This is a genomic window from Qipengyuania sp. JB2-7 (assembly GCF_055693485.1).
The window spans coordinates 1,235,193-1,291,813 of sequence record NZ_CM146335.1; the positions used below are offsets into that span (position 1 = coordinate 1,235,193).

General features: G+C 56.9%; 50 protein-coding genes and 10 pseudogenes (1 of these 60 only partly in view). 29 read left to right on the top strand and 31 right to left on the bottom strand.

What is annotated here, in order from left to right:
- Positions 1-75: 75 nt before the first annotated feature.
- Genes ACZ1GM_RS06105 through ACZ1GM_RS06115 form a run of 3 tightly spaced genes read right to left on the bottom strand, consistent with a single transcriptional unit; the run spans position 76 to position 3,562 of the window.
- Positions 76-1,341: an N-succinylarginine dihydrolase gene (locus tag ACZ1GM_RS06105; protein WP_472678240.1), complete on the bottom strand. Its 1,266-nt coding sequence runs from the start codon at positions 1,339-1,341 to the stop codon at positions 76-78.
- On the bottom strand, positions 1,338-2,354 hold the full coding sequence (locus ACZ1GM_RS06110) for an arginine N-succinyltransferase (RefSeq protein WP_472678241.1): 1,017 nt from the start codon (positions 2,352-2,354) through the stop codon (positions 1,338-1,340). Before ACZ1GM_RS06110 ends, ACZ1GM_RS06105 begins: the two co-directional genes overlap by 4 nt.
- Positions 2,351-3,562 carry a hydrolase gene (locus tag ACZ1GM_RS06115; RefSeq protein WP_472678242.1) on the bottom strand — a complete coding sequence of 404 codons (1,212 nt, stop codon included), beginning with the start codon at positions 3,560-3,562 and terminating at the stop codon, positions 2,351-2,353. The genes ACZ1GM_RS06110 and ACZ1GM_RS06115 overlap by 4 nt, the downstream gene beginning before the upstream one ends.
- 168 nt (positions 3,563-3,730) lie before the next feature.
- On the opposite strand from ACZ1GM_RS06115, the pseudogene ACZ1GM_RS06120 reads away from it, so the two are divergent.
- A pseudogene (locus tag ACZ1GM_RS06120) lies at positions 3,731-5,828 on the top strand (malate synthase G).
- Positions 5,829-5,837: 9 nt separating this feature from the next.
- On the opposite strand, the gene ACZ1GM_RS06125 reads toward ACZ1GM_RS06120, so the two are convergent.
- The 5 genes and pseudogenes from ACZ1GM_RS06125 to ACZ1GM_RS06145 all read right to left on the bottom strand — a co-directional run bounded on the left by ACZ1GM_RS06125 (position 5,838) and on the right by ACZ1GM_RS06145 (position 12,108).
- The gene (locus ACZ1GM_RS06125; protein ID WP_472678243.1) at positions 5,838-6,416 is read right to left on the bottom strand and encodes a hypothetical protein; all 579 of its coding nucleotides are present in this window, start codon (positions 6,414-6,416) and stop codon (positions 5,838-5,840) included.
- Between the two features lie 51 nt (positions 6,417-6,467).
- A pseudogene (gene rsmA, locus ACZ1GM_RS06130) lies at positions 6,468-7,297 on the bottom strand (16S rRNA (adenine(1518)-N(6)/adenine(1519)-N(6))-dimethyltransferase RsmA).
- Positions 7,290-8,315, bottom strand: a complete 1,026-nt coding sequence (pdxA, locus tag ACZ1GM_RS06135; RefSeq protein ID WP_472678244.1) for a 4-hydroxythreonine-4-phosphate dehydrogenase PdxA — start codon at positions 8,313-8,315, stop codon at positions 7,290-7,292. The pseudogene rsmA and the gene pdxA overlap by 8 nt, the downstream one beginning before the upstream one ends.
- Positions 8,316-8,329: 14 nt before the next feature.
- Positions 8,330-9,619, bottom strand: a complete 1,290-nt coding sequence (locus ACZ1GM_RS06140) for a peptidylprolyl isomerase (RefSeq protein WP_472678511.1) — start codon at positions 9,617-9,619, stop codon at positions 8,330-8,332.
- 209 nt (positions 9,620-9,828) lie between these two features.
- Positions 9,829-12,108: an LPS-assembly protein LptD gene (locus ACZ1GM_RS06145; RefSeq protein WP_472678245.1), complete on the bottom strand. Its 2,280-nt coding sequence runs from the start codon at positions 12,106-12,108 to the stop codon at positions 9,829-9,831.
- A 149-nt stretch (positions 12,109-12,257) separates the two neighbouring features.
- Here ACZ1GM_RS06145 and ACZ1GM_RS06150 point away from each other — a divergent pair, with 149 nt between their 5' ends.
- The 5 genes from ACZ1GM_RS06150 (at position 12,258) to ndk (ending at position 15,439) form a co-directional block, all read left to right on the top strand.
- Positions 12,258-13,712: a leucyl aminopeptidase gene (locus ACZ1GM_RS06150; RefSeq protein ID WP_472678246.1), complete on the top strand. Its 1,455-nt coding sequence runs from the start codon at positions 12,258-12,260 to the stop codon at positions 13,710-13,712.
- A gap of 56 nt (positions 13,713-13,768) precedes the next feature.
- The gene (locus ACZ1GM_RS06155) at positions 13,769-13,927 is read left to right on the top strand and encodes a DUF2256 domain-containing protein (protein ID WP_472678247.1); all 159 of its coding nucleotides are present in this window, start codon (positions 13,769-13,771) and stop codon (positions 13,925-13,927) included.
- 15 nt (positions 13,928-13,942) lie between these two features.
- Positions 13,943-14,383 carry a DNA polymerase III subunit chi gene (locus tag ACZ1GM_RS06160; protein WP_472678248.1) on the top strand — a complete coding sequence of 147 codons (441 nt, stop codon included), beginning with the start codon at positions 13,943-13,945 and terminating at the stop codon, positions 14,381-14,383.
- A gap of 37 nt (positions 14,384-14,420) precedes the next feature.
- The gene (locus ACZ1GM_RS06165; protein ID WP_472678249.1) at positions 14,421-14,921 is read left to right on the top strand and encodes a hypothetical protein; all 501 of its coding nucleotides are present in this window, start codon (positions 14,421-14,423) and stop codon (positions 14,919-14,921) included.
- A 95-nt stretch (positions 14,922-15,016) separates the two neighbouring features.
- The gene (gene ndk / locus ACZ1GM_RS06170) at positions 15,017-15,439 is read left to right on the top strand and encodes a nucleoside-diphosphate kinase (protein WP_472678250.1); all 423 of its coding nucleotides are present in this window, start codon (positions 15,017-15,019) and stop codon (positions 15,437-15,439) included.
- An 83-nt stretch (positions 15,440-15,522) separates the two neighbouring features.
- On the opposite strand, the gene ACZ1GM_RS06175 is transcribed toward ndk, so the two are convergent.
- From ACZ1GM_RS06175 to purM, 3 genes are read right to left on the bottom strand one after another with little or no spacing between them, the layout of a single operon-like run.
- The gene (locus tag ACZ1GM_RS06175) at positions 15,523-16,713 is read right to left on the bottom strand and encodes a sulfotransferase family protein (RefSeq protein WP_472678251.1); all 1,191 of its coding nucleotides are present in this window, start codon (positions 16,711-16,713) and stop codon (positions 15,523-15,525) included.
- Positions 16,714-16,726: 13 nt separating this feature from the next.
- A complete protein-coding gene (gene purN / locus ACZ1GM_RS06180) occupies positions 16,727-17,728 on the bottom strand; it encodes a phosphoribosylglycinamide formyltransferase (protein ID WP_472678252.1) in 1,002 nt (333 codons plus the stop codon).
- Positions 17,709-18,818 (bottom strand): phosphoribosylformylglycinamidine cyclo-ligase, encoded by a 1,110-nt coding sequence (purM, locus tag ACZ1GM_RS06185; protein ID WP_472678253.1) that lies wholly within the window; start codon positions 18,816-18,818, stop codon positions 17,709-17,711. Before purM ends, purN begins: the two co-directional genes overlap by 20 nt.
- Before the next feature lie 71 nt (positions 18,819-18,889).
- Here purM and ACZ1GM_RS06190 point away from each other — a divergent pair, with 71 nt between their 5' ends.
- The 4 genes and pseudogenes from ACZ1GM_RS06190 (at position 18,890) to ACZ1GM_RS06205 (ending at position 21,861) form a co-directional block, all read left to right on the top strand.
- The gene (locus ACZ1GM_RS06190; RefSeq protein ID WP_472678254.1) at positions 18,890-20,149 is read left to right on the top strand and encodes a heavy-metal-associated domain-containing protein; all 1,260 of its coding nucleotides are present in this window, start codon (positions 18,890-18,892) and stop codon (positions 20,147-20,149) included.
- Between the two features lie 11 nt (positions 20,150-20,160).
- The gene (locus tag ACZ1GM_RS06195; RefSeq protein WP_472678255.1) at positions 20,161-20,772 is read left to right on the top strand and encodes a P-loop NTPase family protein; all 612 of its coding nucleotides are present in this window, start codon (positions 20,161-20,163) and stop codon (positions 20,770-20,772) included.
- 30 nt (positions 20,773-20,802) lie between these two features.
- A pseudogene (epsC, locus tag ACZ1GM_RS06200) lies at positions 20,803-21,508 on the top strand (serine O-acetyltransferase EpsC).
- Positions 21,508-21,861, top strand: coding sequence for a DUF2794 domain-containing protein (locus ACZ1GM_RS06205; RefSeq protein WP_472678256.1), 354 nt, complete (start codon positions 21,508-21,510; stop codon positions 21,859-21,861). The pseudogene epsC and the gene ACZ1GM_RS06205 overlap by 1 nt, the downstream one beginning before the upstream one ends.
- On the opposite strand, the gene ACZ1GM_RS06210 is transcribed toward ACZ1GM_RS06205, so the two are convergent.
- The 3 genes from ACZ1GM_RS06210 to ACZ1GM_RS06220 form a co-directional block, all read right to left on the bottom strand.
- Positions 21,858-23,033 carry a hypothetical protein gene (locus ACZ1GM_RS06210; RefSeq protein ID WP_472678257.1) on the bottom strand — a complete coding sequence of 392 codons (1,176 nt, stop codon included), beginning with the start codon at positions 23,031-23,033 and terminating at the stop codon, positions 21,858-21,860. The genes ACZ1GM_RS06205 and ACZ1GM_RS06210 overlap by 4 nt on opposite strands.
- A gap of 208 nt (positions 23,034-23,241) precedes the next feature.
- Entirely contained in the window at positions 23,242-24,099 is an 858-nt protein-coding gene (locus tag ACZ1GM_RS06215) for an SDR family NAD(P)-dependent oxidoreductase (protein WP_472678258.1), read from the bottom strand.
- A 127-nt stretch (positions 24,100-24,226) separates the two neighbouring features.
- Complete coding sequence (locus tag ACZ1GM_RS06220) at positions 24,227-24,895, bottom strand: HAD-IA family hydrolase (protein ID WP_472678259.1); 669 nt, start codon at positions 24,893-24,895, stop codon at positions 24,227-24,229.
- 62 nt (positions 24,896-24,957) lie between these two features.
- Here ACZ1GM_RS06220 and glmU point away from each other — a divergent pair.
- The 4 genes and pseudogenes from glmU to ACZ1GM_RS06240 form a co-directional block, all read left to right on the top strand.
- Positions 24,958-26,313, top strand: a pseudogene (gene glmU, locus ACZ1GM_RS06225) (bifunctional UDP-N-acetylglucosamine diphosphorylase/glucosamine-1-phosphate N-acetyltransferase GlmU); the annotation flags it as partial.
- Positions 26,314-26,382: 69 nt separating this feature from the next.
- Positions 26,383-27,231, top strand: a complete 849-nt coding sequence (locus tag ACZ1GM_RS06230; protein WP_472678512.1) for a methyl-accepting chemotaxis protein — start codon at positions 26,383-26,385, stop codon at positions 27,229-27,231.
- On the top strand, positions 27,200-27,514 hold the full coding sequence (locus ACZ1GM_RS06235) for an HNH endonuclease (RefSeq protein WP_472678260.1): 315 nt from the start codon (positions 27,200-27,202) through the stop codon (positions 27,512-27,514). The genes ACZ1GM_RS06230 and ACZ1GM_RS06235 overlap by 32 nt, the downstream gene beginning before the upstream one ends.
- 81 nt (positions 27,515-27,595) lie before the next feature.
- The gene (locus tag ACZ1GM_RS06240; protein ID WP_472678261.1) at positions 27,596-28,180 is read left to right on the top strand and encodes an SOUL family heme-binding protein; all 585 of its coding nucleotides are present in this window, start codon (positions 27,596-27,598) and stop codon (positions 28,178-28,180) included.
- Positions 28,181-28,218: 38 nt separating this feature from the next.
- Here ACZ1GM_RS06240 and ACZ1GM_RS06245 read toward each other — a convergent pair whose 3' ends face one another.
- From ACZ1GM_RS06245 to ACZ1GM_RS06295, 11 genes and pseudogenes are all read right to left on the bottom strand, one after another.
- On the bottom strand, positions 28,219-29,253 hold the full coding sequence (locus ACZ1GM_RS06245; RefSeq protein ID WP_472678262.1) for a phosphatase PAP2 family protein: 1,035 nt from the start codon (positions 29,251-29,253) through the stop codon (positions 28,219-28,221).
- Between the two features lie 14 nt (positions 29,254-29,267).
- Positions 29,268-29,753, bottom strand: coding sequence for an O-antigen ligase family protein (locus ACZ1GM_RS06250; RefSeq protein ID WP_472678263.1), 486 nt, complete (start codon positions 29,751-29,753; stop codon positions 29,268-29,270).
- Entirely contained in the window at positions 29,723-30,088 is a 366-nt protein-coding gene (locus ACZ1GM_RS06255) for a hypothetical protein (protein ID WP_472678264.1), read from the bottom strand. The genes ACZ1GM_RS06250 and ACZ1GM_RS06255 overlap by 31 nt, the downstream gene beginning before the upstream one ends.
- A complete protein-coding gene (locus ACZ1GM_RS06260) occupies positions 30,069-30,395 on the bottom strand; it encodes a hypothetical protein (RefSeq protein ID WP_472678265.1) in 327 nt (108 codons plus the stop codon). Before ACZ1GM_RS06260 ends, ACZ1GM_RS06255 begins: the two co-directional genes overlap by 20 nt.
- A gap of 361 nt (positions 30,396-30,756) precedes the next feature.
- On the bottom strand, positions 30,757-31,017 hold the full coding sequence (locus tag ACZ1GM_RS06265; RefSeq protein ID WP_472678266.1) for an ATP synthase F1 subunit epsilon: 261 nt from the start codon (positions 31,015-31,017) through the stop codon (positions 30,757-30,759).
- 13 nt (positions 31,018-31,030) lie between these two features.
- Positions 31,031-31,195: a glutathione S-transferase gene (locus tag ACZ1GM_RS06270; RefSeq protein ID WP_472678267.1), complete on the bottom strand. Its 165-nt coding sequence runs from the start codon at positions 31,193-31,195 to the stop codon at positions 31,031-31,033.
- A gap of 46 nt (positions 31,196-31,241) precedes the next feature.
- A pseudogene (gene atpD, locus ACZ1GM_RS06275) lies at positions 31,242-32,700 on the bottom strand (F0F1 ATP synthase subunit beta).
- 24 nt (positions 32,701-32,724) lie between these two features.
- Positions 32,725-33,594 (bottom strand): F0F1 ATP synthase subunit gamma, encoded by an 870-nt coding sequence (locus tag ACZ1GM_RS06280; protein WP_472678268.1) that lies wholly within the window; start codon positions 33,592-33,594, stop codon positions 32,725-32,727.
- Between the two features lie 4 nt (positions 33,595-33,598).
- Positions 33,599-33,892: a putative quinol monooxygenase gene (locus tag ACZ1GM_RS06285; RefSeq protein ID WP_472678269.1), complete on the bottom strand. Its 294-nt coding sequence runs from the start codon at positions 33,890-33,892 to the stop codon at positions 33,599-33,601.
- A 6-nt stretch (positions 33,893-33,898) separates the two neighbouring features.
- The gene (atpA, locus tag ACZ1GM_RS06290) at positions 33,899-35,428 is read right to left on the bottom strand and encodes a F0F1 ATP synthase subunit alpha (RefSeq protein ID WP_472678270.1); all 1,530 of its coding nucleotides are present in this window, start codon (positions 35,426-35,428) and stop codon (positions 33,899-33,901) included.
- Between the two features lie 41 nt (positions 35,429-35,469).
- A complete protein-coding gene (locus ACZ1GM_RS06295; protein ID WP_472678271.1) occupies positions 35,470-36,024 on the bottom strand; it encodes a F0F1 ATP synthase subunit delta in 555 nt (184 codons plus the stop codon).
- A gap of 203 nt (positions 36,025-36,227) precedes the next feature.
- On the opposite strand from ACZ1GM_RS06295, the gene ACZ1GM_RS06300 reads away from it, so the two are divergent.
- Together ACZ1GM_RS06300 and ACZ1GM_RS06305 are read left to right on the top strand one after the other, a co-directional pair.
- Positions 36,228-36,635, top strand: coding sequence for a TauD/TfdA dioxygenase family protein (locus ACZ1GM_RS06300; protein ID WP_472678272.1), 408 nt, complete (start codon positions 36,228-36,230; stop codon positions 36,633-36,635).
- Positions 36,526-37,056 carry a TauD/TfdA dioxygenase family protein gene (locus tag ACZ1GM_RS06305; protein WP_472678273.1) on the top strand — a complete coding sequence of 177 codons (531 nt, stop codon included), beginning with the start codon at positions 36,526-36,528 and terminating at the stop codon, positions 37,054-37,056. The genes ACZ1GM_RS06300 and ACZ1GM_RS06305 overlap by 110 nt, the downstream gene beginning before the upstream one ends.
- Positions 37,057-37,261: 205 nt before the next feature.
- Here ACZ1GM_RS06305 and ACZ1GM_RS06310 read toward each other — a convergent pair whose 3' ends face one another.
- Complete coding sequence (locus ACZ1GM_RS06310) at positions 37,262-38,824, bottom strand: S1 family peptidase (RefSeq protein WP_472678274.1); 1,563 nt, start codon at positions 38,822-38,824, stop codon at positions 37,262-37,264.
- 81 nt (positions 38,825-38,905) lie between these two features.
- Between ACZ1GM_RS06310 and ACZ1GM_RS06315 the strand changes: the two are divergent.
- Together ACZ1GM_RS06315 and ACZ1GM_RS06320 are read left to right on the top strand one after the other, a co-directional pair.
- A pseudogene (locus ACZ1GM_RS06315) lies at positions 38,906-39,972 on the top strand (bifunctional transcriptional activator/DNA repair enzyme AdaA).
- Position 39,973: 1 nt separating this feature from the next.
- Positions 39,974-40,369 carry a nuclear transport factor 2 family protein gene (locus ACZ1GM_RS06320; RefSeq protein ID WP_472678275.1) on the top strand — a complete coding sequence of 132 codons (396 nt, stop codon included), beginning with the start codon at positions 39,974-39,976 and terminating at the stop codon, positions 40,367-40,369.
- Here the strand turns inward: ACZ1GM_RS06320 and ACZ1GM_RS06325 are convergent.
- Positions 40,366-41,934, bottom strand: coding sequence for a cryptochrome/photolyase family protein (locus tag ACZ1GM_RS06325; RefSeq protein WP_472678276.1), 1,569 nt, complete (start codon positions 41,932-41,934; stop codon positions 40,366-40,368). The genes ACZ1GM_RS06320 and ACZ1GM_RS06325 overlap by 4 nt on opposite strands.
- A 33-nt stretch (positions 41,935-41,967) precedes the next feature.
- Positions 41,968-44,134, bottom strand: a pseudogene (locus ACZ1GM_RS06330) (primosomal protein N').
- Positions 44,135-44,427: 293 nt separating this feature from the next.
- Here ACZ1GM_RS06330 and ACZ1GM_RS06335 point away from each other — a divergent pair.
- From ACZ1GM_RS06335 to ACZ1GM_RS06370, 8 genes and pseudogenes are all read left to right on the top strand, one after another.
- On the top strand, positions 44,428-45,141 hold the full coding sequence (locus ACZ1GM_RS06335; RefSeq protein ID WP_472678277.1) for a PEPxxWA-CTERM sorting domain-containing protein: 714 nt from the start codon (positions 44,428-44,430) through the stop codon (positions 45,139-45,141).
- 191 nt (positions 45,142-45,332) lie between these two features.
- Positions 45,333-45,989: a fructose-6-phosphate aldolase gene (gene fsa / locus ACZ1GM_RS06340; RefSeq protein WP_472678278.1), complete on the top strand. Its 657-nt coding sequence runs from the start codon at positions 45,333-45,335 to the stop codon at positions 45,987-45,989.
- A 15-nt stretch (positions 45,990-46,004) separates the two neighbouring features.
- Positions 46,005-47,838 (top strand): annotated as a pseudogene (cobT, locus tag ACZ1GM_RS06345) (cobaltochelatase subunit CobT).
- A complete protein-coding gene (locus tag ACZ1GM_RS06350) occupies positions 47,835-48,497 on the top strand; it encodes a nitroreductase (RefSeq protein ID WP_472678279.1) in 663 nt (220 codons plus the stop codon). The pseudogene cobT and the gene ACZ1GM_RS06350 overlap by 4 nt, the downstream one beginning before the upstream one ends.
- A gap of 32 nt (positions 48,498-48,529) precedes the next feature.
- A pseudogene (cysS, locus tag ACZ1GM_RS06355) lies at positions 48,530-49,958 on the top strand (cysteine--tRNA ligase).
- Positions 49,955-50,893 carry a D-2-hydroxyacid dehydrogenase gene (locus ACZ1GM_RS06360; RefSeq protein ID WP_472678280.1) on the top strand — a complete coding sequence of 313 codons (939 nt, stop codon included), beginning with the start codon at positions 49,955-49,957 and terminating at the stop codon, positions 50,891-50,893. Before cysS ends, ACZ1GM_RS06360 begins: the two are co-directional and overlap by 4 nt.
- Positions 50,894-50,990: 97 nt before the next feature.
- Positions 50,991-52,651 (top strand): annotated as a pseudogene (locus ACZ1GM_RS06365) (acetolactate synthase large subunit).
- Between the two features lie 111 nt (positions 52,652-52,762).
- Positions 52,763-54,199, top strand: coding sequence for an aldehyde dehydrogenase family protein (locus ACZ1GM_RS06370; RefSeq protein ID WP_472678281.1), 1,437 nt, complete (start codon positions 52,763-52,765; stop codon positions 54,197-54,199).
- Between the two features lie 25 nt (positions 54,200-54,224).
- Here the strand turns inward: ACZ1GM_RS06370 and ACZ1GM_RS06375 are convergent, their stop codons facing one another.
- The 3 genes from ACZ1GM_RS06375 to ACZ1GM_RS06385 all read right to left on the bottom strand — a co-directional run bounded on the left by ACZ1GM_RS06375 (position 54,225) and on the right by ACZ1GM_RS06385 (position 55,440).
- Positions 54,225-54,809, bottom strand: a complete 585-nt coding sequence (locus ACZ1GM_RS06375) for a DUF7282 domain-containing protein (protein WP_472678282.1) — start codon at positions 54,807-54,809, stop codon at positions 54,225-54,227.
- A 78-nt stretch (positions 54,810-54,887) separates the two neighbouring features.
- Positions 54,888-55,253, bottom strand: a complete 366-nt coding sequence (locus ACZ1GM_RS06380) for a hypothetical protein (RefSeq protein WP_472678283.1) — start codon at positions 55,251-55,253, stop codon at positions 54,888-54,890.
- Positions 55,243-55,440 (bottom strand): hypothetical protein, encoded by a 198-nt coding sequence (locus tag ACZ1GM_RS06385; RefSeq protein ID WP_472678284.1) that lies wholly within the window; start codon positions 55,438-55,440, stop codon positions 55,243-55,245. The genes ACZ1GM_RS06380 and ACZ1GM_RS06385 overlap by 11 nt, the downstream gene beginning before the upstream one ends.
- A 121-nt stretch (positions 55,441-55,561) precedes the next feature.
- Here ACZ1GM_RS06385 and ACZ1GM_RS06390 point away from each other — a divergent pair, with 121 nt between their 5' ends.
- The 3 genes from ACZ1GM_RS06390 to ACZ1GM_RS06400 all read left to right on the top strand — a co-directional run.
- Complete coding sequence (locus ACZ1GM_RS06390) at positions 55,562-56,149, top strand: S24 family peptidase (protein WP_472678285.1); 588 nt, start codon at positions 55,562-55,564, stop codon at positions 56,147-56,149.
- Positions 56,127-56,228: a S24 family peptidase gene (locus ACZ1GM_RS06395; RefSeq protein ID WP_472678286.1), complete on the top strand. Its 102-nt coding sequence runs from the start codon at positions 56,127-56,129 to the stop codon at positions 56,226-56,228. Before ACZ1GM_RS06390 ends, ACZ1GM_RS06395 begins: the two co-directional genes overlap by 23 nt.
- 73 nt (positions 56,229-56,301) lie before the next feature.
- Positions 56,302-56,621 carry the 5' portion of an MBL fold metallo-hydrolase gene (locus tag ACZ1GM_RS06400; protein ID WP_472678513.1) on the top strand. It continues 322 nt past the right edge of the window, so only the first 320 of its 642 coding nucleotides appear in the window; its start codon is at positions 56,302-56,304; its stop codon lies beyond the right edge, outside the window.

Here is a 56,621-nt window from a genome sequence, read left to right on the forward strand (position 1 = left end):
AGCACGCCCGACATGCCGGTCCAGCGCGTTAACCTTATGATGTGGAGCGATTTGCGGGCGAGTCCCTGATCGGGATTAGGTCAGTTCATCCAGCGCCAGCACGCCCAGCAATGCCTCACGCGCCTCGACGACCTGTTTGGCGAGAGCCTCGCTTCCGATATCTGCCGGGTCAATCTGCTCTGGCCACGTGTCGGCGATTACTGCCTCGATCCGGTCGGCCTTGGCCTCGTCCAATAGGAAGCGCGGATCGACCGTCGCCGGGTCCGCCACCACGCGCAGACGCAAACATGCGGGGCCGCCGCCATTGGCCATGCTCTGGCGCACATCGACCGGGATCACCTGGCGAATTGGACCATTGGAGGCCATCATCTGCTCGCAATACGCCCATACACTGGCGTTCTCGCGGCATTCAGTTGGCACGATCAGAGCCATCTCTCCAGAGGGCAGAGTCAGAAGCTGCGCGTTGAACAGATATGTGCGTATCGCTTCTTCAAGGCTGACTGCGTTGTCCGGCACTTCGACCACTTCCAGCGCGGGGAAGGCAGTGCGGATCGCGTCATAGGCCCCCTGCTGATCGGCGAAGGCGCGCTCATGCGTGAACAGCACGCGCTCATTGGCGACCGAAACAACGTCATTATGGAACGCGCCCGCTGCGATCGCTTCGGGGTTCTGCTCGATGAACACGCAGCGAGCCGGATCAAGGCCATGCTGGCGTGCAACCGCACGACTGGCCTGCTCGTGCTGGCGAGCGGGAAATTTGCCACCCTGCTTGCCGTAGACGAAAACTTCGACGCCCACACCGCCGTGCCCCTCACAAAAGCGCATGTGGTTGGCTGCGCCCTCATCGCCAAAGCTCGGCGGTACCGCGTCATGCACAACGAAATGGTCCGTGTTGCCAAATGCGATGTCGAGCTGGCGTTTGGTGTGCGGCCATTCCTGACCGCGATGGATCATGGTCACCAGATTGGCAGGCGATAGGTGGCATTTGCCATCAGCGGTATCGGGCGCCGGGCTTACCGTGGCCGCATTGGCGGTCCACATACTGGAGGCAGACCACGCCGCAGCCAGCAGAGCGCGGTTCGTATTCGCGTCGACGGCTAGATCGTGGAGCAGGTCACCATTGGGGCGGGGTAGGGGCAGCAGAAACCCTTGCACGCCCAGCCTCTCAAGATTGCCGCGCATTTTCGCTATGCCCTGTAACGCGGCGGCGCGCGGATAGGATGAGTCGCCCTTGTGGCTGGCGCTGGCAATATTGCCGAGGCTCAGGCCGGCATAATTGTGGCTTGGTCCGACGATCCCGTCGAAATTGATCTCGACCAGTTTTGTAAAATTGGTGCTCATTTCGCTACCACACTCACTGTATCACCTTCGCTTACCGCCAGTGTTTCTGTCGCCGCCGCGTCGATGCTGATTGCGCCATCATCGCCATGCTCAACACGTGCATAGCAGCAGCGGAAATCGGTGAGCCGACCGGTCGCGACCAGAGACGCTTCGCCGCCGTTGACATCGCTTGCGGCTAGCTGTCCGGTCTTCGCGTTTTCGACACTGCGAACGCGGTCAGTTCGTGCAATCATGGTCGGACCGCCGTCGAAAATGTCGACATAGCCATCATAGGCGAAGCCTTCTTTCTCCAGCATGCGCATCGCGGCGCGACCGGTGGGGTGGGGTAGACCGATGACCTTCTTCGCCTCTGGATCCAACATGGAAACATAGACCGGATATTTCGGCATCAGGTCGGCGATGAATTGATTGCCATTGATCGCGTTAAAATAATCTGCGTCCTGAAATGTCATCCCGAAGAAACGGCCAGCCACTCCGTCCCAAAACGGGGAACCGCCGCGCTCGTCAATGATCCCGCGCAGTTCGGCAATCACGCGCTCGGCAAAGCGGGCGCGGTGCATCGCGATGAACAGATAGCGGCTGCGTGCCAGCAATAGCCCGAGGCCGCCCGCACGCTCATTGGGATGAAGAAACAGCCCGCCGACTTCGCTGCACCCTTCCAAATCGGTCACTAGATTGAGCATCTCAGCCCGTACTGTGCGATCAAGCTCTTGTGAGTGCTGCGTCTGGGTATTGAGACGGTAGGAATAGAACGGCCATTGCTGGCCCACCTGCGCCATCAATTGGCAGGTGCCGCGCACAGCGCCATTCTCTGTGTTCTCGAGCACCAGAACGAAGGTTTCGTCGGACAGCTCATCCCCTTCATTCGCGAATGCGGTGGCCGAGGTGGCAAGTTTAGAGGCGAGCGCTTCGCGATCCGCGGGCAGGTTGGTAAAGCCGCCGCCTGTAAGCTTTGCCATTTCATACAAAGCCTCAAGATCGTCTGGGCGCGACGCCCGAATGCGGAAACTCACAAATGATCTCCAGAAGCCAATCGGTCGAGGACAAGAGCGGACAAGGCTGCCCGTTCCACGAGGGAGGGGACAATCATAAATTCATCGGGCGAGTGGATTGATCCGCCGCGTACGCCCATCGTGTCGACTACGGGAACACCGCAAGCCGCGATATTGTTGCCATCGCACACGCCTCCGGTGGATTTCCAGCCAATCTTTTGGCCCAACTCGCTGCCGCATTCCTTTACCAGATCGAACAGCTTTTGCGCGCGATCATCAACCGGTTTTGGCGGGCGCGTCACGCCGCCATGGCGGTGGATGTGGACGTCATGGTCTGCTTTCACTGCGTCGAGAACAGCGCTGAGCTGTCCATCAAATCGCTCCATCGCATCGGTTGATTTAGGGCGGATGTTAAAGCGCAAGATCGCCAGATCGGGAACAACATTGTTCGCCGCGCCGCCTTCAATCTTCGCCGGGTTGATGGTGATGTCAGATGCCTCCAACGTTTTGATCCTGAGCACCAGATCGCTCGCCGCGACTATCGCATTGCGACCGTCCTGTGGGTTGCGCCCGGCATGGGCGGACAATCCGCGAATAGTGATCGAGTAGTTTCCCGTTCCGCCGCGCGCATGGGCGAGCGTGCCATCGGGCAGAGCAGAGGGCTCATATGTCAGCGCCGCATATTTATTGCGTGCCAGCTCTTCAATCAGGCTGCGCGAGGCGAGGCTGCCCGTCTCCTCATCGGAATTGATCATCACATCGTACCCGATCCGGTGCGAATGCTCGTTCTGCTCGAACGCCTTCAGGGCATGCAAAATTACGCACAATCCGCCCTTCATATCGGCGGTACCGGGGCCGTTAATCACCTCATCATCGAGCCATTTCAGCGATTGGAAGGGATGGTCAACCGGGAATACCGTGTCCATGTGACCAGTAAGGACCAGCCGTCGCTGAGCCTCTGGCCGCACCCGTAAAATCATGTGCTGGCCGTGCGGCTTTTCAAACTCCTCGCCATCCTCGCTGATAGCCGTGACAATCGCGGGATCGCGCAATTCAACCTCGCCCGGGAGTGCGGAAAAGGCGTCTGCGAGCTTCCCCGCGACGAACGCGAGGCCCTCTAGATTTCCTGTTCCGCTGTTAATTGCGGCCCATTCCTGAACTTCGGACAGCATGGTCTCGCCATCCACCCGATCCAGCAATCCCAAGTGATCAGCGTTGGTTTCAATCATTCGCAATCTCTTAGCTGCCCCTTATTGCAAGTCCACCCCTGCGCGTGGGCAAAGTAAGGTTGCCAAGGCCATCGCAGAGAGCCATATCGCAACCAATTCCTCCCCGGATTCGTTTTGAACAGAGCACGCCGAGTCATAATCTCGGTGGGCATTACGCATGAGGACAGCATGAGCAACTTGGTAAAGCGTGGTGGTATTGAGATCGATGAGGGTCTCGCGACGTTCCTGGAAAGCGAAGTGCTGGGGCCGCTGGGACGCGATGTGGTCGCTTTCTGGGATGGCTTTACGAAACTGCTGTCAGACTTTGCGCCGCGCAATGCCGCGCTGCTCGCGAAACGCGAAGACCTACAGACAAAGATCGATGCATGGCATCAGGAACGCTCCGGACAGCCGCATGATAGGGCGGCGTACAAGGCGTTTCTGCAAGAGATTGGCTATCTGGTGCCAGAGCCCGGCGACTTTCAGATCGGCACGCAGAATGTCGATGCCGAGATCGCCACCATGGCGGGCCCTCAGCTAGTCGTTCCGGTTCTCAATGCGCGCTTCCTGCTCAATGCGGTCAATGCGCGCTGGGGCAGTCTCTATGATGCCTTTTACGGCACCGATGCGCTCGATGCCCCACCAGCCAAGCCAGGTGGGTATGACAAGGAACGCGGCGATGCGGTGATCGCAAAGGGACGACGTTTTCTTGATGTTGCGCTGCCGCTGGTCGATCAGAGCTGGGCTGATCTGGCTGACGAGAATGACGGCAAGCTGCAAGATGAAAGCCAGTATGTTGGCAGAACTGAGAAAGGCTTACTGTTCAAAAACAACGGTCTGCATATCGAAGTTGTGTTCGATGGCCAGCACCCTGTGGGTAAGACCGACAAGGCCGGTATCGCTGACATTATCTGCGAAAGCGCGCTGACCACTATTGCCGATTGTGAGGATCTCGGTTGCGGCGGTTGATGCGGAGGACAAGCTGCTCGCATATACGAACTGGCTGGGTGTCATTCGCGGCGACTTGGAGGAAAGCTTTGAGAAGGGCGGCAGCACGCTGACCCGCAAGCTCGCCGGAAACAAGGATTATACTGACCGTCATGGCGAGGCGCACAGCCTTTCCGGTCGAAGCCTGCTATTTGTCCGCAATGTCGGGCATCTGATGACCAATCCGGCAATCCGCCTCGCTGATGGTTCAGAAGTGCCAGAAGGCATTATGGACGCGGTGTTCACCAGCGCGATCAGCACGATCGATGTTGAAGAGCACGCTCGATACGGTAACTCGCGCCACGGCAGCATCTATATCGTGAAGCCCAAGATGCATGGGCCGGAAGAATGCGCCTTCACCAACGACCTGTTCAACGCGGTTGAAGATCTGCTCGGCCTGCCGCGACACACGATCAAGGTTGGCGTGATGGATGAGGAGCGCCGGACCAGTGCGAACCTTGGTGCCTGCATTGAGGCGGTGAAGGATCGTATCGTCTTCATCAACACCGGCTTCCTTGATCGCACTGGCGATGAAATCCACACATCGATGCAGGCAGGCCCGATGATCCGCAAGGCTGAGATGAAGACCAGCACGTGGCTGTCCGCGTACGAGGCACGTAATGTAGGCATCGGCCTTAAGCACGGCCTGTCTGGCAAGGCGCAAATCGGCAAGGGAATGTGGGCCGCGCCGGACCTGATGGGGCAGATGTTGGTTGAGAAGATCGGCCATCTGAAGGCCGGCGCGAATACCGCGTGGGTGCCATCGCCGACCGCCGCGACGCTGCACGCGCTGCATTATCATCAGGCGGATGTGTTTGAGATTCAAAAGGGGCTGGGCGGCATTCCATCGGTCGATGACTTGCTGCAGATCCCGTTGGCGCAGGGCACCAATTGGTCAGAGGACGAGCTGCGCGAAGAGCTTGATAATAATTGTCAGGGTCTGCTCGGCTATGTCGTGCGATGGATTGACGCAGGGGTGGGGTGTTCCAAAGTGCCAGACATCAATGACGTTGGCCTGATGGAAGACCGTGCGACACTGCGTATCTCATCGCAGCATATGGCGAACTGGCTGCATCACGGCGTGGTGAGCGAGGATATGATCATGGATTCGCTGCGCCGGATGGCGGAGAAAGTCGATGCGCAGAATGCGGGCGATCCCTCTTACGAACCACTCAGCGGTAATGAAGGCGGGATCGCGTTCAAGGCGGCGAAAGATTTGATCTTCAAGGGCGTCGAGCAACCGAGCGGCTATACCGAACCACTGTTGCACGCGTGGCGATTGAAGAAGAAGGCGGGTTAACCCACCTGCCTATTGCTCCGGTTCGATTTCGCCCCAATCAAGGTCGATTTCATCGAGATCAAATGCAAAATCGAGCTCCATACCCTCGTCGAATTCAGCAACAGCCTCGACGCCTTCCTCTGCATGAAGCTTCAGCTTCATGAGATCGTTATTCACGGCTATGCTCATGACTGCGATTTCGCTGGCGACCTCTTCATCTGATAGTTTTGGATCGAATGTCGCTGACGTCACGAGCTTTACTCGACAAGACTGATCGCCGGTTGCGTCGATCTGGTAATCCTCGACAGCAATCAGCAAGTCATTGATTCGCGGCTCGATCACAGTTTCTAGCTTACATTGAGCGCTTGCGACGCGTTCGAGAACACGGAACTGGAATACTATATCCTCCATTTCTTCCATGGTGAGGTCATAGCGACCGTCCTCTCCGTCAACCGCGACAACTTTTGCGCCGCGTTCGATATGCGCGAATCCGGGATCGGTGACATCGATGAGAGGGAACACTTCGGCAGCTGGTTTTTCGATGTCCACTTCGGCCTCAAACTCGACCGGACCCTGGATCATCGGCTTGTCCTTATTGAACCCAAACATGTCACACTCCCTGCGATTGCGCGGTAAAGTGTAGGCACTAAGCACTCGTTCCTAAGAAAGAGTTTTGATTGTCCGCGCCAGATCGACGAACTCATCAACACTCAGAGTTTCTGCACGGCGGGTTGGGTCAATGCCGACGTGCTCAAGTGCTGCCAGTGCACCCGGCAAACCTTTCAGGCTCTGGCGTAACATCTTGCGGCGTTGACCAAATGCAGCCTCAGTCAGGCGTTCGAGCATCCGTGCCGAGACATCGGCAGGCGCGTCGCGCGGGGTCACATGGACAATTGCGCTCATGACCTTGGGGGTGGGGTGAAGGCGCTGCGATGCACTTTCATCGCCAATGTCGCCGCACCGCGCCATTGTGCGAGCACCGCGAGCCGCCCGTAAGCCGATGTGCCCGATTTCGCGACAATACGCTGAGCCACCTCTTGCTGAAACATCAGCGTCAGGGAGGTCCATTGCGGTGGCCAGTTTTCCCCGCCAAGCCATCTCACAAACAGAGCCGTGCCAACATTGTAGGGCAGGTTGGCGACCACCGCATACGGCTCGCCGTTCATGATTGAGCCGTGATCGAGCTTCATGGCGTCGCCCTCAATCACGGCCAATTTTCCGGGAAATGACTCAGACAATTCAGCGAGAGCGGGAAGGCAACGCGTATCCATCTCGATCGCCGTGACTTTTGCGCCAGCGCGCAGCAAGGCACGAGTCAATCCGCCCGGTCCAGGTCCAATTTCCAGCACATTTTTGCCGGTGAGGTCACCGGGTATAGCGGCGATACGGTCCAGCAATTGCTCATCGAACAAAAAATTCTGCCCCAAAGCTTTGGATGCTGAGAGGCCATGTTTGGCGATGACTTCTCGAAGCGGCGGGAGGTCAGGCATGCGTCTGCTGGTGTAGAGCTCGCCTGATCGCACATTCGCCCGCCATACGAATGGCAGCAATCATGGCGCTGGGGTCGGCGGTGCCTTTGCCCGCAATATCGAAGGCGGTCCCATGGTCCGGCGACGTGCGGATGATGGGGAGGCCCAGCGTGACGTTGACGCCCTGATCGAATTCGAGTGCTTTCAATGGGATCAGCGCCTGATCATGATACATTGCCAGCGCCGCATCATAGGTTTCGCGCGCACGCGGCGTGAACAGGGCATCGCCGGGGTGAGGGCCGCTGACCGAAAATCCCTCTTCCTCCAGCGTTTCTATCGCGGGCTGAATGATGTCGATCTCTTCGCGTCCAAACTTACCGCCTTCGCCCGCATGCGGGTTGAGACCCGCTATGGCGAGATGCGGGGTGTTAAGTCCAAAGTCGCGCTTTAACGCTGCGGCGACAATACGCGCTTTGCTGACGATCAATTCGGTGGTCAGCAGCGAAGATACCTCGGACAATGCGCAGTGCACGGTCAGCGGGACTGCACGTAATGAAGGGCCTGCGAGCATCATTACCGCGTCGTCTTCATGGAGGCCGCATGCCACCGCCAGAAATTCGGTCTGGCCAGGGAATTCAAACCCCACCTTGACCAGCTGTGCCTTGCTTACCGGGGCCGTAATTACGCTCGCAGCTTCCCCGGTCAGAGCAAAACGTGTCGACTCAGCGAGAGATTGCAGGGCCAGAACCGCGCCTGCATCATCTGGAGAACCCGGCTGATACTGACCGTCGACGATTGGCAAAACCGGCAAACCGTGTGCGAAGGCCTCCGCCGCCTCGGCCGGGCTAGCGATGGAGACAATCGGACAACTGATGCCCCGCTGTGCCGCCGCATCTCGCAACACATCCTCGCCGCCAACGACGAAGAAAGGCGCCAGCCCCTCAGCTTTCGCTCGTAACCATGCGAGCGCAATTAACTCAGGGCCAATTCCCGCAGGGTCTCCTAATGAAACAGCAAGCGGGGCGGCTGATGCGTTCAAGGACGTCGAGCTGCTTAGTTATATTCGATATAGGCGTCATTGCGCAGATCGCGCAGATAACGCTGGGCGCGCTTGCTCACGCGTTCATCTTCGATCTGAGCCATCATCTGATCGAAATTCGGGCCCTCGCTCGCGGCAGGATCATCACGACCACACAACATCAGCACACGAATGCCGTCTTCCGGCGTGCCGAATGCCGGCGTGCTCTGACCGATTTGCAGCTGCAGGATGGATGCCTGTAGCTGGTCAGGTAGCGAGCGCGCGCGAATTTGGTCATTCGTCACAACGGTAGCCCCCAGTGCTGACGCAGCACTTTCTGCATCGCTACAGCGCTGAATGGCCTGCACGCCATCCTGGAAGGCCGTCGCCCGTGCGGCGAAGTCTTCTTGCGAGACACCTGGTTCAAAGCCGATCGAAATCTGCTTTAGCGACAGCAGAGCGTCACGCGGATCAGCAGTTAGAACCTGCCGCTTGTCAATCAGATAGACGATCCAATATCCGCCGGGGATTGTGACAGGCCCCACCAGTTGTCCGGGCTGCATTTCGCGAACTATGTTCTCAAGCTGTGGGGAGCGGAGTTGTGGCAGGCGAATCCAGCCAAGATCACCACCGACTGCTGCCGTCGTCGCCTCGGAGAACTGACGGGCGTAAGCGACGAAGCTTGCCCCCTGACGCAGTTGCTCCACGATTTGCGTACCGTTGCGTTCGACGGCTGCCGCGCTTTCAGGGGTAGAAGAGAGGAAAATCTCCCCGACCCGGTATTCTTCGGTGCCGCGGGATTCCTCAAGGCGTTTGATCACCTCGTTCACTTCTTCCTCGGACACGTTCACGAACGGCTGAACATTGCGCCGCAACAGTCGCTGCCAGGCGAGTTCACCCTCGATCTGACGTTTCAGTGACACCGGGGATGACCCAATCGAAATCAGATAGGCATCCATTGCCTCAAGGTTCTGGCCAAAATTCTGCCCGGCCACTCTAGCATAGGTTTCGTTGACCTCAGCGCGAGGAATTTCGATTTCCTGAGCGCGCGCTTCCTGAATCTGTAACGTTTCGTCGATCAGATTGCGCAAAACCTGCATGCGTACCCGCTGAAGCTCTGCCTCTGGCAACTCGCCGTCACTGGCATTGGTGAGCAGAGCGACACGATGCGCGACGTCAGTGCCGGTAATCACATGACCGTTCACGATTGCGGTTGCAGTGCGGACATTGGGATCTGTTTGTCCGAGCAGTGTGACCGTGTCCGGCAGTCCGAGTGGGTTGTCGGCGGTTTGTGTCGCAGCCTGGCTAAATGCAGGCGATGTCATGCCTACGACGCTCAGCGCAGCCAGTGAGAAACCAAACAAGGAATTGGAAAACGTCTTACGGATCACGAAAATCTCATCAATTACGGTGTGCCCCGACACCTGGATATAGCCACGCGTCTATTCCTACGCGCCTTAACCAAAGCTGATTAAGCTGTGCAGATAGCGTGTATGTCCCGCTATGCCAACGGGCGGCGAATGCCTCTCAACGATTATCGAAAGCCAAGATTTTTGAGAGTGAAAAACAGCTGGAACGTATTGCCGCGCTCCGCGTCGCCAGATGTCACATAGTCGCGCCGCCAAGTGAGCCCTAATTCCAGACAATCATCCGAATATGCAACGCCCAGACGGGTGCGGATAGGTTCGAAACCATCTGAACTAAAGGACGGATCTTCATCAAAATCAGTGAGATTAAAGACGCCGCTGGCAAATACTGACCAATAGTGGGCAAAAGCCACACGGGCTGCGGCGCGCAATTCCTCGCGGTCCTGCAAATCCTCAACCAGAGTGATATCACGATTAAGCCGCAGATAGCCGATCTCTGCATAGGTGCGGCTGGTACCAAGTGTCGCGTCAATCTCGTTACGGCGAAACGCTAAATTGTCTTTATCCAAACGGTACCGGTGAGTGAATTTCACCAGGTCTTTGAACCGAATTTCCGTTCGGCCCACCACGTCCGATATACGCTCAGACAGGCCCGTTCCATCGGGCAGGATCAGCGGATCTTTTTCCAGACGATAGGATTGCCCGACATTTGCCTTCACCTCCCAATTGGGGCGGCGGAATTGCCAGTCGAAACCGTAAGTCAGGCGAATGCCGTCCTCTACCCGGTCGTAGCCGGGGAAACGGTTGAGCGCGAAGAGGTTGGAATCCTCCAGATCAATCGCCCGTGCATCCTCGTTGGGAACCGCGAGATTGCGGAAGCGGGGCGCAGCAACAAGCTGTACGCGCGGCGTGAGCGTTTGCTGACCATCAAGGAATGTGCCGACAAACGGCCATTTCACATCCAGTGCCGCCAGGCCAATGCCGCGAAACTGCCACCCAGGATTGCCGCGATAAACGGCGGTAGAGGTCAAATTGTTTTCATCAGAATGATAGACATCACCCCGTGCCAACGCGGTGACCTGCACCAATTGGCCGAGCGAGGTGACGCGCCGCAAATCCCAACGGGCACGGGCAAAAGCGCGCTGCGTATCCTGGCCGACATCGCGAATGATCGCGAGACTGTTGGCCTGCAGCTCAACTTGCCCGCCGAGGACAGGGTCATTCAGCCGCTTGCGGTAATCGATAGCAGGAAGGGCAACGGGTATTTGCCCTTGCTCATCGGTCAGTCTCAGCGTTTGCGTCGCCCAACCGGCAATCGAAAGGTAAGAACTCTCGTCGATCCGCTCCAGATCGATCATTGACCGCAGCCGGTCATCGCGGCTGATATCGTAGCGGCGCAGGAATGTGCGGTCGCTGGCGAGCCGGACGGAGCTCGTCAGGCTCCAATTCTCGTCGAACTGGAATTTGCCATTGGCGAACAGATAGCCGCGCGGGTCGCTCTCGCTGGTCGGAACGCCGGTAAAATCGGAAATGCGCCTGCTTTGCGTGGCATAGCCAGTAATCTGATATGCGCCTTTGCTCGTCAATTCGCGATATTGCGCGCTGAGCATGGGCGGCGCCTCGGTGAACAGATATGCCGTGGCGGTAAGGTCGCGATTGTCAGAGAACCGCCAGTAATAGCTCCCTGAAACCTCGACGCCATTGCTTTCCGAAATCCGCAGGTCTGGAACCAACACCCCGTTGACCGCTCCGCCATCTGTCCGAATGGCCAGGCCAGGCAGGGGCAGTATGCGCGCGCCAAACAGCTCCAACACCGCCCCCTGGAACCGCACACGGTTATCGTCCGGGGCATAAGTCACGCGGTCGGCGGTGACGCGCCAGCTCGGATTTCTGTCGCAACCCTCGGGGTCGACGACTGCGCAGGCAGAATAGGCCGCCTTGGATAAAGCGATGGTGCCGTCATCCATGCGAGCGCCGGACTCCGCCGCTAGCCTACCACCCTGTCGTAATGCGAGAAGCAGATCCTCCATCGCGCCCGCTTCGAATTCATCCGTCAGAGTAATCGAATCGGAATAAAGCTGATTGCCGTTCTCATCGACGAAACGAACGCGACCCGTTGCTGTGATCGTCCCGCTCGGGCGGTTCCAGCTTACCCGATTGGCACGCAAAGACCGATCGCCACTGCGCAGCAGAACATTGCCAGAGGCCGTGACAGTATCGGACGGCGAATCGTAGCTAAGAATGTCCGCCTCAAAATCTATTGAGCGATCAATGGGTGGCGATTCGTTTTCAGATTGCTCATCGGAAGCTGCCGGGGAGGAACTGGTGGTCGCCTGCGCATAGAGGGGCATGGGGGTCAATGATGCCAACAACATCGTCAATGATGCCGTAAACATCGACAACGGTGATACACTTGGCGATGGTGGCGCAGGACGCACGCGAAGCATCCTCAAATCCCTTTCCCGCCGGTCGACCATGGCTTGCCTATCGCACCACCCACGACTAATCGCAATCATCATTGCAACCGAGTGCCACCCTGGTGCGTTTAAGCGACATCTAGCCCCGAATTGCTGGGGCCACATATTCTGGAGTATTCATGGACATCGAATTCAGCAGCACGCCCCCAGCAAATGCAGATTGTGTCGCACACATCATCGATAAGGGGGCGATTCCGGATGATCTTGAGGCGAGCCTGCGCGATGGCGCAGATGCCGCACGTTTCAAAGGGAATGCCGGGCAGGTGTTTGATGGGTTTGTAGAGCGTGAGGGCAAGGTTGCACGGGTTGCTCTTGCCGGATCTGGTGACGCGAAGAGCGACACCCGGACGAAGAATCTTGAAAAGGCAGGTGCTGCGTTGGCCGCCAAGTATCAGGCATCGGGTGTTGAACACATTGCATTGAATTCGGCCAATCTGAGCGCTGATGAATGCGTCGCGGTGTTGACCGGGCTGCGCCTGCGCAATTGGCGCTGGGACACGTATCGCACGACGATGAAGGATGAGCAGAAGATCACGCTGAAGCAGGTAACCGTGCTTGGCGCGGTTGACGGGGCAGAGGGTGCATGGTCAGAAATGGCGGCGGTTGCAGATGGTGTGGAGTTTACTCGCGAGCTTGTGACAGAGCCTGCAAATGTTATTTACCCTCAGAGCTTTATCGATCGTTGTAAAGAGAAGTTCGAAGGCACTGACGCTGAGATTACCATTCTCGATGAAGGTCAGATGGAGGCGCTCGGTATGGGGGCGCTGCTCGGCGTCGGGCAGGGCTCTCGCCGCGACTCTCGTATCCTCGCGATCCAGTGGAATGGCGGCAACGCAGGCGATGCGCCGCTCGCTTTCGTTGGCAAAGGTGTGACTTTTGACACGGGTGGTATCTCGCTGAAACCGGGGCCGGGCATGGGCGATATGAAGTTTGATATGGGCGGCGCCGGTGCGGTTGCCGGTGCGATGCTCACATTGTCTAAGCGCAAGGCAAAAGCGAATGTCGTTGGCGTCATGGGCCTCGTTGAAAACATGCCAGATGGTAATGCGCAGCGCCCGGGCGACGTCGTCACTTCCATGTCCGGACAGACTATCGAGGTTCTGAACACCGATGCAGAGGGACGGCTTGTGCTGTGTGACGCGCTGCATTGGACGCAAGAAACCTATAAGCCCAAGCGGATCATCGATTTCGCCACACTGACCGGCGCGATTATCATTTCGCTTGGTCATGAGCATGCTGGCCTGTTCTGCAATGATGACAGCCTCGCCGATGATCTGATCGCGGCAGGCAAAAGCAGCGGCGATACCCTTTGGCGGCTGCCACTTGGCCCGGCCTATGACAAGCTGATTGATAGCCCGATTGCGGATATGCAGAACATTGGCAGCAAAGGTGCTGGCTCGATCACCGCGGCCCAGTTCCTTCAGCGTTTCATCAAGGATGGGACGGCATGGGCGCATTGCGATATCGCTGGCACTGTGTGGGCAGACAAGCCCGGCGCAACATGGGGCAAAGGCGCAACGGGATACGGCGTGCGACTGATGGATCAGCTGGTCCGCGACACCCTTGAAAGCTGATTGCTGCCGATAGTTCTGCAACAATGCCTCAAACAGCGAAGTGATAGGCTGCGAGTATGCCGAAGATGCGCCGCAAGTCTGATCTGCCAAGCAAGATTTGCGAGGGGTGTGGCTTGCCTTTCAACTGGCGCAAAAAATGGGCACGGGATTGGGAGAATGTGCGATACTGTTCAGAGCGTTGTAAGCGAAACAAACCCCAGCCAGCGGAGCGGTAGGCGAAAAAGGAATCCATGCGCGTTGATTTTTATCAGTTGAGCAGAGACCCGGTCGAACAGGTTGTAGCTCTGCTCGCGCGCAAAGTGTTAGGCGCGGATGCAAAGCTGCTGGTCGTCTCCGGTGAAATCGCGTTGCACGAAAAGGTGTCGAAGACGCTGTGGGACCAGGATGGAGCAACTTTTTTGGCGCACGGGTTTGCGGGCGGGCCGCATGATGCGCGGCAGCCGATCTTGCTTTCCGACAATTGTGACGCCCCTAACGGCGCGACCATGGCCATTCTGGCTGATGGGAAATGGCGCGAGGATGCAACCCAGTTTGCACGGGTATTGCTGCTGTTCGGGCCAGATAATACCGAGGCTGCACGTGATCTCTGGCGCACCATGAGCGGTGATGACAGCCGCGATCTGCACATTTTCAAGCAAACCGAGAACGGAGCTTGGCGAGAGGGTCGTTAAGCGGTCTTTTATAGGCGCGAATGCAGGGGCTGTGCGCATGCGACGTGGGTTGATTTCCGTTATCTTGGCGAGCGCACTTGCCGCCTGTGGGCCTGATACTTCAGATGGTTTCGAGGGCGAAGACGACACTCTTGGTACCTACGACATAGATTCAGCGACCGGAGAGATCACGGCGACGATCACAACCGGGGACGGGACCGTGAGTGTCAATGCTGGTCCTGACGTAGAGGCTGATCTGCCAGATGGCTGGACGCTTTACCCTGGTGCACAAGTCGTCGCCACCACCAATGCGTCGACTGACGAGGGCAAAGCGAGCATCGTGTCGTTCATCACTGAAGATGGGCCTGACAAGGTCGGTGCCTTCTATCGCGATCAGGCGGAGAAAAACGGTGTGAAAATCGAGATGGAAATGAAGACTGGCGATGGTCAGATGATTGCCGGATCAAACCACGCGGGGGCGGGGGTGTCGGTCATTTCCAGCCCCGAAGGCGACAAGACCATGACCCAACTCTCGATCAGCCAGAATTTCGGCACTTAGCCCCCCTCATCACATCTCACAGGGCTTGCAGCTTCGCGCCTGCGGCGCTATCGGCGCGCGCAACGATAACTCCCCTGTCATTTAAGGAAATTCTCATGGCGGTTACCCGCACCTTTTCGATCATCAAACCCGATGCCACACGCCGCAACCTTACCGGTGCTGTCACGCAGATGCTGGAAGAAGCTGGTCTGCGCGTCGTCGCATCAAAGCGCATCCACATGTCGCAAGAACAAGCCGAGGGCTTCTACGCTGTACATAAAGAGCGTCCGTTCTTTGGCGAACTGGTTGAGTTCATGATGAGCGAACCAGTTGTTGTTCAGGTTCTTGAAGGCGAAGACGCCGTCACACGCAACCGCGACATCATGGGCGCGACCAACCCGGCAGAGGCGGCGGAAGGCACCATCCGTAAGACGCATGCGCTTTCTATCGGAGAGAACACCGTACATGGGTCGGACTCCGACGAGAACGCAAAGATCGAAATCGATTTCTTCTTCAGCGAAGACGAGATCGTCGGCTAAGCCAGCCACATCAATTTCATGAAAGGCCCGGCGCTGCGCGATGCGGCGGTACCGGGCTTTTTGTTTGCGCAAGGGTTGCGAGGTTACTTTGCGAAACCCGCCATTTGTGCGCGGTGATCGCCGTGATGTTGCTTGTCCGACCGCGCTTGCTCGGCGTCCATCGCCGCGAGCGCGGCATGGGTAAAGTCCACGCACAATTCGCCATAGATGCGGCGAATCTCGGCACGCCAATCGGTGCTCAGGGCATCAAACGGCACGCGAACAACAGAACCATCAAACCTTTTGAGCGCCTGCTCAGTGCGTTGCTGACGCAATGTGAGCTTACGCCGCCATTCCGCTTCAATTGTCTCTATTTCGACATGGTCGCTTTGCGGCGCCATCTGGCTGGCGACCATCGAAATGCTGCTCGCGAGAACTGCGTCATCATCCCGTTCCGCAATCACCAGTCGCGCGTTTGGGAACTGCGCCAGCAATGCGGGTAAGTCTTCTGAATATTGCGGACATTTCAGCACACGGGGCAAATCGGCATTGCCCATGCTCGCGGCATCAGTGCGCAAGATACGCGCAAACTCGTTGTAGACCGGGGCTGGATCGCGCGCCTCGCTCCATTCGACAAAGCTGGGAATGTGCCATTGTGCCTCAATCGCACAGGGGCTGAGCGCGGCGGCGAGCCACCCGATTTCCTCATCGGTGCGGGTGGCTCCAATGGGATGCAAAGCGTCAATCCACGGGTTCACGCTACGGGCCAGTTTGAGTGCAGCATTGCTGGTGACCGGGCGAATATCGAACAGGCGGGGTATAGGATCATGGCTGTTGCAAAATCGCGTACCGCAATGGGCAGGATCGGCTGCTAGCAAACGTTGCAACCGCGTGGTCCCGGCGCGCATTTGCCCAACCACGATGATCGGATCGGCGAGCGGTGTTTGCGCAAGCTCTGGCTGTTTACGCCAGATTTTCCCCAGCGCGTGCCGTTTGCGAATGGCTGAAGTGATTTGTCCATAGGCCATTGTGTGGCCCAGAGCATTGAGTTGCGCCTCCTCGCGCACCGACTGGCACAGCATTTCCAGTCGCGCGCGAAAATCCGCGACATCCTCTTCGCTGCGTCCCGAATACTCATCCTCTTCGCGATGCGATTTGCTGCCCTTCGCCCACAGAAATTCAGGCTCAATCGGCGGCTTTTCGGTGAGTCCACGCTCCCACATTTGCGCGATGGCTTTGTTGGCACGGATCGCGCCTTTCGCGCGGGTCAGGGGATGTGGGCGGGGCGGTGGCATGGGGGTCAGGGCATCAAAACTCGTCAGCAGCGTCCATAAGTTTGGTCAACCGTTTCGGGGCAACCGCCTGCCAACTGCGCTCTAACCAACTTTGCACCACATCCCAGTCGACGCCTTCGCGGTTGAGGATGATCCCGATCCAGCCGCTTGCACCGTAATAGGCAGGCTTGAAATAGATGTCTGGCTGAGCCTCTATCAGACCCTCAAGCTCATCAAGACCGCTGGTTTTGGCGAGCACGGCGATATGCTCTGATCCGTGATGCTGGTTGTTGAAATAGGCGAAGTATTTGCCGGCCTTTTCAGAACCGACCCGCCATCCGGGCGCGCCATGGCTTTCACGCTCACGTGTCTCGGGCAGGGCAAGGGCGAGATCGCGGACTTTCGCAAAAAGATATTCCGCATTGTAACCGCGCGAAACATAATTTGAGACAGCGCGAGGGTAGAGCTGATGCTCGGCCACGCGCACCCGGTTGGCCAGCTTTTCGGGCGTGTCTCCCGGCCAGATCGCAACTTCACATTGCGCGAGCATTTGGCCAGAATCCAGCTCTTCCGTAACAAGATGGACGGTCGCGCCCGCTTTCGCATCACCTGCATCAATCGCTCGCTTATGCGTATCCAGCCCCGGGTATTTGGGCAGCAGCGAGGGGTGAATGTTGAGCATTTTATCGGCCCAGCGGTCTACGAAACCGGATGTCAGAATGCGCATATAGCCTGCCAGCACGATGTAATCCGCCGAGGCATCAATGGTTGCGCGTTCCATCGCAGCGTCATGCTCTTCACGCGGCATGCCCTTGTGGGACAGGGCAAAGGTAGGGACGCCTTCCGCCTTGGCCAGCGTCAAACCTTCTGCATCAGGATCGTTCGCAGCGACCAGCACCACCTCATAAGCGGCGTCGGGCAAGCTGCTGTGATAGAGCAGGGCGGCCATATTGGTGCCCTTGCCGGAAATGAAGATCGCGACTCTGGCGCGCGTATTGGTCTGCGAACCGCCCCTGTCAGGCAAGGAACTGCGCATTCCACGCGTCTGTCGTACCCCAGCAGCCAGCGCCGCCTGTTACGGTGCAGCCCTTTTCACCCTCAATCACGGCACCGATGCGGAAAGCAGTTTCACCAGCTGATTCCAAATCCGCGATGATCGAGGTCGCTTCTTCCTCATCCACGACCAGAACCATGCCGACGCCGCAGTTAAAGGTGCGCGCCATTTCGGCAGCCGCGATATTTCCCTGATCCTGCAAGAAACGCATCAGGCAGGGTTGCGCCCACGAGCCCGCATCGATTCGTGCATGCGCGCCGCCGGGTAGCACGCGCGGGACATTCTCAAGCAAACCGCCACCCGTAATGTGTGCAAGCGCCGCAATCCGCCCATCGTGGATCAGCGGCAGCAGGTTTTTCACGTAAATGCGCGTTGGCTCGACCAGCGTATCGATGAGCGAGCGGGTTTCATCGAACGGCGCGGGCGCATCCAACTGCCAGTTCTTATCCTTCGCCAGACGGCGCACAAGTGAATAGCCATTGGAATGTATTCCCGAGCTCGCAATGCCTACCAACACCTGCCCCGGTGCAACTTTTTCGCCGGTCAACTGCTCACCGCGCTCAACTGCGCCTACGCAGAACCCCGCAAGATCATAGTCACCGCTTGCATACATGCCGGGCATCTCGGCGGTCTCCCCGCCAATCAGTGCACATCCTGCCTCAGTGCAGCCTTTTGCGATCCCAGCTACGACTCGCTCCGCCACTCCGCTTTCCAGCTTCCCCGTCGCGAAGTAATCGAGGAAGAACAGCGGTTCAGCGCCTTGCACGATCAAATCGTTGACGCACATCGCGACCAGATCAATGCCTACCGTATCGTGGCGGTCGTGGTCGATGGCCAGCTTGAGTTTGGTGCCAACGCCGTCATTCGCCGCAACCAGCAAAGGATCTGTAAAACCAGCTGCTTTCGGGTCGAAAAACCCGCCAAAACCGCCAATCTCGCTGTCTGCGCCAGGCCGGGCGGTCGCCTTCACCAGCGGGCCAATCGCCTTTACCAGCGCATTGCCTGCCTCAATCGACACGCCGGCCTGCTCATAGGTGTAACTTTGCGGGTTTTGCTGCGTTTTTTCGGTCATTAATCGACAGCCATACTCATTCGCGCTTGGTTTTCCATGCCGCTTTGGGCAAAAGGCCTGCGGTTTTCCCCATGCAACGTTCTCAACCGCCTTCCTTATCGCACAGCAAACGCATCCTCGCCATTGGCGCGGGGCTAGTTGTGCTGATCCTGCTAGCTCTTGCAGTTCGCGCGCAGGTGGGCGGAGAGCGCGGTATTGCGCCGATTGCGGCCTCCAGCGATATTGAGGTTACAGGGATTGAGGTTGATACTCGCGGTAGCGATAGCGAGGATGCCCGGCAAAATGGCTGGGATGAGGCGGTTAAGCTGGCTTGGGCAAGGGTTGATGGCCCACGACTGCCAGATTCGCAGCTAGAGGGTCTCGTTTCGGCGGTTGTTATCGAGCGGGAACAGATCGGCCCGAAGCGGTATATCGCCACTCTCGGCGTTGTTTTCGATAGGGCGCGTGCCGCGCGTTATCTCGGCGGCGGCGCGCAAGGGCGGCCATCTACCCCTGTCTTGCTGGTGCCCGTTACCATGTCTGGCGGTACGCAACTAGTATATGAGCAGCGCAATCCGTGGCAGCGGGCCTGGGCCGAGTTTCAACCTGGCACCAGCCTGGTGACATATGTTCGCCCATCAGGTGCAGGCGGCGAATCTTTGCTGGTCAATTACGGGCAGACTGGTCGCCGCAGCCGGATCTGGTGGCGCAATATTCTCGATCAGTTTGAGGCGGGTGACGTCGCGGTGGCCATTGCAAGGCTCAGCTATTCCTATCCGGGTGGTCCGGTAACGGGTGAGTTCACCGCTCGCTATGGCATCGACAACACGTATCTTGATGGCTTCACGATGACCGCAGATAACCCCGATGCGCTGCCCGATATGCTTGATCAGGCTGTCGGTCAGTTTGACGGGATATTTCAGCAGGCTCTGAGAGAGGGGAAGCTGCGGCCCGATTCGTCGCTGAATATCGCTGTGGGCGGCGCTGATCCCGCTTTGCAGCGCCTGATTGAGATTGGCCGCGCAGTTCAAGCCGCAGAACGTGCGCAAAGTCAGGCTGCCCAATCTGGCAGTCAACCAAGTGCTCAGCCCACAACAGCACCCGCAGCCACCCCGGTTGCGAGTTTTGTGGTGCAATTTGCCACGCCTGACGCGAGCGCATTTGATGGGGCTCTTGGAGCCGTACGCGGCACACCCGGCGTGAGCGGTGCTGCAGTACGCAGCACAGCCATAGGCGGGACTTCGGTGATGAGCGTCAACTATGCCGGTTCGTTAGCGGATCTGGCGACCGCATTGAGAGCGCGCGGATTCACCGTTCAGCAGGGTAGCAATGCGCTGCTGATCAGCCGCTGAGCTTTCCTCGCATGTCGCAGCTTGCATTACCTCTCCACTCGCTGCGCGCGAATGAGCCTGCGCGCATTGTTGTTGGCAATGGTAACCGGGCAGCCGCAAGTGCTCTTGAAAACCCTGGAGATTGGCCGTTTCGTTCAGCTGTGCTGGTGGGGCCGGCACGTTCGGGCAAATCGTTGCTCGGTCGCTGGTTTTCGGCTCACGGAAAGGGCGTGACGATTGACGGCGCGAATGCGTGGGATGAAGCAAAGCTGTTCCACCGGTGGAATCGCGCGCAGGAGGATGGCGAAGCAATTCTGCTGATTAGCGATGCCGATCCCTGGGCGATTAGCCTGCCTGACTTGCGCTCTCGCATCGGGGGATCATTGCATCTGGAGATCAGCGTACCTGATGATGCGATGGTGGCCGATTTGCTGACCGAATATGTAGAGCGGCGGAGCCTGACCAATAGCGAGGCAATGTGTAACTATCTCCTGCCCAGGACCGAACGCGATTACGCGTCGATAGAGCGGGTTGTGGCTGAAATTGATCGAATTTCGCTTGAACGAAAAGTCCCTGCCACCATGTCAATTTGGCGCGACGCGCTGGATGCAGTACAAGGCCCTGATCAGGCTCGGCTGCTTTAGTTCCCGTAATTGGGGACATTAGGAGGGCACATGTTTGACCGCTTGACTAGTTATCTGGACTCGATCCAGGCCCGTGATCCTTCGCCGCGATCGCGTTGGGAGGTGCTACTCTATCCCGGCGTCTGGGCGGTCGCGTGGCATCGTCTGGCGCATTGGCTGTTTGAGGCCGAACTGTTTTTCCTTGCCAGATTAGTCAATCATTTCAGCAGATTCCTGACCACTATTGATATCCACCCGGGGGCAAAGATCGTACCGCAATTTCTTCATCGATCATGGTTTTACGGTGATTGGTGAGACAGCTGAGATTGGCCACAACGTTACCATTTATCAAAACGTCACTCTTGGCGGCACTAACCCGACCAACGGCGTGGGGGGCAAACGCCACCCGACGTTGAGGGACAATGTGGTGATCGGTTCCGGCGCGCAGATCATCGGGCCCATTACGGTCGGTGAACGTGCCAGAGTGGGTGCCAATGCTGTTGTCACTGACGACGTTGCGCCCGGCGCGACTATGATCGGGTTCAAGGCGCGCTCTACTCTGGTTCCAGCCGAAGAGTGGATTAAAGAGTTTATTCCCTATGGCCAGATGCCCGATTGCGAGGATGCCGAGGGTAACCGGATTGACTGCGTCGAGAAGCTTGAAGAGGAGTTGATGGCGCTCAAGGCCGAGGTTGAGCAGCTTCGCAGTGCCAGCGACGCAGCTACTCCGGCAAAGCGCAGCGGGACAGATAGCTGATGGCGGCATCTCCCGGCGACACCGTCGTCGCTTTCCCGCAACGTAAAACCGGGCAAGTGGGTTTCACCCGCGAAGAGCTACAACGTATTCTCGATCTGTATGGCCGGATGGTCGCCGCTGGTGAATGGCGCGATTATGCGATGGATTTCACTAAAGATGTGGCCGTATTTGCGGCGTTTCGTCGCGCGGCAGAGCGCCCTCAGGCACGGGTTGAGAAACGCCCCTCACTGCGCAACAGGCAGGGTATGTGGGCGCTATTCGGTGAGCATGGCCAGATATTAAAACGCGGCCATGAATTGCCGGGCGTTCTTGCACCTATGGAGCGCCGACTGGTCAAAGCTGTAAGCGATTAAGCAATAGCAACTGGTAGACGGCTCTGGAGATTGCCTGGCAGTGCATTCACGATTTTGGCGCGGATGGGCGACCAGAAGGCCGATAGTGTCAACAGGGCGGAGCCAATCACCAAGGCGGTCAGTGCGAAGTTCAATTCCACTGCTCCGAACCTGTCAAACAGGAATGTGAGCGCTGCGAGCACATAGGCAAGGGCGGATACCAGCAGCGCCCGCCGGTCAATTGCCAGCGCGACAATGCCGAAGAGTACGTAGACTGAGATTACACCGAGCGCGCCACCAATGCCGATACCGTCATTGTTATCCATCACCCCGAATGAATAGAAAATCGGATGCGCGATCATCGGTGCCGCCAGCAGGTGGAGCCAGAAAGCCACATCGCTGCGCCGTGTGGTGCGTTCCCGATCTGACATATCCCAGCGCATAGCGACCGCAAAGATCGCCAAGCCAGACACGAAAACGAGACCGAGGATCAAGTCTTCGGGTGCCTTTCCGGTCGCGGCGGAATATGTTGCGCCGACCAGCGCGATCACCGTCACCGCAATCGAACCGGCGCCAGCAGCTATCGTAATCGGCACCATAAAGCGTCGCCAATGCAGCCACGCCATAATGGCTGCGACCAATCCAGAGCCGGAGGCTATGAATGCGCCTGTGCTATCGTTCGTATCGCCAGAAACAACCATACCAAGCCCAAAGACCGCGGCAAATACACCGCCAACGAACGCCAGTAACAGGATAATGCTGGGCAGGGCCATACGGCGTTTGCGTGTGAAGAACTCGGCCAAAATCCAGGCTGTTACAGCTACAAACGGCCCGATAAGCATTGTTGTCCATGCGCTGTTGAGATCGCGTGCGGCGTAATATGCGTCGTAATCCGCCTGGCTGGGTTGGCCATTTCCGGTGGAGAATTGTCCGTTGTAAAAGTCGCTGAAGGATAGCGCGGGTGCCATGAGATCCGCGATCGCTTGACCTATCGCACCTGCCGCCACCAACATAATCACCACGCCAATGGCGACGAAGATATCGTTGAAGCTATTGATAAGGCGAAAGTTCTCCTCATCACCGCGCGGCATATCGCGGATCTTCGCCACATAGGCACGGATGGCTGTGACCGCTTCGGAGCTAACCACGCCCGCTTCAACTGCCGAGTTTAGGTCTTCGTCTGAATAGGCCACGCATAATCTCCTTTGATGGAGATACGCGCGGTGTATTACTCCGTCAATACGCCTCGTGTGGAGATTTGATGCGAAAACAAAAAAGGCGGACAGTTTCCCATCCGCCTTCCCCGTTAGTGTTTGGTAGAACTTACCCCCGAGCGCTGGATGGTGCGCCGTCAGCGCCGAGGACTTTCTGCATCGCGGTCAGGATCGCACCTGACTGCTCCTAGCCACTTTGGGGAGCCTTCAGATTGCTGAACTCGCTGATCTTGTCCCAATTCGCGGCAAAGCCTTCAACGGTACGCTCACCATCGGGCAGCCAGACGGCGTCATTCATGACTGTCCATGCAGAGTGATACCCACCAGCGCCCGCGCCAACGATGGCGTTGGTTGGTGCATCCTCGCTAACCAGGAACAGGGCTGCAGGAACAACATTAACCGGATCGAACAGCTTGTACGCTTCTTCTGGGAAGAGATCTTCGGTCATCCGTGTCCCGGCCACTGGTGAGAGTGAGTTCACCTTGATGTTGTATTTCGCACCTTCGAGTTGGAGCGTCTTGGTCAAACCTGCGAGACCGAGCTTGGCAGCGCCGTAGTTTGCCTGGCCAAAGTTGCCGAACAGACCGGTTGACGATGCGGTCATCAGCACGCGGCCATAGGCCTGCTCGCGGAACGTTTCCCAGCATGCCTTGGTGACAAATGCGGACCCGGTGAGGTGAACTTTGAGGACGAACTCAAAGTCCTGTGGCTCCATTTTGGCGAAAGTCTTGTCGCGCAACACGCCTGCATTGTTGATCACAACGTGGACGCCGCCCCATTTTTGCTTCGCGTCGGCGACCATCTTTTCCATCTGGTCGTATTCAGTGACAGAGCCGCCATTTGCCATGGCTTCGCCGCCAGCTTTTTCGATTTCCTCGACAACCTGTGCAGCCATATCAGACGTGCCCGTGCCATCGCGCGAACCGCCCAGATCATTGACGACCACTTTCGCGCCGCGGCGACCAAGTTCAAGCGCATATTCGCGGCCAAGCCCGCCGCCAGCGCCGGTTACGATTGCGACTTTATCTTTGAAATCGATGCTCATGGGTTCCTCTCCGTGAGTTTCCGTTAACGTAAATGTGAGCGTTGAGTTACACTATCCTTGCTGCGTTGCAACAGGGCATCGTTATGCCGTTGAAGCCGTAGCGGAATGTCTGATGTCCAGCGCAACGTTACAGCGACGCAAGGGCGGGGATAAGGCCGCTGAGCGATTCGATGATAGCATCGCCTCCCAACTCCTGCGGTGGCTTGTCGCAATATCCGTATGCAGCAACTACCACGGGCACATCGGCAGCGCGCGCAGCGGCCACATCGTAACTTGAATCGCCGACGAAAACGAAGGAGCCTCCACCACATCGTTTGCGGGCTTCGATGATCGGATCGGGTGCTGGTTTAGCGCGCCCCTTGCCAATAGTATCGCCGCCAATGATGGTTTCGAACCGATCCGCGAGGCCAAGTTGCGTCAGGATATCGCGAGCGAAATCTTCAAACTTGTTGGTGACGATTGCCATTTTGACATCTTGCGCAGCCAAAGCGTCTAGACACTCCACCGCGCCGGGATAGGGGCGCGAATGCACCGCGTTGTTTTCGGCGTAGTAGCGCAGCATCTTTTTGTAGAGGGCGTGGAATTCAGCCTCGGCCATGCCGCCCTGCTGCTCAACAGCGCGAGCCAGCATGATTTTTGCGCCGCCACCAATCAGGTCTTTCGAGCTGTCGACTGGCACAGGATCAAGCCCGCCTAGGTCGAGCGCATGGTTCACCGCGGCACCCAAATCGCGGAACGTATCGAGCAGCGTCCCGTCCAGATCAAACCCGACGATATCGAAAGGAATTTTGGTCATAGATTGCTCGCGTGGCGGATCATGCTTCAAACTGCAACCATTTGCTGGCAAAGGCTTGCGACATGAGTACCAAACACGAATTCGCCGCTATCATTCTTGCCGCAGGCAAGGGTACACGCATGAAGAGCCAGACGCACAAGGTTCTGCATCCAATCGCCGGGCGCCCGATGCTGCTACATCTGCTGGACAGTTTTGCGGAGCTAAGCCCGCAGCGCACCGTGGTGGTCGTTGGCGACCGTCGCGAGCAAATTGATGCAGCGCTAGAAGACCGTGATGTAACAACCGCATTACAAGACCCTCAGCACGGCACGGCGCACGCTGCGTTGCAGGCCAAGGCCGCGCTCGAAGGATTTCGCGGCAACATCCTCATAACCTTCGGCGATGTGCCGATGGTGAAGGCTGAGACTGTGCGCAAATTGACCGATGCATTGTCCGATGGCGCAAAAGTTGCCGTTCTCGCCTTTCGCCCGCCCGATCCGCTCGCCTATGGCCGCGTGATCACCGACGATAGCGGTAATGTCGCCAAAATGGTTGAGTTCAAAGACGCAAGTGATGCGGAGCGCGCCTGCGACTTGTGTAATTCCGGACTGATCGTCGCGCATTCTGATGATATGTGGCCGCTACTCGATGCCGTCGGCAACGACAACGCTCAGGGCGAATATTACCTGCCCGATGTAGCGACCGGCGCGATTGCGCGGGGCGACCGGGTTAAAGCGGTTGAATGCGACCCGGCAGAAGTTGCCGGCATCAACTCGCGCGCTGAACTCGCCGCGGCAGAGGCGCAGTGGCAGGAATTCAGACGCGAGGAAGCGATGGCCGATGGCGTCACGCTGAAAGCGCCTGAGACCGTGTTCTTCAGCTATGACACAAAGCTGGGCCGGGATGTGACGATTGAGCCCAACGTGGTTTTTGGCCCCGGCGTTAGCGTCGCCGATGGCGCGCATATCAAGGCATTTAGTCACCTAGAGGGTGCAAATGTGGGCGAAGGCGCGCAAGTTGGCCCTTATGCCCGTTTGCGACCGGGAGCGGTGCTGGAGAAAGACGCCTTCGTCGGTAACTTTGTCGAGATGAAGAAGGCTGTGCTGGGTGAGGGCGCGAAGGCCAGTCATCTCACCTATCTCGGCGATACCGAGGTAGGGGCCGGCGCAAATATCGGCGCGGGCACAATCACCTGCAACTATGATGGATATTTCAAATACAAGACCGTGATTGGTGAGCGCGCCTTTATCGGTTCAAACAGCGCACTGATCGCACCGGTAAAAATCGGCAAAGATGCGATCGTCGCCGCAGGCAGCGCAGTCAGCCGCGACGTTGCTGACGGCGAATTGCGGATGGTTCGCGGAGAACAGCTTGTGAAGCCGGGCTGGGCCGACCGTTTTCACGACACTATGAAAAAAGAAGGCGGCGGCGAAGAAGAGCTGACGCACCACCACTTTACCCCTTCGATTTATGCGTTTGTTAACCATATTTGCGCTAGCGCGATGATGATGGATAGAGCGGATCAGATCGGAGACGACCGCGGCACGGATAACGCTGCGCATCTTGTTGAGTTAGTGCGGGCGAATGCCGAGCGGGTCAACAAGGCGTCTGGGGAGCGCTCGAACTTCGTCGCTGAACTGATTGATCGTTCGCGCGCTATTGAAAGCGAGATCGCCGGGCTTCTTAGTCAATCGGAGAGCACGCAAGATGACCTTCGGTTGACTGCTGACACAGCGCGGCAGATTATATCAGAAGTTGAGAGCATTGTTGGCCTGCTCGACCAAACGCTTGCCGGGATCGCCAATCTGGATCAGAAGATCACTGATTTCGAGGACAGCTTTCGCGAAGTTCGAGCGATCTCGAAAACAATTGAAGACGTTGCCAAACAGACCAACATCCTATCACTGAACGCGATGATTGAGGCTGCGCATGCTGGTGAAAATGGCCACGGCTTCAAGGTGGTCGCTAACGAGGTTCGCGAACTGGCCAGCATGACCGGCGACTCTGCTCAGAGTATCTCGCAAAACATCAGTCAGCTGGTCGCAGATGCTGGTCAGATGTCAGAAGACTGCGCCGAGCTGCGAAAACTATCGGGACAAGGGGCTGACAAAGGCAAGGCCAATCTGGACGGTCTGCGCAAGGTTCATGACGATGTATTGACATCAGCTTCTGATGCACAGTGCGCCAATCGCGCCTCCGGTGAGCAGATTTCCCAGTTCGCGAGCCTGCTGATGAGTATGGAAGACCTGCAACGCGATACAGAGGCCGCGATTGAAGGTTCCGCGCAAAATATGGAGCTTGCAGCCCGGCTTGAGGCGTGCATTGATGCTTCAGGTGACGCGAGCACCCGATCATAATGACACCAGAGACGATCACGAGCTAACTTGCTGGCTGTGCGAGCGGCCCTTTGAAACGTTGATCCAGTGGCATCATATGGTCCCAAAATCGAAGAAGGGACGAGAGACAGTCCCGGTGCATCCGATTTGCCACCGCACAATCCATGCAAATTTCACCAATGCCGAACTTGCGCGCATTGGCACGCAGCGCGATCAGCTTATTGCCAATGAGACGGTCGCGAAGTTCGTAACCTGGGTCGCCAACAAACCGCCGGACTTTCACGCGCCAACCCGCTCCCGCTAAGATCAGCAGGTGCTCAGACCGCATCTGGGAACCAAAATGCTCCGTAACTACTGATAAGTTATAGGATAGCGGAGTTGTTGTATGAAAAAGCGTGCGTGGATTTCAATGGCGATTGCCGCAACGGCTCTGGCTGGCGGCGCGGTCGCGTGGGCGCAGTATCGCGACATTGAGAAGCCACAGTACACGGTGGTACAGGAGGCCGATGACTTTGAGCTGCGCGAATACGCACCAATGATCGTCGCGGAAGTCACCCATACCGGGCCACGTCGCAACTCTCTCAATAATGGGTTCCGCCGACTGGCCGCATACATTTTTGCGCAAGATCGACCTGGTGTCGGGCAGGACGAAGAGATAGCGATGACCTCTCCGGTTATGCTTGATCAGACTCAAGAAATCGCCATGACCTCGCCAGTTTTGCAAGATGGTGAAGTGGATGGCGCGTGGCGCACGCGTTTTGTGATGCCCAGCCAGTACACCCTCGAAACGCTGCCGCAGACCCCAGAGGACATAACACTTACCGAAGTACCATCGCGGCGGATGGCAGTAGTGCGGTTCTCAGGTCGAGGCACATCGCGCGATCTTGATGATCAAGAAGCGCGCCTGCGTATCTGGATGGATGAGAACGAGCTCACCGCTACCGGCCCGGTACGAATACGCATTCTATGATGCGCCGATGGTCCCGCCACCGCTCCGTCGCAATGAGGTCATGATTCCAGTGGAGTCATGCGGCTTGTAGGCTTTGGTCGGAATATCGCCTTTGTTGCGAACCAAAGGATCGGAACCAGCATTGACGATATGATGCCATCCACAGCGTAGTGCCACGCAAGGTGTACCGATCCGATCATGATGATCAGGTGATATGCGAGTGCGGCCAGAAATACTGGGCCAAACCCTCGACGATGCCATGCGATTATCACGATAAACATGGTCATCGCGCAATGGATTGATGGCATGGCGCTGATGCCAGTTCCGATGGATTCGTCACCTGTTGTACGTAGAAGATAGGCCTGAATTCGCAGCGCGTTGGCGGCGTCGCCATCAAGGCGTTCCATCAAGGGTGCAAATTGATCACCGCCAAAGAAATGCTCATAATAGACCGGGCCGACGCTCGACCACATGATGGCTAGCCCGTTGCCTAGAACAATCCAGATAAGCAGATATGTGAAGCATGCCCGCAATTGGAAAACGCGATCCTTTGAGAATGCACAAAAGCCATAGACAAACATGATCACGAGGAACCACGTCGCATAGGTGATGTCCAAAACGCGCGTGGCGTCGGGACCAAACATGGCGTGCGTGATCGTCCACGGGTCGGCGCCGAAAATCGCGCGATCCCATGTGACAAACATTGAATCTGCCCAGAACTCCTCCAGCCGCGGAATAGCAACCTTTATAGCTCTATAGGCACGACTGATTAGCGCGTAACAGAGCAGCAAAATTGCGGCGGTGACGAAACGTTGGCGATCTGCAGACAGCTCTGCCGAGATATAGGCGAAGGGGCTTTTCTCTTTGCGCTTGAAGGCTTCGACAAGTTTGAAGCTGAGCCAGAACAGAAACGGGACTGTCAGAAAAGCGAGTGCCTCCACCGCCCATTTTTTGGTGAAATAGGATGTAATTGGGCGTTCGCCGATCAGCAGCGCCGCGTTAAAATGCAGCAGCGCGACGACGACTACGATTGTGACGCCGAAACCTGATGCCTTCGGACTTACACGTCGATTGCCAATTAATAACGAGGTCATAGATTCAATAAGTCTTACTGCACACTCGGGTCGCATTTCTTCGACACGGGTGTTGAAGATGCCAATGCGACGAACATCAGGACCCACAGGAATGTAGGCAGTACATAGAAAAGTGGTCCATCGACCATCGCGACTACGGACAAGCCGATGATGCCAGCAAGCGCGGGAAGCGATACTGTAAGGTTGGCTCGCAGCGCTTCTGGCAATCTACACACTGCGCTTAGATGAAGAATCAGAGCAGCGGCGCTGCCGAGGAAGCCCCACTGATACAAGACCTGCAAGATCGTGTTATGCGGATGGTTGAACCGCTTAGGATATCGTTTCGACAAGAACCGGATCTGCCCTTCGCCTGCTCCGATCAGAGGTCTCTCGCGAATGCCCTCTAGCGCCTCAGCCCAAAGAATTGGGCGGTTGGATGTGAATTGCTGGATCGAGGCTGATCCCTGTGCTGTCTTTGTGATGACGTTCTTTAACCCCCAAGCAGAATGGGGGGGGTCCAAGCAAGAGAAAGTAGGATGGCTACCAGTATACCAGAGCTGAAAAATCCCAAATTTTTGGGCATTTTGCGCAATCCCGTTAGCATCAACATGCAAAGCATCACGAAAGCGAGCGCTACTATTCCAGAACGTCCGCCGGTCCAAAACATCAAAGTAGCGCCTGTTGTCATGACCACCCATGCAATCAGTTTCTCCTGACTTGACTTGGCGGTCACAACAAGACCTGCGCCCAATGCCCCGGCAATGATCGCAATGTAGCCAAAGTGGCGCACATTTGAAATACCGACACCAACATTAATCCAGTTAAAATTCGCGACGTCACGTGATGCGAAAAGCAAGCCGTAGGCTGTTGCGGCAAGCAATGCTGCACCACCGCCTGCGGTACGTCAGGAACAGCTTTTCGAGTCCCGACCATAAGCCTCTAAAAGCATCAAAAATGCAGATGGCGAGTAGCCCGTGAAGTAATGTAATCAGCATGTGCCCGTAGGCGATCAAGGGCATCGCGGGCGCGAATAGCGATGAGAGATTGATTGAGGTGATGAACGCGACCGCCGCGATTCGCGTAACTGGGTGCAGCCGGCGGAAGCGTTCAATCGGATTGGCTCCCGCCAGAATGGCGCAGACAATGACGATTGCTTCTGCCACGAGGATTGGAATCGCATAATATCGAGTCATCATAAAGGAATAGGAATGCTGAAAAGTCGCGATGCCATAGACCGCCGGGGCTGTCATAATGGCCAATAAGGCGATTTTGGCACTTGCGGGGATCGCAAAAGCAAGCGGAGACGATTTTCGTTTGGCATATTGACTAGAGGCGCCAGCAGAGCGAAGCTGCTGCTCACGCGCTGTAGAGCCGTCAAGTGAGGATGGTGAATTAGTAGTCACAGTCGCAACAGAAGCCTCCCTTGGAGACAGGCTTAATCATAACTACGTTAGGATATTGCTAATGATAGCGTTGTTTTCAGTGACCTCTGATGTCAGTAAATCAAAGGCAATCTGGCGGGCCTCAGCCCTCCTCAACATGCTCCGCAAGGACAGTCAGGCCTGCATCACCAACTTCGGCGAAGCCACCGCGGACCTCAATCGTTTCAGGTGTTGCGCCCTCGGTCTTGAAGACCTGCACCGCGCCATCGCGGATAGTGCTCATGAAGGGCGCATGGCCTTCCAGCACGCCGAATTCACCCTCTGCGCCCGGAACGACGACCATATAGACGTCTTCGGAACGGACCTGTTTGGCAGGTGTCACAAGTTCAAAATGCAATGCCATGAGTTAAAGTCCGTTAGTCTCTATCAGTTCCGTCAATTTCCGCGTCAAACGCAGCCGTCGCCTTTTCAAACTTGTCGCGGCAGCCCGGATTGCAGAATCCGACAACTTTACCGCGATAGAGCGTGAGGCTATCCGCCGAAACTGGATCGCCTGACCAGGGCAGGTCGCGTTTACGCAATCCGCCAGATCGAGCATGTCAGTGTCGATGGTTTCAGCCAATGCGCTTATGCGTCCTCTGCCATTTCAGCGGCCTTCTTGACCACGTCTTCAATGCCGCCAACCATATAGAAGGCTTGCTCTGGCAGGTGATCGTACTCGCCTTCGACAACCGCCTTGAACGAGGCAACTGTGTCTTCGAGCTGCACGAACACGCCGGAGATACCAGTGAAGACTTCGGCCACGTGGAATGGCTGCGAAAGGAACTTCTGAATCTTACGCGCACGAGCAACGGTGAGTTTATCTTCTTCCGAAAGCTCGTCCATGCCGAGAATAGCAATGATGTCCTGCAGCGATTTGTACTTCTGCAGCGTTTCCTGAACCTTACGCGCGGTCTCGTAGTGCTCCTGGCCAACAACGCGTGGTTCGAGAACACGCGAAGTCGAGTCGAGCGGGTCGACCGCCGGGTAAATACCCAACTCTGAAATCGCGCGGTTCAGCGTGGTCGTTGCGTCAAGGTGAGCAAACGAAGTCGCTGGTGCGGGGTCTGTAAGGTCATCGGCAGGCACATAGATGGCCTGAACCGAAGTGATCGAACCCTTGGTTGTCGATGTAATGCGCTCTTGCAGGTTACCCATGTCGGTAGACAGGGTCGGCTGATAACCAACCGCCGAAGGAATACGGTACGAGCAGAGCGGACACTTCCGAACCAGCCTGTGTAAAGCGGAAGATGTTGTCGACAAAGAACAGAACGTCTTGGCCCTCTTGGTCGCGGAAGTATTCCGCCATGGTCAGACCGGACAGAGCAACACGGGCACGCGCACCAGGAGGCTCGTTCATTTGACCGAAGACGAGGGCCACTTTGGAGCCTTCGCTGATGGCTTCGCCAGCGTCGTTCTTCGCGATGACGCCTGCGTCGAGGAATTCGTGATAAAGGTCGTTACCTTCACGGGTACGCTCACCCACACCGGCGAATACGGACACGCCGCCGTGACCCTTGGCGATGTTGTTGATGAGTTCCTGAATGAGAACGGTCTTGCCCACGCCGGCGCCGCCGAACAGGCCAATCTTACCGCCTTTTGCGTAAGGCGCGAGAAGGTCGATAACCTTAATCCCGGTCACCAGAATTGCCGCGTCTGTCGACTGATCGATAAAGGCGGGCGCTTCTGCATGAATAGGAGCAGTTTGATCCGCGCCGATAGGGCCGCGCTCATCAATAGCTTCGCCAACCACGTTCATGATCCGGCCAAGCGTCTTTGGGCCAACCGGCACAGAAATCTGTGCACCGGTCGCGATCACTTCGCTGCCGCGTGTGAGGCCTTCGGTTGCGTCCATCGCGATGGTGCGAACGGTGTTTTCGCCCAAGTGCTGCGCAACTTCGAGAACCAGCGTTTTGTCGCCGTTCTTCGTTTCGAGCGCAGAAAGGATCGCAGGCAGTTCGCCTTCGAACTGCACGTCGACGACGGCGCCGATGACCTGGCTAATTGTGCCGTTGGTGGTCTGATTGAGGACTGGTGCGGTGGCCATGATGAGTGTTTCCTTAGCCTTGTCTTAGAGCGCTTCTGCGCCTGCAATAATTTCGATAAGTTCGGTGGTAATCGCGGCCTGACGGCTGCGGTTGTATTGAATGGTCAGCTTGTTGATCAGATCGCCGGCATTGCGCGTCGCATTGTCCATGGCGGTCATGGACGCGCCTTGCTCCGATGCTTCACGCTCAAGCAATGCGCCGAACAATTGCGTTTTTACGTAACGTGGCAGCAGAGCGTCGAGGATTTCCTCTTCCTCAGGCTCATACTCAACCGCTGCGCCGGTGTCTTCGCTCACGTCAGGTGAGGGGACAGGGATCAGCTGCGTAGTGGTTGGCGTCTGTACAAGTGCCGACTGGAATTTCGGCGCCACCAGATGTGCAACATCAAACTGACCCGCTTCAAACAGCTCGATCAGCTCATTCGCGATACCGTCGGCCTCTTCAAAGCCTGGGTTGCGAACGGTCGAGGTGTCAAAATGCTTGGCGATCTTGTCCGCGTGGTCACGCTTGATTGGCGCGCGGCCTTTCTTGCCGACGAGATAGAACTGAACGTCCTTGCCCTCAGCAATCAACTTTGATGCCTGCGCTTTCGCCTCTTTGACAATGTTCGAGTTCAAGCCGCCGCACAGGCCTTTGTCGGTGTTCACGACTACCAGCAGATGCTTCTGCGTCGCGCCAGTACCCGCAAGCAGTTTTGGCGCGCTATCGCCGCTCACCTTGCTGGCGAGCGATGCCATCACGGCTGACAAACGTTCCGCGTAGGGGCGTGCGGATTCAGCCGCTGCCTGCGCCCGGCGCAACTTTGCCGCCGCTACCATCTGCTTGGCCTTGGTGATCTTCTGAGTCGATTTGACCGACCCGATCCGATCTTTAAGTTCCTTAAGACTTGCCATCTCTTCAGCTTTCTAACGACTTCATTTCGACGAGAGCTGGTTTGCTTTCAAGCCAGTTCTCATACTTGGCGAAGACGCCTTTTGTGTAGTCTTGGGCGTGATGGAAATCGAACGCTGAGCGATCTGCCCACTCTTCGAAAATGGTAATCGTGTTTGATCCATCTGCCGCACGGCGAGGTTCAAACGCGACGCAACCTGCTTCGCCGCGGGTTGCTGGAACTATTGAAGAAACGGCCTGACAGGCGTCCTCCATATGCTCCGGCTTAACCGATATCGTGGCTAGGTAGGTCAACGTCATTCTCTTTTACGCGAACTGCTTCGCGAAGGTTTCGAGTGCAGCTTTCGTTTTGTCCGCTGTCTCGCCTTCGAACTTGCCGCTGCTGCGAATGTCGCTCAACACATCAGAATGTTCGCTGCGCATGAAGGCCAGCATGGCTTCTTCATACTCAGTGACGCGATCGACAGCGACATCGTCGAGGAAGCCGTTCGTGCCAGCATAGATCGACACGGTTTGCTCTTCGAATGGCATTGGTGAGAACTGCGCTTGCTTGAGCAGCTCGGTCAGGCGCGCACCGCGATTGAGCAGCTTCTGGGTTGACGCATCGAGGTCAGAACCGAACTGCGCAAACGCCGCCATTTCGCGATACTGCGCAAGGTCGAGCTTCATCGAGCCCGAAACCTTCTTCATCGCCTTGGTCTGAGCGGCACCACCAACACGGCTAACCGAGAGACCAACGTTAATCGCCGGGCGAATACCCTGGAAGAACAGGTCGGTTTCGAGGAAGATCTGACCGTCGGTGATCGAAATCACGTTGGTTGGAATATAGGCCGACACGTCGCCAGCCTGCGTTTCAATGATCGGCAGAGCGGTCAGCGAGCCATGGCCGTTCTCTTCGTTCATCTTCGCGGCGCGTTCCAGCAGGCGGCTGTGAAGATAGAAAACGTCACCAGGATACGCTTCACGGCCTGGAGGACGACGCAACAGCAGTGACATCTGACGATAGGCCACAGCTTGTTTGGACAAGTCATCATATACGATCACAGCGTGCATGCCGTTATCGCGGAAGAATTCACCCATCGCGCAGCCTGTGTAAGGCGCGAGATATTGCAGCGGAGCAGGCTCAGACGCAGTAGCGGCAATAACGATGGAATATTCCATCGCGCCGTTCTCTTCGAGCTGCTTAACGATTTGTGCAACGGTCGAACGCTTCTGGCCGACCGCTACGTAGACGCAGTAGAGCTTCTTCTTCTCGTCGTCGCCTTCGTTCACCGTCTTCTGGTTGATGAAGGTGTCAATTGCGACGGCGGTTTTACCGGTCTGACGGTCGCCAATGATCAGCTCGCGCTGGCCACGGCCAACCGGAACCAGGGCGTCAACGGCTTTGAGGCCGGTCTGTACTGGCTCGCTGACAGATTCGCGCGGAATGATGCCCGGCGCTTTGACTTCAACGCGCTGGCGCTCGACATTTTCAATCGGGCCCTTGCCGTCGATTGGGTTGCCCAGAGCGTCAACAACGCGGCCGAGCAGCCCCTTGCCAACTGGAACGTCCACAATCGTACCGGTCCGCTTAACGTCGTCGCCTTCTTTAATCTCAGCGTCGGAACCGAAGATAACGACACCGACATTGTCCGCTTCCAGGTTCAGCGCCATGCCCTGAACACCATTGGCGAATTCGACCATTTCACCAGCCTGAACCTTGTCGAGGCCGTGGATACGGGCAATACCGTCACCCACTGAGAGAACGGAGCCAACTTCGCTCACTTCGGCTTCAGTGCCGAAACTGGCGATCTGGTCTTTGATGACCTTGGAGATTTCTGCGGCGCGGATTTCCATATTACGTGTCCTTTAAGCCTTCATGGCCAAGAAAATAACAATCAGGCCTTCATGGCCTGCGCAAGAGAGTTAAGACGTGTGCGGATCGAGGCATCGATACGCTTTGAACCAATTGTAACCACCAGACCGCCGAGCAGGTCGGGATCAACAGCAGTTTCGACTTTGACAGTGCGCCCTTCGCGCGCCGTCAGCTTATTTTTAAGGGCAGCGACTTGATCATCAGATAGCGCATGTGCGCTCGTAACCTGAGCAGTTACCTCGCCGCGTTGCGCGGCAGCGATCTGGCGGAAGGCGCTTATAACTGCGCCAAGCTGTCCCGCGCGGCGGTTATTGGCCAGCACGCCAAGGAAATTGGCAGTCAGATCAGAAAGGCTGAAATGCTTGGCAATGCCGCCGAGCGCATTCGCCGCTTCACGGCGTGATACTTTCGGGTTGCTCACGAGAGCTTGCAGCTCGTTCGATTCGTTCAGAGCGGCACCCAGCTTTTCGAGGTCCGATTCGACGGCAGTGACAGTCCCTTGCTCCGACGCAAGCTCAAACAAAGCTGCGGCGTAACGTCCTGACAGGCTAGCCTGAATACCGGCGGAAATATCCACGCGTTGAAGGTCCTTCTTGGATCTACGAAGAATAACGATGCATCGCTCAAGCCGTTGTGGAAGCGCAAGGTCTCCCCGGCAAAGCTGGCGCGCGCCTAGCATCGGGTTTGCGCGTTTGCAACCGGACTCTGACAGCCGAAAACTGGGGGATTTACGTGTTGTCCACGTTTGCGCTACGTTTCACGCAACAAGGGAGAGAGAAAATGCAACTCACACCAATGGCGCCGCGCTGCGGCGTGGAGGTTTCTGGTGTCACGTTGGCGACTGCTGCGGGCGACGAGATGGAGGCGATCAAGCAGACCATTTACAAACACGGCGTCGCCGTTTTCCGCGATCAGGAGTTTTCACCACAAGACCATATTGATTTCGGTCGCCGTTGGGGCGGGATCGACGTAAATAACTATTTCCCGCTGCAAAGTGAGTTTCCCGAAATCGCGGTGGTGAAGAAAGAAGCCACGCAGGAAACCAATATTGGCGGGGCATGGCATACCGACCATTCTTATGATCAGATCCCGGCGATGGGTTCTGTGCTGGTCGCGCGCGAACTGCCACCAAGCGGCGGCGACACGATGTGGGCGCATATGGGCGCGGCATACGATCTCGTTATCTGACGAGCTGAAGGCAGAGATTGAGGGGCTTGAGGCCTACCACACGGCTGACCACGTCTATGAAGAGGACGGCCTTTACGCGCAGACCGACATGGGCGAGCATTTGCGCGGGCAGAATCTAAAAACCGGTGCGATCCACCCGGTCGTAATCCGCCACCCGCAAACGGGCCGAAAGCTTCTTTATGTCAATGGCGGTTTCACGATCCATTTTGTCGGCCAGACTCGCGAGGAAAGCTTGCCCCTTTTGACCAAGCTGCTCGATGCCGCGTTAACCGATGACAATCAGTGCCGCCTGCAATGGAGGCCGGGCACAGTCGCGATTTGGGATAACCGGACCAGCTGGCACAATGCGATGAATGATTATCAGGGGCACTATCGCGAGATGCACCGGATTACCCTGAGTGGGGAAGCATTGGCGGCGTAGTTTTCTCTCGCGCCAAATAGCTTCGCTATTGGCTCCGAGGGGGCGCAGCAGTAGCTGCGACGCGCGGTCGCGCTTGCGAACCGCTAGCGGCGGTTCGTGATATAACTTAGGTCGTCATTGCGAACAAAGTGAAGCAATCCAGTCTTGCTCCGTCTGGATTGCCACGTCTCCGTTCGGCTCCTCGCAATGACGGATTAGAGATCGACTAAGACCCTTTCTCTTCACAGTTATAAACCAGTCGCTCATTGGGGCGCGAGGGCAGGGCGGCTAACACCGCACCCTGTTGATCGCCCAGTGTTGTCGCAGCATCATCAGCATCGCATGCCGGCGCAGAGTATTCGCTGCGGGCCTTGCGGGCGGCCTCCATCGCATTACGGCTCAATAGGTAGCGCTCAGTGCGATAGATGCGGCGCTGCGGGTCAAAGCTCGCAACCGAAACGGCTTGCTCATCATTGGGTACAAAGGCGCGTGACCAAGTACCGCCCGAGAAACCATATTGTGTGCGGTCATTGACGCAGCCTGAGGGGTTCCAGGCAAACTCGACCGGTTCCGTTTCCGATGTTGTGATCCGGCTACGCTGCGGGTCGATTGTGCACAAATAGCTGACAGTGTCTGCCGCGATGATTGGATCCCCGCCAGTTTCGTCTCCGCCGGGATTTCCGAGCGCGTTGGCCACACGCCTGTCAATCTCGTCGATGCCCGGACGGGTCAATTGCAGAAACAGCGCGATCAGTACCAGGCCAACGCCTGCCACCGCTGCCCCCTTATTCCTTGCGGGCCAAGCTGAGATGCTATTCCCGGACTGTGGTCGCTTCTCATACGCCCACCAGCCTGCACCCGCGCCAAGTAGCAGCAAGAGCACGCTCGCAAACATCCGGTCATCGCGTTCATCGCGCACCTGCATTTCTGCCTCGAACTGTGCGCGTTCGCGACGTGAGCGTTCCTCGGCGCTGCGGCTCTCCAGCTCTGCTCGTGCGGCCATTTCCTCGCGTTCAATCCGCTCAGCTTCGTCTGCATCCAAGGCTGCAAGGCTGCGGCACTGCGTATCATTGGCACGAGGCTCAATGCCGTTCTCGCGTAGAAAAGGGCCCAGCTCTCGGTTGGATACAGCAAAGAAAAATTCGGCGTCCGCACCGCCACTATCCGCACCAAAACTATTCACACCCAGCACGCGGCCGCAGCTATCCAGCAACGGACCGCCAGAGTTGCCGCTGGCGATTGGGGCGGTGTGCAACACCGTATGGAACTGTCGGCTGGGCCGTGTCCCGGCAAGGAATCCGCGACTTTTTACTGGCGGCTGCGCCTTGAAGATGTCCCCAATCTCCAGGCCCTGCGCGCGGTCAACATTCATTGGGTAGCCGACTGCGTAACTTTCCCCGCTATCACTCACCGGCGCACCGGATAGCACCAGCGGTGGCAGGCGCAAATCGCCCGTAATCTCGATCAGAGCGAGGTCATTGCGCGCGCTTACTTTCAGGATCCTGCCATAGACCGCCTCGCCACCTTCCGAAGGGACGATGCCTACGCGCAAGCTGTCATCATTGACTGCATCGCGAACCACGTGTGCGTTGGTGACAACGCGTTTCGGGGCGACGGCAAAACCGCTGCCATGGCTGACCGGGTATATTTCGCCATTTTCTTGAGCGCCGATGATAACTATGCGCACAACCCCTCGTGCCGCTGCGTCAATATCAGCCGGATCACCCTGGGCGAGCGCGGATGAGCTAAAGGCGAAAAGAAGCGCAAACAGCGCAGGAATACGTGTCATAGGCTATGCTCTTTGCCGCCCAATTGTTTTGACCGCAAGACGCGGGATGGGCCGCGCGCGAATTAAGGCTATCACATCGCCATGGGCAACGAATCGAATATCAATGCAGATCAGGCTTGGGCGGTACCGTCATGCGGCGTGACCGGAGTTTCGATGGGCATTTCTTTACTGGCGTGCTGACGACGGGTATTTATTGTCGGCCAAGCTGCGCTGCGCGCCATCCAATGCGCGAAAATGTGCGTTTCTTTGCCGACAGCGCTGCGGCACGCGAAGCCGGCCTAAGAGCATGCAAACGCTGCCTGCCAGATGATGTTGCCCGCGACGAGGCAGCGGTTATGGCAGCAATTGATGCGATTAAGTCGGGGGACAAGCCGACCTTGGAGGATCTCGCGACGATCACGGGTTACTCGCCAACCCATTTCCAGAGGGTGTTTAAGCGGGCGACGGGGCTATCACCATCGGCTTACGCGCGGGCATTGCGCGAAGAGCGTGTAAAGGATGCTCTGGTCGATGCGAGCCGCGTGACCGACGCTATTTATGATGCTGGCTATGAGGCGCCGAGCCGGTTCTACGCAGATGTGGAGGGTAAGATGGGTATGAGCGCCAGCGACTGGAAAAACGGCGGCGCGGGTCGGGTGATCCACTATGCCATCGTTGAGACGAGCCTCGGATCTATGTTGGTGGCCGCAAGCGATAAGGGCGTATGCTGCCTCTCATTTAACGAGAGTCAGGAAGAGCTCAGGGCACGTTTTCCGCAAGCCGAGTTAATCGAGGGCGGCGAGGAGTTCCGCGCCCTTTTTGAGCAGGTGACACGTGCGGTAGAGGAGCCTTCATTGGATAACACGCATATCCCGCTCGATGTGAAAGGCACCGCGTTTCAGCAACGCTGCTGGCAGGCACTGCGCGAGATACCCGTAGGCGAGACGCGCAGCTATGGTGAGCAGGCGGCGATGCTCGGCAATCCAAAGGCCAGCCGAGCCGTAGGCAGCGCCAATGGTGCAAACAATATTGCGGTTTTGATCCCTTGCCACCGTGTGGTGCCTGCAAACGGCGGGGTGGGCGGTTATGCCTACGGACCTGAAATCAAAGCCGAGCTGCTGAAGCGCGAGGGCGTGGATGACACTTCAAACGAACCGGAGTTGTTCTGACATGACTAAACGGCAATCGACCAACATCGACCTGGCAGAGCGTCTCTTTGCAGCGCTAGAGAGCAATGATCTCGAGACGGCGAAGTCATGTTGTTCGGATCAATTCCAGGGGTCGCAAAATGGCGGACCGGCGATGGACCGCGACACTCTGCTTGCGTTTGCAGGTGCGGTGAACGAGGTGGTTCCCGACTTTCGCTATGAAGAGGCTATGAGATCGGCGACCGACGGTGGCTTTGTTGAGGAGCATCGCGTGCGCGGTACGCTTCCTGGTGGCGAGAAGCTCGATCTGATGGTGTGTGTGGTCGCAGATGTAAAGGACGGCAAGATCACCGCGCTGCGCGAGTATGTCGACAGCGCCGCCGCAAGCGGATTACTCGACGCGCTGTCGCCGAACTAATTCCGCGCCCAACCTTTTTTGGCGGGTTCGAGCGTCTCCAGAAACGCCTCGGCGCTGTCGAGATAGTCCTGCTTTTTCTCATCACCCATCCGATCCCACGTGGCGTAAATCCGCCCGATCCGATGGTTCTTGCTGAACTTGTCGCGGTGACGATCCATGAAATGCCAATATAGTGGATTGAACGGACATGCGCCTTCGCCAGTTTTCTTTGATGGGGAATAGGTGCATTCCTTGCAGTAGTTGCTCATCTTGTTGATGTAATTGCCGCTTGCTGCATAGGGTTTGCTGGCCAGCTTTCCGCCTTCGGCATAGAGGACCATCGCGGCGACATTGGGTAGCTCTACCCATTCGTAGGCATCGGCATAAACGGCGAGATACCAGTCCTGGACATCCTGCGGGTTTAGGCCTGCGAGCAGCGCGAAATTGCCAAGCACCATCAGTCGCTGGATATGATGCGCGTGGGCGTTGTCATATGTGGACCGGATGCAGTCTGCCATGCAGCGCATGTCGGTTTCGCCGGTCCAGTAAAACTCGGGCAGTGGGCGGCCTGCTTCCAGCTCGTTTGCTTCAGCTAGGGCGGGCATCTGATGCCAGTAAAAGCCGCGCACATATTCGCGCCAGCCGATGATCTGGCGGATGAACCCCTCGACCGAGTTGAGCGGCGCATCGCCCTCTTGATAGGCGCGTTCAGCGCGCTGGCACAGCTCCAACGGATCAAGCAGGCCGCAATTTATGCTGGTCGAAAGCATGGAGTGATAGAGGTCGTCTGACCCGTGAACCATCGCGTCCTGATACTTGCCGAAATCGGGCAGACGCTCGGCGAAAAATGCGTCGGCAGCCTTCTCAGCATCGGCGCGCGTAACCGGCCAGCCGAAATCGGCGAGATTGCCGAAATGATCGTTGAAGCGGTCCTCGATCAATTCGATCACCTCTTGGGTGATGTCATCGGGTGCGAATTTGGGGCAAGCAGGTGGGTCCATTTGATCGTCAGGTGATGCGCGATTCTCAGCATCGAGGTTCCACTTGTCGCCAACCGGTTTTCCACCGTTTTTCCCGTCTTCCATCAACAGGCCGGTTTTCTTGCGCATTTCACGATAGAAAAACTCCATACGCAGTTCTTTGCGTCCCTCGGCCCAATCGTTGAATTCCGTTTGCGAACAGATGAAGCGATCATCAGGCAGGATTTCGACGTCGCAGGCGAATTTGTCGCACCATTCATCCTGCTGCTGGCGGACACGCCATTCGCTTGCCTCGACGACGCGGATTTTAGCGGGGCAATGGCGCTCAATGGCTCGCGCAACTTCGCCGGTAAAGCTACCCGCATTATCGCCGTCATCCAGCTTTGCGTAGTCTACGGTCCAGCCATCATCGCTAAGCTCCTTCGCGAAATGGCGCATGGCGGAGAAGATCAGCGCAATCTTCTGCTTGTGGTGTTTGACATACGTCGCCTCGTCCCAAACCTCCATCATCAGAATAACGCTGTTGGCTTTGGTCTGCCCGCGCAGGCTGGCGAGAGTGCGGGTTAGCTGATCGCCGAGTATCGGGATGAGGATTGGCTTGCTCATGCTCGCAGAACGCATAAGCAAAGAGTTGGTGCCTCACACAAAACTATACGGATCAATGTCCACGCCCACGCGAACTCCATTGGGATGGTCCAATGCGCCGAGCCAGCGACGAATAATGTCCTGCAAATTTACATTGCGGCGGGCGTTGATCAGCAGGCGGTAACGATATCGCCCTCGCAGTAATGACAGCGGGGCTGGTGCGGGGCCATAAATATCCACCCCGTCATGGCTCGGGCGCGTACCGCCGATCCGGTTGGCCGCATGTTTGGCCTCGGCTTCATCCTCGCTCGAGATAATAATCGCAGCCCATCGGCCAAAGGGCGGGGCGCCCGCCATGCGCCGCGCATCGGTTTCCGCCTCGTAAAAGGCGTCGCGGTCCCCGTCAGCCAATGCTGCGATGACGGACGCGGTGGGGTGACGCGTTTGCAGCAGGACTTCGCCCGGCTTGCTGCCGCGTCCTGCTCGCCCGGCGACCTGAGCAATTTGCTGATAGGTCCGTTCAGCGGCGCGTAGATCACCGCCTTCGAGGCCCAAATCAGCGTCGACCACGCCAACCAATGTCAGGTCGGGGAAGTGGAACCCCTTGGTTACCAATTGAGTGCCGATGATCACATCAATCGCGCCTTCTTCCGTCATGGCGACAAACTCTGCCGCGCGGTACGGGAGTGTTCAGCGTGTCGGACGTTGCCACGAACGTGCGCGCATCGGGTATTCGCTCGGCGACTTCGTCTGCGATGCGCTCTACGCCCGGTCCACAGGCAACAAGGCAATCGGGCTCTCCGCATTCTGGGCATTCGGGTGGCGGAGGGGTTTCGTGCCCACAATGGTGGCAGGCAAGCCTTTGTGAAAAGCGATGCTCAACCAGCCAGGCGCTACAATTGGGACACTGAAACCGGTATCCGCAATTGCGGCACAGCGTCAGTGGGGCAAAGCCGCGGCGGTTTAGGAATAGCAGCGATTGTTCTTTGCGTGCCAGCCGTTCTTCAATCCCGTCGACCAGCCGCTGTGCTAGCCAGTATCCGGATGGTGGTTTTTCCTCCGTCAGATCGATTGTGCTGATTGCGGGCATGTGAGCACCACCAAACCGGCTTGGCAGCTCGACCAGATTGTATGTGCCGATCTCGGCCATGTGTAGACTTTCCAGCGCAGGTGTTGCGCTGGCCAGGATAACCGGGATCTTTTCAAAATGCGCGCGCATGACCGCTACATCGCGAGCGTTGTAGCGAACTCCTTCGTCCTGCTTGAAACTGACCTCATGCGCTTCGTCAACAACGATTAACCCGAGATTTGCATAAGGCAGAAACAGCGAGGATCGAGCGCCCACCACAACTTGTGCATCACCCGATGCGATGGCGCGTCAGGCGCGGCGGCGCTCCGTTGATTTGAGCGAGGAGTGCCACAGGATTGGCGGTGCCCCAAAGCGCTTCTCAAACCGGCTAAGGAAAGCCTCTGTCAAAGCGATTTCAGGCAGCAGAACAAGAACTTGTTGATTGTTCCCAAGTGCTTCTGAGACTGGCTCGAAATAGGTTTCGGTCTTGCCTGATCCGGTCACGCCATCGAGCAGGAAAGGCGTAAACTCGTGCGCCTTAACTGCGGCTGAGAATAGGTCTGATGCCTCTTGCTGATCTGCGTTAAGCACGACCGTTGCAAAACCCGGTTCCGCCCGTGGGTAAGGGCGATCAATATCAACTTCGATTGGCTCCAAGACGCCCTGATTGACCAGGCCACGCAAGACACCTTCGGATACGCTTGCAATGCCTGCCAGTTCGCGAATAGTGGCCTGCTCACCTTCCAATGCAGCTATGGCTGTCTCACGCTGGGGCGTCATGCGTTCCGGCATGCCGCCAGAGAGCCGGTACTCAATGCTGGTTGCTGGGCCTTTCAAAGCGCCGCCGCTCGACAGCGCCATCCGGGCTACCGAGGCAAGCGAGGCGCAATAATAGTCCGCCGTCCATTCGATTAGACGCCGCAAGGGCTCTGCTAGAGGGGGCACGGGGAGCACACCGCGAATATTGCGGAGCTTTTCGGCGGGCACATCTGTTCCGGGCAGTCGCTCCGGCTCCCACACAATTCCCATAACTGTGCGTGGGCCCAGCGGGCATTCAACGACGCTTCCGACCAAAACATCAACGCCGTCTGGTACCTTGTAATCAAGCGGCCCAAGGGCAGCGTTCAGGACAAGGCAGCGGATGCGGTTCATAGTCTGGCGACATATGGGTGATGATGCACGCTCGCGACAACCTCTATCCAAATGTCATGTGCGGAAAACCATTGTCGGTCGGTGCGAATGTTCGAATGATCCCCGAGGTGTAAAATATTGTCCCAGTGATGGACACCCTCGACTGCACTCTGTATCAGGGAAAAAAACATGGTAACGGCATCGTTAAGCATTTCGTAGGCCGTGCCTGTTTGGGGCGCACCGAAAGATGAGAGTGATCAGCCGACCGCAACGTTGTTGCCAGGGTCGGTGTGGGATTTAACGGGGTAATGAACGTGGGTAAACTTTTAGGCTCAATCATCGCAGCATTCGCGTTGTTTGCATCTGCACCATCAATGGCTGCAACCGTGTGGCTCAATGGCGGCGCTACCAATAACAATGGTGGCAAGCAGTTCACTGGCAATGATGGCGTGACCGTTCGTGCGACCGGCTGGTCGATCGACAAAAACGGCAACATTTCGAAAGGCACCGTTGGTGTTTACAGTCAGGGTCTTGGTGTAATCAACAGCCCAGGCGACGGTTCGCACACGGTTGACAATGTTGGCTGGCAGGACTTTCTCATCCTTCAGTTCGACACTGCTGTTGAGCTGGACAAGGCTTTGTTCCGTACCGGCTTCCACAATATGTATGACACCGATTCATCCATCGGCTTCGCGCTCTCACCGCTGAACATCGGCACCGACCTAAACCTTGAAGGTATGAGCTCTTCAGTGCTCTCAAGCTTCAACCTGTACCAGTCGAATGCTGGCAACGGAAACAGCTTCCGCAACATCAACCCAGCTGACAATGTCGGCAACGTTTGGTTGATTGGCGCATCGTTCGTAAATCAGGATCACCGCGCTGATGGGTACAAGCTGAAAAAGCTGACCTACTCGCAAATGCCTGTGGTTCCAGAGCCTGGTACGTGGCTCATGATGATCCTCGGCTTTGGCCTGATTGGCGGAGTTATGCGCCAGAAGAAATCAGCGGGTGCTATCGCGACTGCATAAGTCAGCGACATACCGCAAACGAAAAGGGCTCGGTTGGGGGATCGGGCCCTTTTTTGTGTCTTGCGTTTTTTTTGGCTCTCTGGTCGCAGCACCAGGAAAGCGGTGAGAATTGGGCATTTGGCGATTGCTTGGATTCAACGCACAATTATACATGGCGGCACAAGTTCACGATCAGACTGGATGCGCTTCCCATGAAATTCTTCGCTGACACCGCCGAAATTGATGACATCAAGGAACTGGCCGCAACCGGCTTGCTGGATGGGGTGACGACGAACCCGTCCCTAATCGCGAAGTCAGGCCGTGATTTCATGGAAGTAACCAAGGAAATCTGCGCATTGACCGATGGCCCGGTGAGTGCAGAGGTTGTCGCGCTCGATCACGAAACCATGATGAAAGAGGCAGAGGTGTTGCGCAAGCTCGCCGACAATGTCTGCATCAAGGTGCCGCTGACCATTGATGGCCTGAAAACCTGTAAGGCGCTGACCGGCGATGGCACGATGGTCAATGTGACCCTGTGCTTCTCCGCCAATCAGGCGCTGCTTGCCGCGAAAGCGGGTGCGACTTTTGTCAGCCCGTTTGTGGGTCGCCACGATGATAACGGCGTGGATGGTATGGCGCTGATCAGCGATATTCGACTGATCTATGACAACTATGGTTTCGCGACCGAGATTCTTGTCGCCAGCGTTCGCCACGTCACCCATGTGCTCGAAAGCGCGAAGATTGGCGCTGATGTGATGACCGCACCGCCCAAGGTGATCAAGCAGCTGTTTAATCATACGCTGACTGACAAAGGCATTGAGGGCTTCCTGAAAGATTGGGAGTCGACGGGTCAGTCAATCCTCGGCTAACGCCAAGGCCACCATATGTCAGAACAAACACCTCTCGACCTGTTTCGGCAGGCGCTGACCGGCGCGAGCCGCGCGCTCGCGGACGAGCCGGAGGTGGAGGTTGCCTGGAGCGCAGATTCCCCAAGTTCCAGCGGCAAAAATTTTCGTGTGCCGTTGCCTGGTCGCGAGCTGCCAGAGGCGCAGGCCCGTGAGGCCCGCGGATTTGCTGATAGCTTTGCGCTTAAGCTGCGTCACCATAACGAGGCAGTTCACGCAGCTGGCGCACCGAGCGAAGCAATTGCGCGCGCTTGCTATGATGCTGTGGAGCAGGTTCGCTATGAGGCGGTTGGTGCAAATGCCTATGAAGGCATCCGCGACAATCTGGATGCAGCTGTTGATGTGCGTACGGCAGCAGATGGCATTACCCGCGCTCAGACGAAAGACGACGTGCCGCTACCGACCGCATTATCGCTGATGCTGCGTGAAGCGTTGACCGGAGCGGAGATTCCGAACGGTGCAGTGGCCGGGGTCGATCTGGTCCGTGCTTGGATTGAAGAGAAAGCAGGCGGCGACATCAAAGCTCTTGCCGAGCAGATCGACGACCAGCGCGCATTTCAGAATTTGACGCTGGATATGCTGCGCAATCTGGATCTTACCCTGCCAGACGATCCGCAAAGCGGCAGCGACGACGATGATACCGAGGATGATGACGGCGAGACACCTGAGCAGGAAGACGGTGATGATGAAGAGCCCGCTGGCGATCAGGATCCGCAGTCTGCGGAGATAGCGGGCGACCCCGCAGAAGGGGACGCCGAGGGCGAAACCGAGGAAATGGACGCAGACGGCGAGATGGCCGATGGCGACCCGACCGATGAGGGCGAAGATGGCATGATGCCGGTGCGCCCGAACCGGTCAGTGGACTGACCTGCCCGACGATTTCGACTATCAACCATTCACGGAAAAGTTTGACGAGGTCGTCGAGGCTGGTGATCTGTGCGATCAGGAAGAGCTGGAGCGGCTGCGCGCATATCTGGACAGCCAGCTCGCCGGATTACAGGGGATTGTGACACGGCTCGCCAACCGGTTGCAGCGCCGATTGATGGCGCAGCAGAACCGCAGTTGGGATTTCGACCAGGAAGAGGGGTTGCTCGATGCGGCACGCCTTAGCCGCGTTGTGGTGAGTCCGGGTCACTCTTTGAGCTACAAAATTGAGCGTGAAACCGATTTCAAGGATACGGTCGTCACATTGCTAATCGACAATTCCGGCTCCATGCGTGGTCGCCCGATCAGCATTGCGGCGATCAGCGCAGATATTCTGGCGCGAACTTTGGAGCGTTGCGGCGTCAAAACCGAGATCCTCGGCTTCACAACGCGGGCCTGGAAAGGCGGGCAGGCGCGTGAGGCGTGGCTGGCCGATGGCAAGCCGCAACATCCCGGACGTCTCAATGATTTGCGCCACATTCTTTATAAGAAAGCCGATGAGCCATGGCGCCGCGCACGGCGCAATCTCGGCCTGATGATGCGCGAGGGCTTGCTGAAAGAGAATATCGACGGCGAGGCGTTGTTATGGGCACACACCCGTCTGTTGGCGCGTCCCGAAGATCGTCGGATTCTGATGGTGATTTCGGATGGCGCACCGGTCGATGACAGCACGCTGTCGGTCAACACGGCGGGCTATCTTGAGGGGCATTTGCGTAAGGTGATTGACTGGATTGAGAAGCAGTCACCCGTGCAACTCGCCGCGATCGGTATTGGCCATGATGTGACGCGCTATTACAAGCGGTCGGTCACGATTATGGATGTCGAACAGCTGGGTGGTACGATTATCGAACAGCTTGCCGGGTTGTTTGAGGTTGAGGGGAAGACATGAACGTAACCGAAGCCGTCACATCGCGCCGGTCTGTGCGAGAGTTTCTCGATAAGCCAGTTGAGCTGGAAAAACTCAAGCGGGTTATGGACACAGCACGCTGGGCGGCATCAGGTTGCAATTATCAACCATGGGAAGCGACCATCCTGACTGGTCAGCCGCTCAAGGATTTGCAGGCCAAGATCACCACCACGCCTCCGCAAACGCTCGAATATGATTGGGATGCGCCCAAGAGTGAGGACGCCTATAAAGAGCGCCTGTACGGAGTTTCGAAAGGTATGTTCGACGCGCTTGGGATCGCGCGCGATGACGGCGCAGCGCGCATGGCCGCGATGGGCCGTAACGCCACCAGCTTCGATGCGCCTGCGGTGATGTTCGTTTATTTCCCGCGACTGATGAAAGAGCCGCAATGGTCCGATACGGGGATGTGGCTGCAAACGGTCGCATTATTGCTGCGCGAGGAGGGGCTGGACAGCTGCTTCCAGGAATTCATGGCCTATTATGCCAATGTAATCCGCGATCATCTGGGCTTGGATCACGACCGTTACATGTTCTTCTGCGGCATGGCGATTGGCTATCGCGATTCGGATGCGCCAGTGAACAGTTTTGATCGAGAGCGTGTGCCGCTTGAAAAACAAGTGCAGTTCGTGGGTTGGGATTGACCTTCCGCGCCAGCGTGCCAAACACGTCGGCAATGTCTGATGCACCACTTAAACTGTTCAATTCGCTTACGCGCGAGCTTGAAGAATTCAGCCCCATTCATGAGGGTGAGGCACGCGTTTATACCTGCGGCCCCACGGTCTATAACTACCAACATATCGGCAATATGCGGGCCTATGTGTTCGCAGATACACTTGGGCGCACGCTCAGCTGGAAGGGGTATGATCTCAGCCATGTGATCAACATCACGGATGTCGGGCACCTGACGAGTGACGCGGATGCGGGCGATGACAAGATGGAAAAAGCTGCCGCTGCTCAGGGTAAATCCGCGTGGGATATCGCGCGGTATTATCAGGAAGTTTTTGAGGCTGACCTGGACCGGCTAAATGTCCGCAAACCTTCGCATCCCCGGGCGACTGACTATGTCGAAAGCATGATCGAATGGGGCAAGGCGATGGAGGAAGAGCACTGCTATCTCCTCGATAGCGGCCTCTATTTCGACGTCTCAACGGTCCCGGAATATGGCCGATTGGCCCGTGCTGTGACTGATGACGGTGAAGGCCGTATTGATACGGTTGAGGGCAAACGCAATGCGGCGGACTTTGCGATCTGGCGCAAGACACCGGCTGGCGAAACGCGGCAAATGGAATGGGATAGTCCGTGGGGTAAAGGCGCACCCGGCTGGCATCTGGAATGCAGCGTGATGAGCGCCGAATTGCTCGGCCATCCATTTGATATTCACACCGGTGGAATTGATCACCGCGAGATTCACCACCCGAATGAAATTGCGCAGAATCAGGCGCATAATTGCTCATCGGACAGCGCGGCGAATATCTGGATGCATAACAATTTCCTGATCGATCGGCGCGGAAAGATGTCGAAATCGTCGGGCGAATTTCTGGTGCTGCAAACGCTTGTTGATCGCGGTTATCATCCGTTGGCGTATCGGATAATGTGCTTGCAGGCGCATTATCGCAGCGAACTGGAATTTAGCTGGGAAGGGCTGCAAGCGGCGCTGACGCGGCTGAAGCGAGATCGTGATGCAGGTCGAGCGACTGGCTGACGCTGTTGCTGGGCCTGCCGACATGCATCCGAAGTTCGAACCCATGGCTGCGAAATTCGCCGAAGCCATGTCGGATGATCTCAACACGGCGATCGCGCTCACTGCACTGGAAGACGCTCTGGCGGTGAAGAAGGTCGATCAAGGAGTTAAGCGTGCTGTGATCGAGAACATGGATCAGGTTTTGGGGTTGGGGCTGTTTGACCTTGCTCGAACGGATTTGCGCATTCGTCCCAAAAACGCGCAGATAAGTGAAGAGGAAATTGAGGCCGAACTGATCCGCCGAAAAGAAGCCCGCATCGCAAAGGACTTTGCGACGTCCGACGCGATCCGCGAAACCCTGGCGACCAAAGGGGTCGAAGTCATGGACGGCGATACGCTGGGCTGGGACTGGAAATTATGACCAAAGCTGCCTTGTCCGCTCTGATTCGCCCGCTGGTTGAGCCGCGTCTGCCTGGTTGGATCGAACCGCTATGGTTTATGACCAGGGAAGAGGCGCTGGAGGTCGCGCCGCAAGCCGAGATTGGCTGGTTCGACATGTATGAGCAGGAGGCGATGGCTGAGACTGTTGCTGCTGCGACCAATCTCAAATGGCTCAATTCAATCTATGCAGGCCTCGACTTTCTGCCGCTGGATGTATTGCACCAGCGCGGCGTCACTGTGACCAATGGCGCGGGCATCAACGCCATCACTATCGCCGAATATGTCGTGATGGGCATGCTCAATGTCGCGAAGGGATACTCGCACGTTCTGCGTGCTGCGGCAAAGCGCGAATGGTTGCAGGATAGCCCGGGTAAGCGCGAGCTTGCGGGGAGCAAAGCGTTGCTGCTTGGTTACGGCGCGATCGGTCAGTTGATTAAGCCACGTCTTGAAGCATTTGATGTTGATCTAACGGTCGTTCGGCGCACACCCGGAGATGGCGTATTGACGCCTGATCAGTGGCGGGATCGCTTGGGTGAGTTCGACTGGGTAATATTGGTCGTACCGGCCACTTCTGAAACCGACGGCATGATAGGTGAAGCTGAACTTGCCGCGATGAAAAATGATGCGGTTTTGCTAAATTTTGCGCGTGGCACGGTGGTCGATCAACCCTCGTTGACTGCGGCGCTTGAAAATAAGCAAATTGGCGCCGCGTGGCTTGATGTTACAACGCCGGAGCCGCTGCCAGCCGATGATCCGCTATGGGCGCTCGACAATGCACATATCTCCATGCATCTGTCTGGCCGGGCGCAGGACAAGATGTTTATGCGCAGTGCAGACCGTTTTATCGATAACCTGAGCAAGTGGCAGGCGGGTGAGCCAGTTGCGCCGCAGCTCAATCTCGAACTTGGCTACTGACTTGCGCGAAACCCTCTGATAAGCATTCGAAATTCCGGGGGAACGGGGTCGCAATCTGCTGGTTAGGTCTCATACGGGGATCTTTGGAGTTAACGCGATGTCGAATACCGAGAAAAAAGCATCTGATTTGTTTGTCGAATGTCTTGAGGCCGAAGGCTGCGAGTACATTTTTGGGGTTCCGGGCGAGGAAAATCTCGATTTTCTGGAAAGCCTCTCGAACAGCAAGCAGATCAAGCTGATCCTGACCCGGCATGAACAAGGCGCAGGCTTTATGGCCGCCACATACGGTCGCCACACAGGTAAGACTGGCGTGTTCCTAGCGACGCTTGGGCCGGGTGCGACCAATATGGTGACAGCCGTTGCTTACTCACAGCTTGGCGGAATGCCGACTTTGGCGATTACTGGGCAAAAGCCGATCAAGAAATCGAAGCAGGGTCGCTTCCAGATCCTTGACGTGGTCGCGATGATGGAGCCGATCACGAAATACACGCATCAATTGCATGCGGGCGATAATATTCCCAGCCGTGTGCGCGAGGCTTTCCGCCTGGCAGAGGAAGAAAAACCCGGTGCGGTGCATCTCGAGCTGCCAGAGGATATCGCGGAGGAGCCATGCCATGGCGCACCGATCCCCGCGTCGGTTGCCCGCCGACCCAGTGCAGAACACAAGGCGGTTCGGTTGGCAGTGGAAGCGCTTGAGAAAGCCAAAAAACCCATTCTGGTCATTGGTGCGGGCGCCAACCGCAAGATGACCGGGCGGATGCTCAACCAATTCGTTGAGAAGACCGGTATTCCGTTCGTAACCACACAGATGGGCAAGGGCGTGATTGATGAGCGACATCCGCTGTTTCTCGGTTGTGCGGCACTGTCAGCGGGCGATTTCTGCCATCGCGCGATTGAGGAGGCTGATTGCATCGTGAATATCGGCCATGATGTGATCGAGAAGCCGCCATTCTTCATGCACGACGATGGGCAGACAGTGATTCACGTCAGTACGCGCACGACTGAAGTTGACCCGGTCTATTTCCCGCAGATCGAGGTGATTGGCGATATCGCCAACGCCATCTGGCAAATGAAAGAAGACATTGTGAAACAGGGGCATTGGTCGAGCGGCGAACTGACTCGTTATCGCCAGGCTGAAGTCGCGCATACCAACGGCCTTGCCGAGGATGCACGCTTTCCGATCTTCCCGCCACATCTGGTACAACAAGTGCGTGAATGCCAGCCGGAAGACGGCATCATCTGCCTCGACAATGGCGTCTACAAAATATGGTTCGCGCGCGGCTATTCCGCTCATCTGCCAAACACGGTACTGCTCGATAATGCGCTGGCCAGTATGGGGGCGGGGCTACCGTCAGCGATAATGAGCGCGATGCTTTATCCTGATCGCAAGGTGATGGCGATTTGCGGCGATGGCGGCTTTATGATGAATGATCAGGAGATGGAAACGGTACCGTTCGCTTGGGCGTCAACCTCACCGTGCTGATCCTGAATGACGGCGCTTATGGGATGATCCGCTGGAAGCAAGCCAATATGGGTTTTCAGGATTGGGGGCTGACCTATGGCAACCCCGATTTCGTGAAATTCGCTGAAAGTTTTGGCGCGCATGGCTATCGCATTGAGGGCAGCGATCACTTGCGCGAGACGCTCGCGCATTGTCGCGACACGCCGGGGGTTCATTTGATCGATTGCCCGGTGGACTATTCCGAGAACGATCAAATCCTGAATGAGGATATCAAGGATTTGTCCAAGAAGCTGTGATGTCACTATTCATTCGTCATTGCGAGAAGTGCAGCGACGAAGCAATCCAGAGCAAAGCGCCATCCCAACTGGATTACTTCGCTTTGCTCGCAATGACGATGAGATGTTAATATGCCCGAGCTTAAAGACACATATCCGCTCTATCTCAATAACAAAGCGGCGCAGCCGAACACCGATCTGGAAGTGACCGATAAGTTTACTGGCGAGGTGGCCTTTCGCACGGCACTCGCGACTCCGGATGTGATTGAGGAGGGCATCGCAGGTGCGGTTCGTGCGACCGAGCCGATGGCTAAGATGGCGAGCTATGAGCGGCAGGATGTCTTGCTACACTGCGTATCACGCTTCCGCGAGCGCTATGACGAGCTCGCTTATTCGCTTTGTGTTGAGGCAGGCAAACCGATCAAGGATGCAGAGGGCGAGGTCGATCGCCTGATCGACACTTTCAAAATCGCCGCGGAAGAATCAACGCGCAATTATGGCGAAGTACAACCGCTCGACATTTCTGCCCGCGCGAAGGGCTATATGGGTATGTGGAAACGCGTGCCGATCGGGCCATGCAGCTTTATCTCGCCGTTCAATTTCCCGCTCAATCTCGCCGCGCACAAGATTGCCCCAGCGATTGCGGTGGGTTGCCCTTTCGTAATGAAACCGGCCAGCAAGACACCGCTTGGGGCGCTTATCATGGGCGAAGTTCTGGCCGAGACTGACCTGCCCGAAGGTGCGTTTTCGATCCTGCCGGCAAGTCGCGATGGCGCGGACCTCTTTACCACTGATGAGAGGCTCAAGCTGCTGAGCTTTACCGGATCGCCCGGCGTCGGTTGGGAGCTAAAATCCAAAGCTGGCAAAAAACCTGTTATCTTGGAGCTGGGCGGCAATGCGGCGGTGATCGTCGACAAGGATGCCGATCTCGATCACGCGCTGGAAAGGATCATTTTCGGCGCGTTCTATCAGTCTGGACAGAGTTGTATCGGGGTGCAGCGGGTCATCATCCACGATGACATCTATGATCGGTTTAAGGACATGCTGGTCGAGAAGACGAGGTCCCTTGTCGCGGGTGACCCCAAGGACCGCGACACATTTATCGGACCGATGATTTCCGATGGGGAGGCCGGGCGTCTCAAAGGCTGGATCGACGATGCGATTGCGGACGGTGCGAAGCTGCTCTGCGGTGGCGGCTTGTCCAACGGTAACATGCTTGAGGCGACATTGCTGGAGAATGTGCCTTGTAAGGCTGATGCAAACTGGGAGGAGGCATTCGGCCCGCTCGCCAATCTGAGCAAGTTCAGCGACTTCTATGACGCATTGGATCAGGTGAACAATTCCAAGTTTGGCTTGCAGGCCGGTATCTTTACGCGCGACCTGCATCAGGTGCTTGATGCTTGGGATACGCTTGATGTCGGCGGCGTGGTGGTGAACGACGTGTCGTCCTATCGCGTTGACAATATGCCTTATGGCGGCGTGAAAGACTCTGGCCTCTACCGCGAGGGTATCCGCTTCGCGATGGAGGATATGACCGAAATCCGGAACCTGGTGATCCGGCGAAACTAGTTACAGTGCTCAGAAGGTCGCGAACTTAAGGGACCGCGAAGATGTGAGCGACCATTGTGGTGCCTTCAAACACCGCAGTGTCTTCGACATTGATGCCGTCTTCGACAAACACGAAATCGAGAACGCGGTCGCGATCAACATCCTTGTGCAGCATCACGAGGAACTTCTCGCCCGTGTCGGCTGGGTGGTCGATCCTGACGGTGACGTCCGTGTTCTTGCCCGCATCGAGATAAGCAAACCCTGAGACCATGTCGCCATTGGGTCGTCCATCGATCACAGGATGAAGGACGATGAAGCCTGGCTCGGCGATAACGACTTCAGAAAAGGTCAACGCGGTGGAGTCGCCGCGAAATGATGATGTCTGATCGCCATCAGTACGTTCGTAAGAAAACGGGGTGACACCGCTAACGCGCCTCAGCCCCTCGATCTGAATCGAGTTTAGTTCACCATTGCCGAGGGTTATACGGGAAGTGCTGCGCGTAGATTCGGAGGTCATTGCCGTTGGGTCGGGTAATTGTTCACCAGCCGATGCTGCGTTAACGGCTGCAATTCCACTTGCGCAGGCGGCGCTCGAAAATGCGATGGCGGTTGCAATGACCAGTCGGATCATAAGGCTTTCCCTCTCAAGGGAACGGCTATCATGAACCGGCTTGAGTGGGAAGGAGCGAGCATCACTCGACGGCGCTGCTCACCCCTCTTCCAGCAACAGTACTTCACATTCCACCACAAGACGCGGGGAGGGCAGCATCCGATGCTTGGCGCTGCTGATGGCTGCATCGGCCACAAGCTGCCCCGCAATCGTAAACTCATGGTCAGGCAGTTCCGCGATGAAATGCTCGCCCGCCGTGACCGCGTCATCACCCACGAACAGCAAGGTCAGTTCATGCCTAGTTCCGGCAAAGGTAATGCTGGCCCATGCTTTCTCATCATGGCGAAGAACCTGCGCCTGATGCTGGCTGAGCGTCATAAGTGCTTCTTTTAGTCGGTCACCTGGGCTTTTGCGAGTGAATCGATGCGGCTTGCCAGTGCGGGGAGGAGCGCTTTCATCCGACATGTGCATTCTCCCGTCCAGCGGAGAAGCCGTCCACAAACGCGCGGATGCGTGCCTCTGTCATGGGGCGAGGTTCGCGGCCCATTCGCAAATCGAGCACGAAGCGCGGATCATGTGCGGCGAGGCGCCCGAATTTGGTCGCTGGCATATCATGCTGGCGCAGGAAGGTTTCGACAGATCTAATCAACATAGCGTTCCCTTTGACAGTGTTGGCCTGAGCATTTCGGTGCTATCGAATCGCCCAATGTTCATTATTTGTTCCAACTCAAATCCTACTTGTCTAGGAAAAATCCTATGCTATAGGAAAAATTATGGAAAACATCTCATCGGACGAAAAGCATGCGCGGGGGCGCTTACAGGATTTGGCGAAATCTCGGGGTGCCAGTTTGGCGGGTTTGTCTCGGTTAATTGGCCGTAACGCAGCGTATCTTCAGCAATATGTGATGCGCGGAAGCCCCCGCCACCTTGACGTTCCAGATTTGAACAAGATTGCCGAGTTTTTAGGGGTGTCGACAAGAGTCATTGATACGCGGCTGTTCGATGAAACAGCGGGTTCTTCAGTGACGCCATCAAACGAAGATTGGCTAGAGGTTCCTCGGTTGCCGCTCGATGCATCGGCGGGCCCTGGATCCTTTAGTGCAGCGGAAATTTCCTTCGATTGCTATCGCTTCTCTCGCAGCTGGTTGCGCGAGATGGGCCTAGAAGGCGCAGATTTGTCCGCGATCCGGGTAGAGGGTGATTCGATGGAGCCCGTGCTGCGTAGCGGTGATGAGATATTTGTCGACCGCAACAAACGGGCGGGCGAGGGCATTCATGTGGTTCGCATCGGCGATGCCCTGCATGTGAAGCAGGTGCAGCTGAGCGCGCCCGTACCGCGTGAAACTGGTCAGCGCGAATGAGGCTTATCCGCCGATTGAAGTTGCTGCGGACGAGGTTGAGGTGATTGGCCGCGTCGTTTGGAAAGGCGGGCGGGTTTAGGCTTGCGGTCGGCAATGGAAGTCGCCATCTGCCACGCATGACTGACGCTCTGCCAGAAACCAAGCAACCGCCCATGAAGGCGGGTATTGTTCCGGTTACACCGCTCCAGCAGAATTGCTCACTGATCTGGTGTACCAAAACCATGAAGGGGGCGCTGATTGATCCGGGCGGCGATCTGGACAAGCTGAAGGCAGCTGTCGCGCAAAGTGGTGTAACGCTGGAAAAAATCCTCATCACACACGGCCATATCGATCATTGTGGTGAAAGCGGCATCCTCGCGAAAGAGCTGGGTTTGCCAATAGAGGGGCCGCACGAGGCAGACCGATTCTGGATTTCCCGATTGGACGAGGATGGCCGGAAATACGGCATTCGCGGTGAGGTGTTTGAGCCCGA

What these genes read in the sequence shown, in the direction of transcription:
- ACZ1GM_RS06105 (WP_472678240.1), bottom strand. Translation starts at nt 1,341, where the DNA reads ATGAGCACCAATTTTACAAAACTGGTCGAGATCAATTTCGACGGGATC.
- ACZ1GM_RS06115 (WP_472678242.1), bottom strand. Translation starts at nt 3,562, where the DNA reads ATGATTGAAACCAACGCTGATCACTTGGGATTGCTGGATCGGGTGGAT.
- ACZ1GM_RS06125 (WP_472678243.1), bottom strand. Translation starts at nt 6,416, where the DNA reads ATGTTTGGGTTCAATAAGGACAAGCCGATGATCCAGGGTCCGGTCGAG.
- ACZ1GM_RS06140 (WP_472678511.1), bottom strand. Translation starts at nt 9,619, where the DNA reads ATGACATCGCCTGCATTTAGCCAGGCTGCGACACAAACCGCCGACAAC.
- ACZ1GM_RS06145 (WP_472678245.1), bottom strand. Translation starts at nt 12,108, where the DNA reads ATGCTTCGCGTGCGTCCTGCGCCACCATCGCCAAGTGTATCACCGTTG.
- ACZ1GM_RS06150 (WP_472678246.1), top strand. Translation starts at nt 12,258, where the DNA reads ATGGACATCGAATTCAGCAGCACGCCCCCAGCAAATGCAGATTGTGTC.
- ACZ1GM_RS06155 (WP_472678247.1), top strand. Translation starts at nt 13,769, where the DNA reads ATGCCGAAGATGCGCCGCAAGTCTGATCTGCCAAGCAAGATTTGCGAG.
- ACZ1GM_RS06160 (WP_472678248.1), top strand. Translation starts at nt 13,943, where the DNA reads ATGCGCGTTGATTTTTATCAGTTGAGCAGAGACCCGGTCGAACAGGTT.
- ACZ1GM_RS06165 (WP_472678249.1), top strand. Translation starts at nt 14,421, where the DNA reads ATGCGACGTGGGTTGATTTCCGTTATCTTGGCGAGCGCACTTGCCGCC.
- ndk (WP_472678250.1), top strand. Translation starts at nt 15,017, where the DNA reads ATGGCGGTTACCCGCACCTTTTCGATCATCAAACCCGATGCCACACGC.
- ACZ1GM_RS06175 (WP_472678251.1), bottom strand. Translation starts at nt 16,713, where the DNA reads ATGCCACCGCCCCGCCCACATCCCCTGACCCGCGCGAAAGGCGCGATC.
- purN (WP_472678252.1), bottom strand. Translation starts at nt 17,728, where the DNA reads ATGCGCAGTTCCTTGCCTGACAGGGGCGGTTCGCAGACCAATACGCGC.
- purM (WP_472678253.1), bottom strand. Translation starts at nt 18,818, where the DNA reads ATGACCGAAAAAACGCAGCAAAACCCGCAAAGTTACACCTATGAGCAG.
- ACZ1GM_RS06190 (WP_472678254.1), top strand. Translation starts at nt 18,890, where the DNA reads ATGCAACGTTCTCAACCGCCTTCCTTATCGCACAGCAAACGCATCCTC.
- ACZ1GM_RS06195 (WP_472678255.1), top strand. Translation starts at nt 20,161, where the DNA reads ATGTCGCAGCTTGCATTACCTCTCCACTCGCTGCGCGCGAATGAGCCT.
- ACZ1GM_RS06205 (WP_472678256.1), top strand. Translation starts at nt 21,508, where the DNA reads ATGGCGGCATCTCCCGGCGACACCGTCGTCGCTTTCCCGCAACGTAAA.
- ACZ1GM_RS06215 (WP_472678258.1), bottom strand. Translation starts at nt 24,099, where the DNA reads ATGAGCATCGATTTCAAAGATAAAGTCGCAATCGTAACCGGCGCTGGC.
- ACZ1GM_RS06220 (WP_472678259.1), bottom strand. Translation starts at nt 24,895, where the DNA reads ATGACCAAAATTCCTTTCGATATCGTCGGGTTTGATCTGGACGGGACG.
- ACZ1GM_RS06230 (WP_472678512.1), top strand. Translation starts at nt 26,383, where the DNA reads ATGGATAGAGCGGATCAGATCGGAGACGACCGCGGCACGGATAACGCT.
- ACZ1GM_RS06235 (WP_472678260.1), top strand. Translation starts at nt 27,200, where the DNA reads ATGCTTCAGGTGACGCGAGCACCCGATCATAATGACACCAGAGACGAT.
- ACZ1GM_RS06240 (WP_472678261.1), top strand. Translation starts at nt 27,596, where the DNA reads ATGAAAAAGCGTGCGTGGATTTCAATGGCGATTGCCGCAACGGCTCTG.
- ACZ1GM_RS06245 (WP_472678262.1), bottom strand. Translation starts at nt 29,253, where the DNA reads ATGACCTCGTTATTAATTGGCAATCGACGTGTAAGTCCGAAGGCATCA.
- ACZ1GM_RS06265 (WP_472678266.1), bottom strand. Translation starts at nt 31,017, where the DNA reads ATGGCATTGCATTTTGAACTTGTGACACCTGCCAAACAGGTCCGTTCC.
- ACZ1GM_RS06280 (WP_472678268.1), bottom strand. Translation starts at nt 33,594, where the DNA reads ATGGCAAGTCTTAAGGAACTTAAAGATCGGATCGGGTCGGTCAAATCG.
- ACZ1GM_RS06285 (WP_472678269.1), bottom strand. Translation starts at nt 33,892, where the DNA reads ATGACGTTGACCTACCTAGCCACGATATCGGTTAAGCCGGAGCATATG.
- atpA (WP_472678270.1), bottom strand. Translation starts at nt 35,428, where the DNA reads ATGGAAATCCGCGCCGCAGAAATCTCCAAGGTCATCAAAGACCAGATC.
- ACZ1GM_RS06300 (WP_472678272.1), top strand. Translation starts at nt 36,228, where the DNA reads ATGCAACTCACACCAATGGCGCCGCGCTGCGGCGTGGAGGTTTCTGGT.
- ACZ1GM_RS06305 (WP_472678273.1), top strand. Translation starts at nt 36,526, where the DNA reads ATGATCAGATCCCGGCGATGGGTTCTGTGCTGGTCGCGCGCGAACTGC.
- ACZ1GM_RS06310 (WP_472678274.1), bottom strand. Translation starts at nt 38,824, where the DNA reads ATGACACGTATTCCTGCGCTGTTTGCGCTTCTTTTCGCCTTTAGCTCA.
- ACZ1GM_RS06320 (WP_472678275.1), top strand. Translation starts at nt 39,974, where the DNA reads ATGACTAAACGGCAATCGACCAACATCGACCTGGCAGAGCGTCTCTTT.
- ACZ1GM_RS06325 (WP_472678276.1), bottom strand. Translation starts at nt 41,934, where the DNA reads ATGAGCAAGCCAATCCTCATCCCGATACTCGGCGATCAGCTAACCCGC.
- fsa (WP_472678278.1), top strand. Translation starts at nt 45,333, where the DNA reads ATGAAATTCTTCGCTGACACCGCCGAAATTGATGACATCAAGGAACTG.
- ACZ1GM_RS06350 (WP_472678279.1), top strand. Translation starts at nt 47,835, where the DNA reads ATGAACGTAACCGAAGCCGTCACATCGCGCCGGTCTGTGCGAGAGTTT.
- ACZ1GM_RS06360 (WP_472678280.1), top strand. Translation starts at nt 49,955, where the DNA reads ATGACCAAAGCTGCCTTGTCCGCTCTGATTCGCCCGCTGGTTGAGCCG.
- ACZ1GM_RS06370 (WP_472678281.1), top strand. Translation starts at nt 52,763, where the DNA reads ATGCCCGAGCTTAAAGACACATATCCGCTCTATCTCAATAACAAAGCG.
- ACZ1GM_RS06375 (WP_472678282.1), bottom strand. Translation starts at nt 54,809, where the DNA reads ATGATCCGACTGGTCATTGCAACCGCCATCGCATTTTCGAGCGCCGCC.
- ACZ1GM_RS06380 (WP_472678283.1), bottom strand. Translation starts at nt 55,253, where the DNA reads ATGTCGGATGAAAGCGCTCCTCCCCGCACTGGCAAGCCGCATCGATTC.
- ACZ1GM_RS06385 (WP_472678284.1), bottom strand. Translation starts at nt 55,440, where the DNA reads ATGTTGATTAGATCTGTCGAAACCTTCCTGCGCCAGCATGATATGCCA.
- ACZ1GM_RS06390 (WP_472678285.1), top strand. Translation starts at nt 55,562, where the DNA reads ATGGAAAACATCTCATCGGACGAAAAGCATGCGCGGGGGCGCTTACAG.